The organism is Streptomyces sp. NPDC060028 (genome assembly GCF_042736725.1).
Classification (GTDB): Bacteria; Actinomycetota; Actinomycetes; order Streptomycetales; family Streptomycetaceae; genus Streptomyces.
In genome coordinates this window covers 1-54,920 of sequence record NZ_JBHWVJ010000040.1, presented here as the reverse complement: position 1 = coordinate 54,920, position 54,920 = coordinate 1, and the positions used below count along the sequence as shown (strand labels likewise).

The window sequence follows — 54,920 nt, the reverse complement described above, 5'->3', positions numbered from 1 at the left end:
GTACGTCTCGTTGATCAGCCGCTGCGACTCCGCGGCGATCGTGTTGAACACCAGCGAACTCTTGCCCGATCCGGAGACACCCGTGAACACCGTCAGCCGGCGCTTCGGGAGGTCGATGCTGACGTCCTTGAGGTTGTTCACGCGGGCGCCGTGCACGCGGATCAGGTCGTGGCTGTCGGCAGTGTGCGGCGCAGGCAACTGCGTGTTCGCCCTCTTGGCCGTGCTCATCGTGTCTCCATCTGTTCTGCTTCGGCTTCTTGTTCGGCTTCGTCGGTGAGGTCGCTGCGACGGTTGGGACCCGCGGTCACTTCCCGCGCGGCCGGCTGAAGCGCAACATGTTGCCCGCGGGATCGCGGAAGGCGCAGTCGCGGACGCCGTACGGCTGGTCGATCGGCTCCTGCAGCACCTCGCCGCCCGCGGCGCGGATGCGTTCGAAGGTGTCGTCGCAGTCGTCGGTCGTGAAGATGACACCGCGCAGCAGGCCCTTGGCCAGCAGTTCCGCCATGGCCTGCCGGTCGGCGGCCGAGGCGTTCGGGTCCGCGAGGGGCGGCTCGAGGACGATCTCCACGCCGGGCTGCGACGGCGCGCCCACGGTCACCCAGCGCATCCCCCCGAAGCCGACGTCGTTGCGTACCTCCAGGCCGAGAACGTCCCGGTAGAAGACGATCGCCTTGTCGTGGTCGTCGACGGCGATGAAGCACTGTGAAAGCTTGATGTCCATGCGTTTCACGCTACGGGCGGGGGTCAGGTTTGGCTTCTCCGTTCCTGACCGGTCTCGTGTGGATCTTGGCCACGCAGGCCGGGACGGCCGCGCCCTCGTCATGGCTGCGGGCCCGGTACGCGCTGGGGCTCTCGCCGACCAGCTCGGTGAACCGTGAGCTGAACGACCCCAAGGACGTACAGCCGACCGCGAAGCAGACGTCCGTGACATTCATGTCGCCCCGGCGCAGCAGCGCCTTGGCCCGCTCGATCCGGCGCGTCATGAGGTAGCTGTACGGGGTCTCCCCGAAGGCGGCGCGGAAGCTGCGGGAGAAATGGCCCGCCGACATGAGGGCGGTGCGCGCCAGCGCCGGGACGTCGAGCGGCTCCGCGTACTCGCGGTCCATCCGGTCACGGGCCCGGCGCAGCCGGACGAGGTCCTCCAAAGTCACAGGACCAGGATCCCACAGTGGCGCCGGGCGCTGTCGTTCAAGACCGGGGGCAAGGTCAGGCGATGCCGGCCGTGAAGGTGGCTCGGTACCCGGCCCCGTCCTTGACCGGGTTGAGCGTCATCTGCGGGCCGTTGGCCGCGAACCGGTCGTCGCGGGTGTTGGGGTGCGCGGGGGCCTTGCGGTGGGAGTACGGTTCGCGCGCGTAGATCGCCTGGAGCAGTTCTTCGGGCAGGAACAGCTGGGAGGAGACCTCCCTGTGCTCGTCGGGGCGCACCTTGAAGTGGACGTGCGGGGCGATGTGCGCGTACCAGCCGGGCACGATGGTGCGGAACGACACGCGGCCGTCCTGGTCAGTGGTCTGGGTGCCGCGCAGGTAGGTGGCACCGTTTTGTGAATACGTACCGGAGGCGTCGGCCTGCCAGATCTCCACGGTGACCTTCACCATCGGCCCACACCCGTGCGAGGGTCGTACGATCCGCAGGTCCAGCCGTAGCGGAACCCCTTCGCGGTCTTCGATGACTTCGGAGCGGATCTGGCTGTCAGGGGTGTAGTAGGGGCCTTCCGAGGACTTCGGCGTGAGGACGCATGCCAGGGGCGGGCCGGACGGTGTGCGCGTCACGGCCAGCCCGGTGGGAGCCCGCCCGACGGCTTCCGTGCCGGTCTGCCCGCCGGCACACGCCGATGCCAAGGCGGTGATCGCGGTGGTTCCGGCGGCCAGCAGCAGCGTGCGTCGGGGGGCGTCCAAGGGGCTGTCGGCGGTCATGGCGAGCCTCTCGCTCGGGATGGGTGCAGGCCCCACCGTGTCGCAGCCGGCCCACCCCGGTCCTCGACACGCCGCCGTACGGCCCTCGGTTACCTCCCCCCGGCCGACACGTCCACCCACACGAGCGCCGGGCCGGTCAGTGCGGAAGCTCGACCGACACGTGCGGGGCCAACGCCCGCAGGAAGTCCGCCGCCTCGAACATCGCGCCGGCCGAGGCCACGCCGCCCGTCGTCCGTGTGTGCCCGGCGAGGATCCGCTGGACGGCCTCCACCGCCAGCGGCGCCGTGACCGCGTAGATGTCCTGGCCACGGGCCGTGGCGCGTCGCTCGACGCCGCCCGCGCGGACCAGGACGTCGACGACGAACGTCTGGTCCGACCGGCCCAGCGCGTCGACCGGCTCCGGCGCGGGCGTGTCCGCCCCGGCGAGGTCCCCCGCGGCTTCGACGGTCATGTACGTGGTGACCGCGGGCACGGCCAGGTGGCTGGGAACGGTGACGACATCGGCCATGGTGAACTCCGCGAACACCGTACGGCGGCCCAGAGGTTCAGGGAACAGCCACTCCTGCCGGGCCGCCTTGTCGTCGTGGTACTGCAGCGCGCCGTCCGCGAACCGCAGCCGACGGCCACCGCGACGTTCCTGGGACACCTGGCCCGCCGCCCGTGTGCCCGCCGTGGGGTGCCAGCTGCTCAACCCGTACGCGACGTGCACCTCGTCCGCGGCGGTCCATTCACCCATCGCCGCGGTCACCAACAGGTCGCCCAGCCCGCCGTAGAACGCCATCGCCGGCACCACGGGTGTGCCCGCTTCCCGGGCCGCCTCCGCGTGGTCGGCGAACGTCGAAACGTTCGCCTCGATCTCCGCCGCCACGTCCACGTACGGGATCGCGGCGCGCAGGGCCGCCTCGACGACCGGGCCGCCCGTCACCGCGAACGGTCCGGCGCAGTTGATGACAGCCGCCGCGCCGGCGAGGGCCCGGTCCAGGGAGTCCGCGTCGTCCACGGTGGCCGGACGCACCACCACATCGCCCCACTCGGCGGCCAGCGCCTCCAACTGCGCCGCGTCACGGCCGGAGATGACGACCGCGAAACCACGCCTCCGCAGTTCGGCGACGATGAAACGACCGGTGTGCCCGGTCGCCCCGTAGACCACTACCGCAGCCGATGTACTCATGGTTCCCCCGCATCTCGATGTGCTGATGGATCCAGTCTCGCCGCAGTCGTCACCCGACGGTGATGGTCCGGAACGACAACACCCGTACACTTTCGGACATGCCAACTGTCGTGCTGCCGGCCGCCGGTCACGGTGGGGGGCCCGGGTCGCGTCGCTGTGCACCGGAGCATTCGTGCTCGGCGTCGGCCCGGCTGATCCGGGCGGCCGCCCTGCGACCCGGCCGCTGCCGTCGTGATGACCGGCAGGGCCGGGTGGCCGGCGACAAGGGCGGTGCGGCTAGACCTCCGCCGTCACCTTCTCCTCAGGGGCGTCGGATACCGGCTCGGCCGCGGAGGGCTTGGGCGCGGTGTACATCACCGAGCCCTGCTTGTGCTCCTTCTCGATGGAGCCCTTCTTGGCCAGGGCCTCGAGGGTGTTGCGGACGACCTGGGTGGATGCGGGCCGGCCGGGGTGTGCCGCGGCGAGTTCGGTGCCGACCTCGCTGACCATACGGGGTTCCGCGGCGGCGACCAGGAGGGCCAGGACGAGCTCGCGCAGCGGGGGCTCCGCAGTCTTGACCGCCTTCGGCGCGGTGGTCTTCTTCACCGCGGGAGTGGCGCTCTTGCGCGGGGCAGCCTTGGCTTTGGTGCCGGACGCGGCGGCGCCCGGGGCCTTCCTGGCCCGCCGGGGCCGGGGAACGGTCCCGGCGGATTCGGCAACCGCGGCGGTGTTCTCGTCGCCGGGGGAGTGGACGAGTTGCGGGCCGGCCTCGGCCTCGCTGTGGCCCTCGCCCTCGCCCTCGCCCTCGGGCAGTGTGGCTTGGATGCCGCTGAGCCAACCCTCGTCGGCCTTCAACTGCTTCAGTCGCTCGTCGAGTTCACGGATCTGCGCGGAGACGTCTTCCTGCTCCTTGCGATTGGTCTCGAGATCTGCGGCGAACCGCTGCGCGTACACGCTGTGGATGGGCTTGGTGTCCGGCTTGTCGGCCATCGCGGCTCACTCTCCTCATACCTCACGGTGTTTGCTGCCGGATGCTACCCACCATCCGGCACCCGCAGTTCCGTTCCGGCAAGATCCGCCGTATCGAGTGGGGTGGGTGTGAGCCTTACTGACGCCGCTGGCCAAGGACACAGAACGAGCGCCTCTCTCAGGCGGCGGTCGGAGCCGAGCGGCGGGCGAGGGCGTCGGAGGTCCTCACGGTGACGTACAGCGAGGCCACGAGGGTGAGCACGAGGAAGGCGCCCGCGGTGAAGATGCTGCCGCTCGACACGGCGGCCGGGTCGCCGGCCTCGGAACGGGCGGAGCCTGCGAGGAAGGGAACGACGGCCAGGACGGCGATTCCGAGCGCCACCTCGCCCCAGACCACCTTCGGGAAGTGCCGCAGCGTCAGGTGCAGGAGGGAGGCTGTGTCGTCGTTGCGGCGAGCCTTCACGACTCGGGGCATCAGCCAGAACTGGTTGACGGCGCCGGCCGTCACCATGCCGAGGACCAGGAGGACCTTGACCAGCAGGAAGAGCCCGTACGTCGTCGTCCACAGCTGGCTGACGGCGCCGACGTGCTTCCAGCTCATCCACAGCCCGGAGGTGATCACCGCGCCGACACAGATCAGGGCGACGAGGGCGAAACGACGCCACAGGTCCGCCCACAGCACGCCGGCGTTCTCGCCCAACCGGCCCCGGGACGCCGCCAGGACGGCGAGGAGGGCCAGACCGCCGACCCACACCACGCCGCTGATGATGTGGGCCTGGCCGAACAGGAGGTCGAGCACCTTGTCGGCGTCCTTCGGCGCGGTGGCCGGCACCGCGGCGATGAGCGTCACCGCGAGTGTCAGGGGCAGGGCGGTCAGCGCGAGGGCGTTCAGATGCCGGCGCGCCTGCGGAAGGAACAGCGCGATCAGGGTGGCGGCGGCGAGGATGAGCGCGAGGTTCTGGACCAGGTAGATCGTGCCCTGTGCCACCCACGCGCCCTTGGCTGCCGGTGCGACGAGGAAGTCCCACATCTTCCCGGGTGCGAGAGCGTCACCGAACGGCGTGCCCTTGCCGGCCCGGGCCACGCGGCCGGCGAGCTGGAAGTAGCCCGCGATGAGCAGTACGACCCCGGCCCGGGCCAGGTACCCTGCCGTTCTTCGTCTGATGACGTTCACGTCGTCGTGGCCGGGGCCCTCGGGCGTGCGGAGCGCGGGGCGCACTGACGCCACGTAGGTCACCGTGGCGCCGATGGCACCGGACAGGCCGAGGAAGTAGCCGGCCTTGGTGAGTACGCGCCAGAGGGGAGGCGTGGTGTAAGCGTTCGAGGCAGCCAGGTGTATGAGATCCATAAAGGGCAGGCTAACCTAAGTTCCGACGGACTCGAGTCCGGCTCAAGCGGTCATGATTCAACCGTTATCTCCGGCTTTGTCGGGGTCCAGGCTCCTGCGACGGCAGGCGGGATCAAGAGGAGCGGTCGCCGGTGAAGTTCCAGGCTTCGATGTCGCGGTAGTGGATCGGTCCCGGGCCGCGGCCGATGTTGCTGCCGACCAGGTGCAGGCGCTCGGCCTGCCACGGGCGGCCGGTGAAGGCGGCGATCCCGGCGGCGGCGCCTTCCACCGCGTGCGCGGGATCGTTGCGGCGGGATCGGGCCAGGGTCAGATGCGGGTTCAGCGGCCGGTCTTCGAAGGGGATCCCGCACTCCTTGACCACGGCGCGCACGTCGGTGGCGAGCAGGCGCAGTCCTTCCAGCTCCCCGCCGATCCCGGTCCACAGGACCCGCTCGTCGAAGTGCCCGCTGCCGCGCAGATGCAGGCGCAGGGGCCGGCGGGCCGCCGCGAGGTCAGCGAGCGGCGGCCGCAGCAGCGGAACGGTCGCGACCGGGACCTCGCCGAGGAAGGCCAGGGTGACGTGCCAGTCCTCGATGCGGTTCCACCGCATGCGCGGGTACGCCTGGTAGGCGGGGCGCAGTTCCCGCGCGAGCTCCTCCTTCGCGTCGTCGGGCGGCGCGAGGGCGATGAACACGCGAACGGTCGCGGGCTGAATCTGTTCGTTCACAGAAGACTTCGTACAGTACTTCGTATGGTCCAGTCATCTTCTGGCCGTACGCGCGAGGACCGCAGCGCCCGGGGTCAGCAGTTGTCCCCGACCGCGTCCATCTTGGAGCCGAAGCGCGACCCGTAGTTGCTGGCGTAGTCGCCCTTGCGGACCGAGTGGCATTCCTTGCCGTGCGCCCAGTCGATGAAGGCGCCGGTCCTGTTGGCCCTGAAGGAATACACGTGGTCGGTGTACTTGCCCGGCAGGTCCACGTAGCCGCCGCGCCACACGTAGAGGTCCCCGGTCCCGTCCTGGAACGTCCACAGACAGATCGCGTTGCTCGGACAGGCAGGCAGTGCCTGGGCCGGCGTCGAGGTACTGAGCGTGGTCAGTACCACCGCGCCGGAAACCAGCAAGATGCGTAGATGATGCGCCTTCATCCGTTTCTCCTCCTCGCCGCGTCGCTCCTCTCATCGTCCTCGCCGAGGCCGGGAAATGTGCGACAACCCAGACATTCGACGAGCGGGCGGCGAAGTCAGGCGGACGTGAAGAGGTCTCCGTCCGTGTCGTCGAGGATGAACCCGTTGTCGAAGCGGACGCGGACCGTCACACGGGGCCGCTCCTGCTGGAAAGCGATCCACTCGGGCTCCAGGCCCCCGACCTGCTCTTCGAGCTGCTTCCGGCTCTGCGTGGGCATGTCCTGGCCGAAGGTGTCGAGAAGAGACTTGAGCCGCGCGTACTCGCGGACCCCGTGGCTCTCGTGGCGGTGCGCGACCGCCCGCTCGACGGTGCCCTCCGTGCCCGCCGCCAGGAACAGGGACCCGGCCACCGGTCCCGTCGGCTTCCCCGTGGCGGAGTCCTCCGTCACGGCAACCACTTCGGTCAGCCTGGTGTCCGCTGCCAGCTTCACCCGCTGGCCTTCTTTCAGCGTCATCGAACCTTCGTCTCTCAGAGGGGGGTGGTGCCATTATCCGTAACGGTGGGGTGTCACGGTTCCGCGAGACGGTCACTCGTCGTCGGTCGAGGCCTCTTCCGGGCCGGGGAACCGGCCGAACGGAGTGGGAGGGGGGACCGGGGGCCCGAGCATGCCCTTCGGACCCAGCAGCCGCGGCCGCCGTTGGGTGTCGATGGTGCCGGCGGGCGGATACACCTGCGCGTGGCGCAGGAACTGTTCGGCGGCCGCCCCGACCACCTGGGGGAGGATCTGCCCGAGCGTCTCCATGTTGGCCACGCCGTTGGCGGCGGCCCGGCAGGCGGCCCGGCCCTGCCCCATCTTGACGGGCATGATCTCTTCGAGCCGATAGGCCAACTCGTTCTCCCGCGCGCGGCTCTGGTGGTCGTGGCGGTTGTGCGGCACGATCACGCTGGTCCACGGCCGGGTCGTCCGGTCGAAGGCGGCCAGCCGTCGGCGGCGGCTCTCGTCCTCCACCATCCAGCGGTCGACGATCAGGATCTCGGGCTGGGCCGGCGCTTGTCTGCCGTCGAAGTGCCCGGCCTCCTCGTCGTCGAAGGAGCTGACCGTCACCTGGTAGTCGAGGTTCCTCGCCATGTCCTCGGCCACGTAGGCGATGGGCCGTCGGGACACCGGGTGGTACGGGTTCCACTCCTGGGCGCTGTCCCCGTAGTACTCGTGGCTACGGCCCTCCGGCAGGTCGTGCCGGCTGGGTGCGGCGATGATGATGCGGAGGGAGCGGGCGGACCTGCCCGGGGCGCCGAAGGCACTCGGCATCGTCCGGTGGTCCACCGTCCGGCTCGGGTCGAGCCGGACGGTCTCGGCCACGCCGACGATGCGTCGCGCGAGTTCGTACACGGCGCGTTCGTACTGTTCCGCGTAGCCGCGCAGTTTGATCAGGCCGTACAGCCCGTCGGTGACGTAGCGCTCGCCGAAGGTGTTGTGGTTGAACTGCAACCGCTCGGCGGGGCCGGGAAGTTGGGACGGTGGTACCGGCACCCACAGGGCGGGCACGATGGCTTCGGCCGGCTGGTTGCTGACGGCGCCGTGCTGGATGGCGCGCTGCGCGAAGGCGTACCACTCCTTCCCGCACATCTCACTGGCGAAGTACCGCGGCGAGAACAGGGGGACGAAGACGCGGCAGGTGGCGAGCGCCGCCCCGAGCCGTTCCGACCGACCCTCGCCGCCGCGTGTCTCCCGGTCCATGAACCCGGCTTCCGATCCGGCGGGCAGATCCGTCAGCGCCATGACATGGCTGCAGAGGTCACGGAACAGGCGCTGCACCCACATGTCGGGATCGGACCGCCCGGCCCCGAACCTCGGGGTGTGCGCATAACTCAGGAAGAAATACGGCGGCCGGGTCTCCCGGGCGCTCGGGCGGTGGCCTGAGCTCGTTCGGGGCGTGGGCGGGCCCCCACCGCGGCGCCGTTCGACGAGACGCTCCGCGTAGTGGGGCAGGCGGTCGCGCAGCAGGCGCACGTCCCGCACCCCGAGCGACATCTGGATGCGTTCGCGGACACCGTCGCGGAACCGCAGCGTGGTCGGTTCACCGCCGGTCACGGAAAACAGCCCGCCCACGAGGATCTCGGCGATGTCGGCTGCCCCGGCCTCCGGTTCGAACTCCCTTGTCAGATCTTTGAGATGGACCAGGTCGAGATCCTTGTAGGCCGCGCACAAGACCGCGATCCTTGCGGCTCTGGGGGACGCCGACAGCAGGTAGGAGTCGGCCAGGGAAGCCGCTGTGTGGGGCGGTTGCCGTGGTGCGGCCGCAGTCCATGCCGAAGGGCCGGGCACCAGCAGGGCGTCGCAGCCACCGGCCGACTCGGCCGTCAGCGTCCGTGCCCACTGACCCAGGCCGTGGCTGGTCAGCGACATCACCGGCAGAGGGACCCACGAGGGTCCGCCGCGTCCGCCCTCCGGTAAGGCGTGCAGGAGAGCAGGCGGCGTGAAGGGCAGACCGGCGTTGCTCCTCGCCGTTGCCCGGGGCGGCTCGACGCGCACGGCGGGCAGATCGAGCCCTGTGTGGCGCCAGAGTCTCGGGGGCAGTGGATTGACCAGCGCGGTGGGGGACTGGTGCAGGAGTGCGTACAGCTCCTGCCACCAGGCGGGTTCGCGCCACAGGGAGGAGGCGCAGTCCGAGACCAGGATCAGCAGCCGGTCCGCAGCAGCGCCCGCTGCCGGCCAGGCCGCCGGGCCACCCGCCGAAGGCAGGTCACCGATCCGGACACTGCGAAACGCCCCGAGCCCGATCAGCGCCCGGCCGAACACATCGAGGTCATCGCGCCACACCGCCATGGTCGGCGACCGGTCGACCAGGACCTCGGCGTGGACCCCGGGCCGTTCCCCATCGCCTGCGGCCCCGTGCCGTTGGAAGGGCCGCAAGGCGTTGACCAGCCGCACGGTGGCGTCGGGGAGGGCAGGTTGGTCCGTCACGAGGCCTCCGTCCCCGGGCCCGACGCCCTGAACCGGTCGCAGAACGTCAGCCACTCCTGGTCGTCCCAGACCAGACGCAGTACGGAGATGTCCTTGGCCGGGGCGCCGCTCCACTCGCACCGGTAGGTGTCCAGGAGGCTGTCGGGCAGAGTGCGCCAGTGGTCGTCGAGCTGTTCGTGCAGCGAGGGCGCGAAGCCCTCCGCGCCGTGCGGCCACACCAGTACGGGGGTGTAGGCGAGCAGCAGGTCCAGCAGGCCTCCCGTGTCCGCGGTGGGGCGGTGGTCCAGCCCGATGGCGCCCGCGGCGTACTGCCCGCGGGCGAGGCGGGCGCCCAATGCCCCCGGATCGGCGGTCTCCTGTTCCGACAGCCAGTCCAGCGGCGCCGACGCGGCGCCATGGCTGTCGATCGCCGCCCAACGGGCGCTGACCGCGGCCTGGGTGAGCCTCAGCAAGCGGGACGGAGCCAGGCGCTCGCTCCAGTGCATGACGACGTCGTGGTGGACCCCGAGGAGCAGGGCCGAGCCGGATTCCTCGGGACGCCAGGTGACCAGTAGGGCGCTGGGCGCGGCCACATGGACGCGGATCAACGGAAGCTGCAGTGTCGCGGCTTCGCCGCGGGCCCACAGCACGGCATTGTCGAGCGCGTCCTCCACGCTCTCGCGGTCGACGGGCCGCTCCGACTCCGGAAGGCAGCTGAAGGTTCCGCGTGCGAAGATCTCGCCGTCCAGGAGCAGCCAGGTCTCCAGCGACTCCGGCCAGTCCCCGGCGACCGACGCGTGGAGACTCGTGACCAAAGACAGGCGTTGCCCGGCCTGTCGGCTCCGGGCGTACGCCACCGCGTCGTTGAGTTCCTGCCCCGCCTTGATCTCCCGCGCCCATCGGATCAGTTCGGGATCCTGGTCGTCGCGGCCGGCCGCGCGGGCCAGGAGCAGGACGAACCGGGTGACCCACGGGCGGCAGTCGCTGTAGGCGACGGGATGGTTGAAGGCGAGGAAGTCGAGGACCTCCACATCGGTGTCGCACGGTGTCGCGGGGCCGGCGGGCAACCGTCGCTCGCCCGCGAGCAGCGAGCCGAGTGCCCGGCGGATCCGCGGGGTGGTCAGGTCCGTGCCGATCCAGTCGCGCAGGAACTCCACGGTGCGGACCGCCACGTACAGATGGTCCGCGGCCTCCACCGCCCGCTCCCAGGCCGGGTCCGGCTCCATCGGCCGCGCTTCCTCCAGACGGTGCAGCAAAGCGCGTACGGCCGCCGTGCTCTCTGCCCTCGGAACGGGTGTGGGCGGCTGCAGCCCGCCCAGCGCGGCGGTGAGCTCCTCGGCCGCGAAGGGTCCGCTGAGGATGCCGGGAGAAGAGCCCCGGTGCCGGGTGTTGCGGGCGATCCAGAGCGGTTCGCCGGCGAACGGGTCACCGTCGTGGTGCGCGACGGTGACGTCCTGCCCCTTCACGTGCCGTCGCAGCTCCTGCGCGACGCGGGTCACCGACAGGGCCTTCTCGTCGACGGGGAGGCCGTGGCGCAGCAGGGTGGTGAGCTCCCGGGAGAGCGACAGGTCGTACGCGGGCTGACTGCTGGAGGACGCCATGAGGAGTGACAGACGGGTACGGCCGTTGCGGCTCCCGGCTGTCAGCTGGGGCGCCGCGGGTATCGCCCCGGCCGCATGGCAGGTGTCGATGATGCCGATCAGCCCGTCCACGCCGGGGTGATCGACCGCCATGGTGAGCAGGGCGCTCACGTCCAGGGCGCCCCGGCGCACCTCTTCGACCGAGTCGGAGGCCATCAGGTGGAGCGTGCCGCCGCCGCCGACCACGAAGCCGTGCCCGAGCATGGCCAGCACCAGGACCGCGCTGCGGTCGGCGGCGTGCTCGACGGCCTTCTCCACCAGGCCCTGGATGTACCCGCTGGTCAGGCCGTCCCCGACGAAGAGCGACCCGCCGTCGGGCAGGCCCGGGTCACAGCCGCCCAGCATGCCGTTCCTGAGCACCCCGTCGAGTTCGCGCGCGGCCGGGACGAGGGACCTCAGCCGTGGCATGGACTCGCAGTGGGGCGCGACGACCAGCACGTGCCTGCGGGGGGCTCGTTCGGCCGTCACCGGGCCTCCGGGGACGCGCTGTCGTGCCTCGACGCGTGGACGAACACCGCACGTGCAGCCATCGCGACCTCCCCGTGCCCCGACCCGCACCGCCGACGGAGCCATATCGCAGTCAATGCTCTTCTATCACAGTCGACTTGGTGTCGGTGTGCCGTGCGGCGCCGTCCCGTTCAGCGCTGCCGTGTCAGGGCCGCGGGTGCGCCGGCCGACTGTGCTCCCTCCGACTCGAGTGTCAGCCGGTCGGGCTCCGCCAGGATCACCACGTAGAGGTTGTTCCGGGGGCAGTCGAAGGTGGCCGCGACGTCGGTCGGGTGACTGGTGGCGGCCGCGAGGACCGCCGTGTTCCCGGTGATCTGGCGTAGCTCCAGGGCCTCCGTGCATCCCAGGTTCCGTCCGGTGGAGACCTCCTTGACCTCGCTGACCTGCCGGCCCACGACCTCGCCCACGGCCCCGGAGCGCAGAGTGACCGTCACGGTGAACGCACCCGTTCGCGCCCGGGAGATGCCGTCCGCGTCCGGAGTGCCGGGCCCGGCGCCGGACCACGTACCGGCCCACGACGACGGTAGCGACGGAGCGGACGACGACCTCTCGGACAACGACGGCGACGGCGACGGTGAGGCGCCGTGGTGCGCGGCCCCGCCGCTGCCGCCGTCCCCGAGAAGCCGGATCAGGAGCGTGACGGCCGTGGCCAGCACGGCGGCGCCGGCCACCGCGCCGATCGCTCTGGGCCGTCGGGCCGCCGTCGCCCACCCGCCTCCGCGACCCGAGGGGGCGGTGGCGGGGAGCGGAGTGCCGGGAGCCGTGGGCGGGTGCGCCGGCGCGCCGGGCACGGGCGCCGGCGCCGGGTGGGGCGACGGCAGGTGGGGCGGCGGCGAGGCGATCCCCGAGGGGGCGGACGCGGGCGGCTGCGATGCGGCCAGGAGACGCCGGAGTTCGGCCTCCCGCCGATTGACGTCCGCGACCAGGGCCGCAGGCACCGCGCCGCTCCAGCCCCCCTCCTCGGCGGCCCCGAGCCGCGCCTGTACGTCCTCGGCGGTCGGGCGGCGGTCCGGGTCCTTGGCCAGGCACTCCTTCACCAGGGGCACCAGTGGTTGCGGTACCCCGTCGAGCAGGGGCTCGTCGTGAACGATCCGGTACAGGAGACCCGGCAGCCCCAGCTCCTCGCCGCGTGCCAGGAAGGGTCCGTGGCCGGAGGCCGCGTACACGAGGACCGCGGCGAGGGAGAACACGTCCGCCGCCGCCTCGGCCACGGAGCCGGTCGCCTGCTCCGGCGCGAGGTAGCCGGGCGTGCCGATGACCGCGCCCGTCTGCGTGCGGCGCGCGTCGCGCACGGCGCGGGCGATGCCGAAGTCGATGAGGAAGGGCCGCTCCGGGCCCAGCAGCACGTTGGCCGGCTTGATGTCGCGGTGGACCACCCCCGTCGCGCGTACGGCGACCAGCGCCGCCGACAGCTCCCGCGCCAGGCACAGTACGGCCGGTCCCGCCAGGGGCCCGTTGCGGGACACCCAGTCGCCCAGCGACGGCGCGGCGATGTACTCCGTCGCCAGCCACTGCGGGGACGCGCCCGGCGGGCTGAAGTCCACCACCGAGACCGTCCAGGGGGAGCGCACGCGGTCGTTGGTGCGTATCTCCCGGGCGAACCGTTCGGCGAAGTCCGGCTCCAGGCTCAGGTCCCGGTGCACGGTCTTCAGGGCCAGCGGCCGGCCGGAAGCCGTCCGGGCCAGGAACACCTCGCCCATTCCGCCCGCGCCGAGCCGCGCCAACAGGCGGTACCCCCCGATCTCCGGCAGATCACCAGGCTGCAGAGACTCCACCAACTCCACCGGTCCTCACGGCCGTTGCCGACCCCCGCTGTACGGGGCCCACCCCGCGGCCACCTTAGAGGACGAGTCCGCCGACGCCGTGCGCGGACCCCGCCCCGGGGCTCGCGGAGGCGGGGCCGCCAGGGCCGAAGCCGGCGGCTACCGGGCGGGATCCGCCAGCGGCAGCCGGACGACCAGGCGGGCCCCGTGCGGAAAGTCCCCGGCGGTCAGGGTGCCGCCGTGGTGGGCGGTCAGGTCACGGGCGATGGCGAGCCCCAGCCCCGTGCCGCCGTGGTCACGGCTGCGGGCGTCGTCGAGACGGGCGAAGCGCTCGAAGACCCGCTCCCGGTCCTCCGGCGGGATGCCGGGCCCGTCGTCGGTCACCTCCAGTACGGCGCTGCGCGCGTGCGGGACGCCGCCGGTGCGCAAGGCCACGCGGATCTCCCGGTCCGCGTACCGCTGGGCGTTGTCGAGCAGGTTCGTGACGACCCGGCTGAGCCACAGCTCGCTGCCGGACACCTCGACGCCGGGCGCCAGGTCGGTGCGTACGGGTACGCGGTCGCCGAGCCGGGCGTCCACCGTGTCCTGGACGAGGGCGGTCAGGGACAGCCGGACGGCCGCCACGGGCTGGGCCGCGTCGATGCGGGCGAGCAGCAGCAGGTCGGAGGAGAGCTGCTGGAGCCGCTCGATGTCCTCCAGCGCACCGCTGATCAGCTCGGGCCACAGCTGCGGATCCCGGACGGCCAGGGCCACCTCCAACTGCGTGCGCAGGACGGTGATGGGGCTGCGCAGCTCGTGGGAGGCGTCCGCGATGAACTGCCGCTGGCGGACACCGGAGGCCTCCAGCCGGTCGAGCGTGGCGTTCATGGTCTCGGCCAGGCGGGCGACCTCGTCGCGGGTGGCCGGCACCGGCACCCGGCGGTGCAGGTCCCGGTCGGAGATCCCGGCGACTTCGGCACGGATCTCCTCGACCGGCTTCAACGCGCGGCCGGTGACCCGCCAGGTGACGAGGGCGACGGTGGCCAGCAGCAGGGGCACGCCGATCGCGAGGGCGGCGGTGGTGGTGTCGTCGGCGGCGTCCGCGTCGCGCAGGGAGGCTCCCGCGTAGACGGTGGCCAGGCCCTGCGGAGTGTCCGTGACGACCTGGACGACCCGCTGACGGTGCTCGCCCCCGGCCGGGCGGACCTTCCAGGTGTGGAAGCGGGTGCCCGGCACCCCGGGGCCGGCCGGGGGGAACGGGGGCACGCCCGCCAGGTTCGGGCTGGTGAACAGGATCTGCCCGTCGGGGCCCACCACCTGGACGAACTCGACGCCGCGGCCCACGGGGCGCACACGGTCGAGCCTCCCGGTCGCGGCGAGCCGGGCCACCGTCTCCGCCTGTCGGCGGGCGTCGTCCTCCGCGTTGCGCCGCAGATTGTTCTCGAGCAGGCCGAGCAGGGCGAACGAGGCGAGCGCCAGGGCCGCGGCCACGACCGCGCAGGCGCCCACCGTGGCCCGCGCCCGGACCGTGGTGGGCCACAGCCGCCGCAGCCACCGCAGCCGGCGCAGGGCGGGCCACCGGCGCAGGGCCGCGCGCGCGGCGGCGCCCGCGCGGCGCAGCAGGAGGGGGCGCAGGGCAAGGTGCCGCTCAGCCACCGTCGGCCGCCAGCCGGTACCCGGCGCCGCGTACGGTCTCCAGCGCGGCGCGCGCGAAGGGGGCGTCGATCTTGCGGCGCACGGCGCTGACGTGGACCTCCACCACGTTGGGGTCGCCGTCGAAGGCGCTGTCCCAGACCTGCTCCAGGATGTCCCGTTTGGGCACCACCTCCCCGGAGCGCCGGGCCAGGCACTCCAGGACCGCGAACTCCCGGGCGGTGAGCCGGATCTCCGTATCGCCACGGGAACAGGCCCGCCGCGCGGGGTCGATCAGCAGGTCGCCGAACTGCATCACCTGGGGGCGCCGGCGGCCCGTACGCCGTCCCAGGGCGCGGAGCCGGGCGACCAGGACGAGGTAGGAGAACGGCTTGGAGAGGAAGTCGTCGGCGCCGGTGTCCAGGGCCTCCGCCTCGTCGTACTCGCCGTCCTTGGCGGTGAGCATCAAGATCCCCGACTCGTTGCCGGCCGCGCGCAGCTTCGCGCACACCCGGTAGCCGTTCAGGCCGGGCAGCATGATGTCGAGCACGATCAGGTCGTAGTCGTGCTCCGTGGCCATCCACAGGCCCTGCGGGCCGTCGAGGGCCACGTCGACCGAAAACCCTTCCGACTGGAGCCCCCGCTGCAGGGCCACCGCCAGTCGCCGTTCGTCCTCCACCACCAGTACGCGCATGCCGACCAGGGTCTCAGGCGCGCGGGACGGTCGGCTGAAGAGGTCTTCAGGAAGCTTCAGGTGGGCTTCAGCATCGGCTCAGCATGCTCGGGAACCAGCCGGGTGCAGTGCCCGGTTGTCCTGAGGAGTACCGGTATGTCTGATACTTTCCCGCCGTCCGACCAATCCGCGCAGCCCCGGCAGCCCGAGAACGCCCCGAAGGGCGGGGGCCGTGGGCGTGCGGCCCTGGGCCGCCTGGTGCCCCGGAGCACGGGTGCCCGGTGGGCGGCCGTGGGCACGGCCGTGGTGATCGTGGGCGGCGGAGCGGCGGCCGTGGCCGTCGCGGAGCACCACCACGGACGGATCGAGCGGGGTCCCCACTTCGCCCGGTCCGAGGCCATGCCCGAGGGCGGCGGCAAGGGCGGCGGCAAGTGGGGCCCCGTCGGCGGCGAGCGTCGCGGCGGCCCCAAGGGCGACGGTCCCAAGGCCGACGGCCCCGGTCGGCCGGTCGGCCCGAAGGTGCGCGACGGCCTCGAAGGCCTCGACGGTGCCGACGGGCGCGGGGGATCCTCGAAGAGCGCCCCTGCGCCGCTCCCGTCGCTGGCGATCGGCGCCGCGGCCGACAAGGCCGCCGCGGCGGTGCCGGGCGGCAAGGTCGAGAGCCTGCGCGTGGTCGCCCAGAAGGGCGGCGGCAGCGCCTGGCGGGCCGTGGTCCTCGGCCCGGACGGCGTCCGGCACGCGGTCACCGTGTCCGGTACGGACGGCACGATCACCGACAACACGACCCCCGCGGGCCGTTAGCCCCCGGGACCGAAACTCCCGTCGGCCGCCGTGTGGGGCGGTGGCCGACGGGGCCGGGCCGGGCGGTGTGATTGGCTACGCCGTATGGGTTTCAGGCGACGGTTCCCCGGGTGCACGCCGAAGGCGGCGCCCCCCTTCGACCCCGAACTGGGCGCCGCGCTGGCGGCCTTGGGCAACGGGCCGAGGGAGCCGATCACCCCGGACAACCTTGCGGCCCGGCAGGAGCGGGATGCCACGACCCGGCCCAGGCCAACGGCCGAGGAACTGCGCGCCGACGGGCGTTTCGAGATGGCGGAGTTCTCTGTGCCGGGCCCGCCGGACGCACCGGACGTCACCCTCGTGAGCGCGCGGCCGGCGGGCCTCGGCGGGACGCTGCCCCTGCTGTATTACATGCACGGCGGCGCGATGGTGATGGGCAACGCGTGGTCCGTGCTGCCGCGGATCCTTCGCGAGTGGGCCGTCCCGCTGGAACTGGCCGTCATCTCGGTCGAGTACCGGCTGGCGCCGCACGCGCCGTACCCGGGACCGCTGGAGGACTGCTACGCCGGACTCGTCTGGGCGGCCGGGCACGCGGCCGAACTGGGCATCGACGCGGACCGGATCGTCATCGGAGGCAAGAGCGCCGGCGCGGGGCTCGCCGCGGCCCTCGCCCTGCTGGCCCGGGACCGCGGCGGTCCCGGGGCGCTGGGGCAACTGCTGCTGTCCCCCATGCTCGACGACCGCGGCAGCACCTTCTCCGGTCACCAGATGACGGGACTCGACGCGTGGGACCTCACCTCCAACGCGACCGCCTGGAAGGCACTGCTGGGCGACCGCCACGGCGCCGCCGACCTGTCGCCCTACGCGGCCCCCTCCCGCGCCACGGACCTTACGGGGCTGCCCCCCGCCTACATCGACGTCGGGTCGGCCGAGATGTTCCGCGACGAGGACGTGGCGTACGCGAACGCGATCTGGCAGGCCGGCGGCCAGGCCGAACTGCACGTATGGCCCGGCGCCTACCACGGCTTCGACGGCCTGGCACCGCGGGCGGCCCTCAGCAGGGACGCGCACCACGCCCGTACCCGCTGGCTCCAGCGCCTCCTGGGGCATCCGGGGCCAGGGGGCAGGCAGTAGCCGACCGGCAGCGACCTGGGCCGGGTCGGGCGACCGGCCCAGGTCGCACGCCGGCTCAGCAGATCCGCGGGAGCTGTTCCCCGACCGGCAGGTCGATCACGCGGGTCCCGCCGAGCCGGGTGCGTGCCACGACGAGGCCCGGGTGCGCTTCCACCGCCTCGCCGATCACGGTGGCCCCCCGGCCCAGCGGATGCGCCCGCATCGCCTCCAGTACGGGCTCGGCGTGCTCGCGCGGCACGAAGGCGACGAGCTTGCCCTCGTTGGCCACGTAGAGCGGGTCGAGACCGAGGATCGAGCAGGCGTTGGCGACGGAGTCGGGAACCGGCACCCGGGCCTCGTGGAGCAGGACGCCGGTGCCCGAAGCCGCCGCGATCTCGTTCAGCGAGGCGGCCAGGCCGCCGCGGGTGGGATCGCGCAGCACGTGGAGGTCGGGGGTGACCGCCAGCATGCTCTGCACCAGACCGGCCAGGGGCGCGCAGTCGCTCTCGATGTCCACACCGAACTCGAGGCCTTCGCGGACGCTCATGATGGCCACGCCGTGCAGCCCGATGTCACCGCTGACGATCACCACGTCCCCGGGCACCACCCGCTGGGGGCGAAGGTCCACTCCGGCCGGGATCACCCCGATCCCCGCGGTGTTGAGGTAGATGCCGTCCCCGTGCCCCGCCTCGACGACCTTGGTGTCCCCGGTGGCCACCTCCACGCCCGCCACCCGGGCGGCGGCCCCCATGGCCTGGGCCACCCGCGCCACCACGGACATCTCGACGCCCTCTTCGAGGATGAACCCGCAGGAGAGGTAGGCGGGCCGGGCCCCGCTCATGGCGAGGTCGTTCACGGTGCCGTTGACCGCGAGGTCCCCGATGCAGCCACCGGGGAAGAACAGCGGCCGGACGACGTAGGAATCGGTCGAGAAGGCCAGCCGGACCCCGTCCAGGCAGACCGCGGCGGAGTCCCCGAGCTGGGCCAGTACGGGGCCCCCGAAGGCCGGGGCGAAGAGGTGCTGGACCAGTTCGGCGGACAGGGCGCCACCGCCCCCGTGGCCCATCACCACCCGGGGGTGGTCGCGCAGCGGGGCTGGGCAGGTCCATCCGGTGACGTCGAGCACGGCCTCGGCCCGGGCGTTGGCCCCGGGCAGGGTCGTGTCCGGCCGGCCGACCGTGGACGAAGCGGTCTCAGGCAACGGGGCTCGCCTTCCGTGCGGTGCTCGGGGAAGCCGGCACGACCGGGAGGTCCAGGCGCCGGTAGAGGTAGTACGCCGCGCAGGCGCCCTCGCTGGACACCATGGTGGCGCCGAGCGGGGTGCGCGGGGTGCAGAGCGTTCCGAAGGCCTCGCACTCGTGTGGTTTGAGCAGGCCCTGGAGCACTTCGCCGCTGCGGCACTCGGCGGGCTCGCGGGTGGTGATGCCGGTGACGCGGAAGCGGTGTTCGGCGTCGAACTCCCGGTAGCGCGGCGACAGTCGCCAACCGCTGTCCGGGATGACTCCGATGCCGCGCCAGGCCCGGTCGGTGACCTCGAAGACGTCCTCGAGCATGGCGAGGGCGGCCGGGTTGCCCTCCGGGCGGACGGCGCGCGCGTAGGCGTTGTCCACGGTGTGCTCGCCGCGTTCGAGCTGGAGCACGGCGCGCCGTACGCCTTCGAGGATGTCGAGCGGCTCGAACCCCGTCACGACGATCGGCACCCGGTGGCGCCGCGCGAGCTCCGGGTACTCCCGGGTCCCCATGACGCTGCACACGTGCCCCGCGGCGAGGAAGCCCTGCACCCGGCAGCTGGGCGAGCTCATGATGGCCTCGATCGCCGGGGGGACCCGGACGTGGGAGACCAGCAGGCTGAAGTTGCGGATGCCGAGCCTCTTCGCCTGGTGCACCGTCATCGCGTTGGGCGGGGCGGTGGTCTCGAAACCGATCCCGAAGAACACCACTTCGCGCTGCGGGTTCTGCCGGGCGATCGTCAGAGCGTCGAGGGGCGAGTACACGACCCGTACGTCACCTCCCTCGCTGCGCACCCGGAACAGGTCGCGGCCGGTGCCCGGCACCCGGAGCATGTCGCCGAAGGAGCAGAAGATCACTTCGGGTCGGGAGGCGATCTCCAGCGCCTTGTCGATCACCTCCAGCGGCGTCACGCACACCGGGCAGCCCGGACCGTGGATCAACTCCACCTCATCCGGAAGAAGTTGGTCGATGCCGTGCCGGATGATCGTGTGTGTCTGACCGCCGCAGACCTCCATCAGCGCCCAAGGGCGCGTCACGGTGGCGTGGATGTCGTCGAGCAGCCGGCGCGCGAGCTCCGGGTCCTGGAATTCGTCGATGTACTTCACCGCTGCACCCCTTCCTGCGGCGCCGCGCCGCCGGCCGGATCTTCGTCGAAGGCGAACGGCGGGAAGCCGCCCCCGGCCTCCTCGGCGAGCGCCCAGGGATCGCCGAACTCCTCCTGGAGCATGCCGAGTTCCGCGAAGAGTTCGAGGGTCTTGCGGGCCGATTCCTCGTCCAGGCGCTGCAGGGCGAACCCCACGTGGACGATGGCGTACTCGCCGACCTGGAGATCGGGCAGGTACTCCAGGCACACCTCCTTGCGGACGCCGCCGAAGTCGACGGTAGCCATGCGGGTGCCGTCCCTCTCCCCGATGTCAAGCACTCTGCCGGGTACCGCCAGGCACATGAGCCTCTCCTTGCTGTGGGTGATCCGTGATGTCGCGGGCGGCCGCCACCATGAGCTGACCGAGCGCCAGCCCGCCGTCGTTCGGCGGTACGCGGTGCTGGCGCAGAACCCTGAAACCCCGCTCGCGCAGGGTGCGCGCGCAGGTCGAAGAGAGCAGGGTGTTGGTGAAGACCCCGCCGGTCAGCACCACCGTGTCCAGCCCCTCCCGGTCGCGGGCGAGAGCGCACAGCGCTCCGACGAGACCGACGACGCCGGCATGGAAGCGGGCGGCGATCACCGCCGGGTCCACCCCCGCCCGCAGGTCGGCCACCGCCGCGGCCAGGACTGGCGCCGGGTCCGCGGTGATCGGGCCGCCCCCGCTCGCCACCGGGGGGTCGAGGCGGAAGCCGTACCCGGCGACGGCCCCGTACCCGGCCCCGTGCTCCGCCCCACTCGCGCCTCCCTCGCGGTGCTCCCGCCCGGTCGCCCGCAGTGCGGCGTTCTCCAGCTCCACCGCCGCCTGCGCCTCGTACCCGCCGTGGTGGCAGACGCCCGTCAGGGAGGCCACGGCGTCGAAGAGCCGACCCATGCTGGAGGTAGGGGGGCAGTTCAGTCCGCTGTCCAACTGCTGAGCCAGAACACGCAGTTCATCCGGCGGGCAGGCGGCCGTGCACGGCAGGTCCGGCTCCCAGGCGATGCCGGCCGCCCGCAAGTGCGCCAGAGCCATCCGGTACGGACGCTGCACGGCCGCGTCACCGCCGGGCAGCGGCACGTACGCGAGGTGGGCGAACCGCGTGTACCCCGCGTAATCGGCGAGGAGCACCTCACCGCCCCACACCGCGCCGTCATCGCCGTGACCGGTGCCGTCGAAGGCGACGCCGATCACCCGCCGGCCCGCCTCCAGGCCGTGCTCGGCCATCGCGGACGCGATGTGCGCGTGATGGTGCTGCACCCGCACCACCGGCCGGTCCCCGGCGCTGCGCCGCGCCCATGCGCCGGACCGGTATCCGGGGTGCCGGTCGGCGACGAGCCGCGCGGGACGGACGCCGGTGATGGACTCCAGCTGCTGCTCGGCCCGTTCGAAGGCGTACTGGGTGGCGAGGTTGTCCATGTCGCCGATGTGCGCCGACAGCCACGCCCGGCGTCCCTCGCCCAGGCAGAAGGCGTTCTTGAGATCGCCGCCGACGGCCAGGGTCGGGGGCACCGACAGGGGCAGCTCGACGGGCAGCGGGGCGTAACCCCGGGCGCGCCGGATCGGCAGCATGCCGCCGTCGCAGACGCGTACGACCGAGTCGTCACAGGGCACGTGGATCGGGCGGTCGTGCGTGAGCCAGCCGTCGGCGATGCCCGCCAGCCGCTCCAGGGCCTCCTCCTCGTCGGTGACGATCGGCTCGTCCGCCAGATTTCCGCTGGTCATGACGAGCAGCCGGGGGCCCGGAGGGTCGGTGGGCAGACCGAGCAGCAGATGGTGCACGGGGGTGTAAGGGAGCATGACGCCGAGGTCGGGGCTGCGCGGGGCGACGTCCTCGGCCGGGCCCGCGACCCCGGCTCGGCGGCGCAACAGCACGATGGGCCGGACGGCCCCGGTGAGCAGGGCCCGCTCGTCCGCTCCGACGTGGGCGAACCGCTCGACCTCGCCGAGGTCGCGCGCCATCACGGCGAACGGCTTGTCCCCGCGGGCCTTGCGCCGGCGCAGCTCGGCCACGGCGCCGGCCTGGGAAGCGTCGCAGGCCAGGTGGTAGCCGCCGAGCCCCTTCACGGCCAGGATCGCCCCGTCGGCCAGCATCCGGCGGGCCTGCGCCACCGGGTCCGCGCCGGCGGCCTCGTACGGTGCCTCGTTGGGCCGGGCCCCGGCGATCAGCAGCCGAAGCCGGGGCCCGCAGGCGGGGCAGGCCACCGGCTGGGCGTGGAAGCGGCGGTCGGCGGGATCGGCGTACTCGCGCGCGCAGTCGGGGCACATCGGGAAGCCGGCCATGGTCGTGTGGGCGCGGTCGTAGGGCAGCCCGGTGACGATCGTGAAGCGGGGGCCGCAGTGCGTGCACGTGATGAACGGGTGCCGATGGCGCCGGTCGGCGGGATCGGCCAGCTCCGCGAGGCAGTCGGCGCAGGTGGCCGTGTCCGGGGCGACCAGGGTCCGGGTGCGCCCGCCGGTCCGCGAGGCGACGATGGTGAATCCGACGGCGCCCGACACCGGGACCTCGCAGTGGTCGACGGTGTGCACCACGGCCAGCGGGGGAGCCTCCGCCGCGAGCCGTTCGCAGAAGGCCGCCACGGCGGCCGGCGCGCCCTCGACCTCCGCGACCACCCCCTCGGGGGTGTTGGTGACGTGCCCGGCCAGCCCCAGTCCCGTGGCGCGGGCGTACACGTACGGCCGGAAGCCGACGCCCTGGACCACGCCCCGGACGATGACCCGGCGGCGCTGTGGGGCCTGCGTCATCGGGACTGCTCCACGACGGGGTACGGGGGAGCGGCGGACAGCTCGGCATCGTGCCCGTGGTCGTGCCCGTGGTCGTGCCCGTGGTCGTGCCCGTGCCCGTGCTCGTGCCCGTGCTCATGTACGTGCCCGTGCCCGTGTGGGTGCCCGGCCACGGTTGCGTGGTCGCCCCGAGCCCGCGCCATCACCGGTACGTGCACCCCGGCGCCGGATCCGGCGGCCAGGGCCCGCTCCAGCAGCAGCCCCGCCCCCTCACCCGTGCGCGCCGAGGTGAGCAGCACCTCCACGCCGGGGTTGACCCGCTGGACGTGCTCCCGGAAGGCGTCCTCGTCGAACTCGACGGCCCCGGCGATGTCGGTCTTGGTCACCACCACGAGCTGGGCCAGACCGAAGGCCGTGGGGTACTTCAGCGGCTTGTCCTCGCCTTCGGTCACCGAGGCCAGCACCACCCGCAGTGATTCCCCGAGGTCGTAGGAGGCGGGGCAGACCAGATTGCCGACGTTCTCCACGAAGAGGAGCCGGGTGTCCTCGGGCAGCCAGCCCTCCAGGTGCCGGCTCAGCATCCGCGCCTCCAGGTGGCAGAGCCCGTCGGTCAGCACCTGCTTGACGGGCGCGCCGGAACGGGCCAGGCGTACCGCGTCGTTCTCGGTGGCGAGATCGGCCGTCAGGGCCGCCACGGCCACCCCGCGCTGCCGGGCGAGGAGCAGCTCCGCCTCCAGCAGCGCGGTCTTTCCGCTGCCCGGACTGGAGAGCAGGTTGACGACCGTGACGCCCCGGGCCGAGAGCTCGGCGCGCAGGGCCTGCGCCTGCGTATCGTTCCTGGCGAGTACCGCCTGTTGCAGGTCGACCACTCGGCACATGGTTCAGCACTCCTCGGAGATCGGTTCGGCGGTGCGCACGGGGTCGGGACCGTCCTCCCATCGCACGCTGAGGATCTGCAGCTCGCGGCCCGACACCAGCTCCACCTCCGTCGCCCTCGCGCAGCGGGGACAACACAGTTCGGGGGGCATGCCGACCGGCCAGAGCGCCGCGCAGGAGCCGCAGCGCGCCCGGGCCGGCACGAACTCGGTGGCGAGCGCAGCCCCTTCGAGGACGGTGCCCGCGCAGGCCAGCCCGAAGCAGAAGTCCAGCGCGTCGGGAACCACTCCGGCCAGCTCGCCGACCTGCAGCCGCACCTCGGTGACGACGCTCGCCCCGCCGGCCCGGGCCGCTTCCTCCACCTGGCCGATCACGGCCATGGCGATCGACATCTCGTGCATCGGACTCCGTCCTGCCGGGCCTCATTACACCGGCAGGACCAGTCGGGCGGCGCCGGGCACGCCGATGCCCCGCGGGCCCCGTCCGCCATTCGGACGCGGACGGGGCCCGCGGGGCGGTCTCGGCGTCACATGCGGCGCATCCGGAGGTAGCGCCGGATGTCGGGGAGGACCTGCTTCAGTACGGCGACGAGCGCGGCGGCGGTGACCCCGCCGATGGCCCCGCTGATGACGGTCTTCTTCATGGGGTTCTCCTCAGGTCGCGGCGGGGCCCGCACGGCTCCCCGGACGCGCTGCCCGCACCGGAGCCGAGCAGTTCCAGGACGAGGCGGACGGCTTGCGGTACGGCGGCGGTCACCGGCCCGCTCAGGCCGATGCCCTCGTCGATGAGGGCGGGTTCGCATCCGACGACCAGGGTGCGCCGGGGCGGGGTGGAGCCGGTCCCGGCGCAGAGCGTGCCGAGCAGCGCCAGGACCGTGTCGGGCGACATGTGGTGCCCGTCGAGGACGGCCGGGCCGGCTCCGCCGGGGGCGTGGTCGTCGTCGGCCTCGATCAGGTACAGCGTGCCGGGGGCGCCGCCGCGCGCGGTGGCGTCGAGGAGCACGAGCGTGTCGTAGCCGTCGAGCAGTTGGTAGGCGAGGTGGACGCCGCGCACCCCGAAGTCCACCGCCTCCACGCCCCGCGGCAGCCGGTGGTCGGACAGGGCCCGCACGGCGGCGACGCCGAAACCGTCGTCGCCGAGGAAGACGTTGCCGATTCCGGCGATCAGGGTCCGGCCGATCACGGCGCCTCCAGCGGGGTGACCTCGTCCGGCTGGAAGTAGAGGAACCTGCCCTGCTCCCGCCGGATGTCCGCACCCGGGTCGCCCTCCACGGTGACCGCGAGGTGCACGCCCCCGTCGACGTCGTGCAGCACGGCTTCGACCAAGGCGCTGCGGCCCTGGAGGAACAGGTCCTGCGCATCGGTACGGCGCAGCCCCGGGCGCAACAGCACGCGGCTGCCCACGCCCACCGATGTGCCGTCGATCGGGATCCGGTCGCGGGCCGGGTCGGCGGTGTCGTCCCGGGCGGGGTCCCACCAGGGCGTGTCCGGTCTGAACACCGCTTCCGCGTCGGCACGTTCGTCGACGGCTTCGGGGACGTCCGAGGGCGTCGCGCCCGGGCCGGTGATCTCCCGCAGCGACCGGACCGCCCCGTGGAGCCGCTCCAGCACCTCGGGCGGCATCGATTCGGCCAGGTCGATCACCGCGGCCGCCCGTGCGTCCGTCCCGCGCGCCTCGCGCTTCTCCTGGTCGGTCAGGGCGGCCGTCCGCAGGGCGAGGATCTCGTCGATCTCGGTGGCGTCGTACATCGCCCCGGCGCTCTCGGGAGCGATGGCCGGATGGTCCTCCAGGATGATCGGGGAGGACAGGACCACGTCGGCGCGGCCCGGCTCGCCCGCCAGCACCGGCCACGTGTGCAGGTTGGCGCAGGAGCCGACCGCCGCCCTGGCCCACTCGGGCGGGTCGGTCATGGACAGGAAGGAGCCCGCGTCGAGACCGAGGAGCAGGTGGGCGGCGACCAGTGACCGGGGCAGGGCGGCGTCGCGGTCGGCGGCCCCGGGTTCCGGCGTCCACCGGCTGGTGTTCTCCACCACCGCGGTCAGTTTGAACACCCGGTAGGGCCCCGGTACTTCGGTGGCCCGCAGCCGTACCACCCCGTCGATCTCCGCGGTGTGCCGGACCAGTCGGCCCACCGTACGCCCGTCCGCGTCGAGGACGGGTTCCGTCTCCTCGCGGGCGGGCCGCCGGAAGGGGAAGTCCGAGCCCTCGCCGACGAGTCGGGACACGTTCACGGTGAGTTCGACGCGTTCCTCGGCCCCCTCGTCCCAGGGCACGAGCACCCGGTCGGCCAGCCGCAGCTCGGTGGCCTCCGTGAAGGAGCCGTCGTCCAGGGCCCGTTGGACGGTACGCCGCCGGGCGTGCAGGAAGCGCAGTTCCACGGCGAGCGCGGGGTCGCCCTTGGGTTCCATGAGGATCTCGGTCCGCTGGGCGGAGGGCTCGTCGTGCGCGGGACCCCATGACGGCGGCACCAGCACGCCGAACTGCCAGCGCAACCGGTTCTTGGCCGCCGAGGCCCGGTACGGGTAGAGCACGTAGCCCTCGAACAGGACGGCGTCGGCCACCTGCCGGGCGGTCGCGAAACGGGCCGCCGCCGTGGTCGTCGTGGTGGTCACGGCGCCGTCCTCTCGCCGGCCCGCCGCAGGAGGGCGCCCAGCCGGACGGGCTGCGGCGCCGTCGGATGCTCCGCGTCGGCCGCGTCCAGCAGGGCCCGTACGGTCGCCTCCCACGAGCCGAGCGCGCGGCGCGAACGGAAGGCCAGCAGCTCGTCCATGGTGTCGCGCGGCAGCCGCAGCCAGCCGCAGCCGGGGAAGTGCTGCTCGACCATCTCGCGCCATACGGCCACGGGCATCCGGTACGGGGCCTCGCGGTCCCAGGGCACGGGCTCGACCCGGAAGCCGCCCTCGCCGGTGAAGGCGGTGCCGGAGAACAGCATCAGCAGCGGTACCTCGCCCTCCTGCAAAGCACCGAGGTACCGGGTGGCCCCGATGTCCATGTCGTACGTGCAGGGCACCACGAGATCCGTCTCGGTCTCCCCGGTGAAACCGGGCACCATGACCGACACCTGCGCGAACTGCACGGGCTGAAGGGTCGACCCCCACCGGGACCGCTCGCCGAACAGGTCGGCCAGTCCCTCGCCCTCGGCGGCCCCGTAGGTCCGCCGGGCCGGTTCGATCCTGATCTGGCAGCGCAGGGCGAGCGCGTGCACCCGGGCGCCCCTGGCGGCCGTGACGCGCAGCCGGAAGACCAGGGTGGGCCCGGCGGCGTACGGGTCGGCGCGCACCCCGGTGCATTGGAAGGTGAGGTCCGTCATGACCGAAGCGCCTCCGTGGGGACGGCGCCCGCCCGGCGCTCCACCTGTTCGAAGAACTCCCGCAGCGCGGCCCGTGCTTCGGCGCCGCCGTCGAAGCCCTGCCACAGCAGCCGCATCCGCCCCACCAGTTCGTAGCAGATGTCGATCGGCACGAGATGGCAGTCGGTCCGGCCGTCCTCCTGCCGGCGCAGCAGCAGCGCCTCCACATCGGGCCGCAGCAGCGCCGAGAGCCGGCCCGGGCCCAGCACCCGCTGCCAGGTCTCCGGGTCCAGCTCGCTCTCGGTGGCCCCCGCGGGACTCGGGTAGAGCGCGACCAGCCGGTCCAGGGCGGCGTTGCGGAAGAAGAACGCGACCCCGACGGGAATCTGCAGGAGCTCCCACGCGCTCTCGTCGAGCGGCCGGTCGGGATCGGTGAGGTAGCGGTCCGGCACGGCGCGGAAGCGGCCCGTCGCCGCGCCCGGCCGGTCGAACAGCAGGGCGCAGGCGGTGCAGGCGCACACCAGGGCCCGCCTCTCGGTCTCCACCAGGTGGCGGTGCCCGTCCTCGCGCACGGGCGTCCCGCACAGCTCACAGGTCTCCTGCCGGGGCGGCCGGGGTCCGGTGAACCGGCGCAGTCCGCGCGGGCCCTGGCCGTGCGCCGTCAGTCGGGGCCCGGTCACGGAACCCGCACCGCGGTGTGCGGCCGGGGGCCGATCTGCAGGAGGGGCGGTGGCGGGGCCCCGGCGGGCTCCGTCTCCACCCGTGTGACCTCGGGTGCGAAGCAGGCCAGGGCGTCCTCCACCGAACGGCGGGCGGCGTCGGGACCGGCGCTGCCGCAGCCGCAGCCGGCGCCGGCTGCGGAGCGCAGCCGCAGCTCGCCGGTGGCCTCGTCGAAGCCGACCACCTCCGCCGGGTCGCCCGACGCCCGCAGGGCCCGCCCGATCCGGGTACGGGTGTCCTCCGGGTGCAGACCGTGCAGGGTGAGCAGGCTCGCCACCAGCTCGTCGTCCAGCGCCGGGGCGAGCGGGCCGCTGCCGAGGTGCTCGAGGAGCCGGGCGAGCCCGGCACCGTAGAAGTCCATGAGGGCGCGCACCAGTTCCTCGGCCGCCGCGCCGGCCGCCCGGTCTCCCGTGGCGGCCAGCCGGTCCAGCACCGCCTCGACGCGGAGCCCCGCCTCCGGGGCGCCGGTCGTCGTGCCCGCCGCGCTCATCCGCCCAGTCCGCTCAGGCCGGTGGGCACGTGCATGGTCTTGACCGTCTTGCCGCCGCCGACGTACATGTGCACACCGCAGGGCAGGCAGGGGTCGAAGCTGCGTACCGCCCGCATGATGTCGATGCCCTTGAAGTTCTCCGGGGTGTTCTCCTCGAAGATCGGGGTGTTCTGCACGGCGTCCTCGTACGGTCCCGGCGTGCCGAAGGTGTCGCGGGTGCTGGCGTTCCACGGGGTCGGCGGATACGGGTGGTAGTTGGCGATCTTCCCGTCGCGGATCACCATGTGGTGCGACAGGACACCCCGTACGGCCTCGGTGAAGCCGACACCGATCGACTCGTCCGGGACCTCGAACTTCTCCCAGGTCTGGGTGCGTCCGGCGCGGACCTCCGCCAGCCCCTTCTCGGCGCAGTGCAGGGCGATGGCGGCGGCGTACGCCTGGAAGTAGGTGCGCGCCCGGTTGCGCTCCAGCGCGTTGCTCCACTTCGGGATCTTCCACTCGAAGCGGGTCTCGGGCTTGGTCATCGTCTTCGGCAGGTTGATGACGACGCTGTGGCCGGTGGCCTTGACGTAGCCGACGTCCACCAACCCCGAAAGGGCCGTGGACCACAGGCGCGCGATGGGGCCGCCGCCGGTGTCGAGCGCGAGGTGGTCCTTGCCGTCGAACCAGCGGGGCGACATCACCCAGCTGTACTTGTCGTCGAAGTTCCGCTTCTGCGGGGCGGGGATCGTGTGCTGGTTCCACGGGTGGCGGGGGTCGACCGGGTTGCCGAGCGGGTCGTGGGTGACGAACTGCTCCCGGCCCGCCCAGTCGTCGTAGTACGAACTGCCCAGCAGGATGCGGATGCCCAGGTTGATCTCGGTGAGGTCGTTGGTGACCAGCTTGCCGTCGACGATCACACCCGGGGTGACGAACATCTTCCGTCCCCAGTCGGTCATGTTGGCGTACGTGAAGTCGCAGTACTCGGGGTCGTTGAGCGCGCCCCAGCAGCCGAGCAGCACGCGCCGGCGGCCGACCTCCTCGTAGCCGGGCAGGGCTTCGTAGAAGAAGTCGAACAGGTCGTCGTGGAGGGGGACCACCTTCTTCATGAACTCCACGTACCGCATCAGGCGGCTCATGTAGTCCGTGAAGAGCTGGACGGAGGCGATGGTGCCGACGCCGCCGGGGTAGAGCGTGGAGGGGTGCACGTGGCGCCCCTCCATCAGGCAGAACATCTCCCGGGTGTAGCGGCTGACTTGGAGGGCCTCGCGGTAGAAGTCGCCCTCGATCGGATTGAGCGAGCGCATGATGTCGGCGATGGTGCGGTAGCCGTGGTCGCCGGCGTGCGGTGCCTCGGTCCGTTCGGCCAGCTCCAGGACCCCGGGGTTGGTCTCGCGGACCATCTTCTCGCAGTAGTCGACCCCGACCAGGTTCTCCTGGAAGATGTTGTGGTCGAACATGTACTCCGCCGACTCACCGAGGTTGATGATCCATTCGGCGAGGTGGGGCGGCTTCACTCCGTAGGCCATGTTCTGCGCGTACACGGAGCAGGTGGCGTGGTTGTCACCGCAGATCCCGCAGATGCGGCTGGTGATGAAGTGCGCGTCCCGGGGGTCCTTGCCGCGCATGAAGACGCTGTAGCCGCGGAAGACGGACGACGTGCTGTAGCACTCCGCGACCCGCTTCTGCTTGAAGTCGATCTTTGTATGGATGCCGAGGCTGCCGACGATCCGTGTGATCGGATCCCACGCCATCTCCACCAGGCCGCTGCCGTCACCGGCCGCCTTCGTCTTCGGTGCCATCGTGTCTGCCGTGACCCTTCTTCGATACGGGAGGAGGTGCGTCGGACGGGCGGGTGACCGGGGGGTTGGTGGCGCCGGTCACCAGGTCACCAGGGAGGGCGGTAGCCGGTGGTCAGCGTCTCGCCGGTGTGGCGCCACTTCGGCTCCTCGTCCACGGTGCGCAGCGTCATCGTCCGGAGTCTGCGCACGAGCGCGCCGTACGCCCTGATGGCGTTGGTGGACACCCGGGCGCCCGGCGGTTCGTCCATGAACGGCATGAACTTGTCGGGGAAGCCGGGCATCGTGCAGGCGATGCAGATGCCGCCGACGTTCGGGCAGCCGCCGATGCCGTTCATCCACCCGCGCTTGGGGACGTTGCACTTGACCACCGGGCCCCAACACCCGATCTTCACCAGGCATTTGGGAGAGTCGTAGGTCTCGGCGAACTGGCCCTGCTCGTAGTAGCCGGCCCGGTCGCAGCCCTCGTGGACGGTGGCTCCGAACAGCCAGGTCGGCCGCAGTTTGTCGTCCAGGGGGATCATCGGCGCCGAGCCGGCCGCCTGGTAGAGCAGGTACGTCAGGGTCTCCGAGAAGTTGTCCGGCTGGATCGGGCAGCCGGGCACGCACACGATCGGAATCCCGGCGTGGGACTTCCAGTCCCACCCCAGGTAGTCGGGCACGCCCATGGCGCCGGTCGGGTTGCCCTCCATCGCGTGGATGCCGCCGTACGTGGCGCAGGTCCCGATGGCCACCACGGCGAGGGCCTTGGGCGCCAGCCGGTCGATCCACTCGCTGGTGGTGATGGGCTGGCCGGTGCGCGGGTCGTCCCCGAAACCGCACCAGTACCCCTCGGACTTGATCTTCTCGTTGGGTACGGAGCCCTCGACGACCAGGACGAACGGATCGATCTCGCCCCGCTCGCCCTTGAAGAACCACTCGATGAACGTGTCCGAGCCCCCGACGGGGCCGCATTCGAAGTCGATCAGCGGCCAGTGCACGGCGATCTTGGGGAGGCCGGGAAGGGTCCCCGTCACGATCTCCTCGATGCTCGGCTGCATCGCCGCCGTCAGGGACACGGAGTCGCCGTCGCAGCTCAGACCCGCATTGATCCAGAGGATGTGGATCGTGGGGTCCGCCACTGCCGGGTCCGGCGCTGCTGCATCCATGCGGACGCCTCCTTGGGAAAGGGATCGGGGGAGCGGACGGGGAGCGGCGGCCGGTCTCGGTGTACTTCCGGCCCGGCCCGCCTGCGCCCCACGCTCCTTGCTAACACCCGGCGGGGCCGGATGCCCCGTCATGAGCGGCCGGTCCAGTGACGCCGCCCGGACGCGCCGCCGTGTGGCGGCCCGCTGCCCGGCAGGTCAGATGGGGTGGGGTCGCGACGGCGGCCTCCTTGCGGACGAAGGCCCGGCGCAGCGCGTGGTACGGGGCGTCCGCGTCGAAGAAGGTCTGCCGCATCAGGTCCAGCTCGGCCGCGCGGTAGGCGGCCAGCGGACGCTCGGCCTCGTCGTGCTCCCGGCGGGCCTTCTTCACCGCGATCCGGGACGCGGTGGCGGGCGCGGTGGCCAGCCGCGCGGCGAGCGCCGCGGCCCGGCCGGCGAACGCCCCGGGCGGGCAGTCGAGCGTACGGTCCACCAGCCCGAGCCGCTGGGCGGCGTCGGCGCTCAGCGGCAGCGCCTCGGAGGTGAGGCGCTCGGCGGTGGCGGCGCCGACCCGGCGCGGCAGGGTGTACGTCCAGTACTCCGACCCGTACAGGCCCATCAGCCGGTAGTGGGGGTTGAGGACGGCGCCCGAGCGGCACCACACCTCGTCCGCGGCGAGTGCGAGCATGGCCCCGCCGGCGGCCGCGTTGCCGCCCAGGGCGGCGACGACGAGCCGGTCCGTCGTGGTGAGGACCGCCTCGACCAGGTCGTCCATGGCGTTGATGTTGGCCCAGGACTCCTCGGCGGGTTCGGCGCTGGCCTCGATGACGCCCAGGTGGATGCCGTTGGAGAAGAAGTCGCGGCCGCCGCCGAGGACCACCACCGAGGTGGGGCGGGCACAGGCCGCCCGGTAGGCGTCCAGCAGGCGCCGGCAGTGAGCGGTGCTCATCGCGCCGCCGGGGAAGGAGAAGGACAGGAAGCCGGCCTGGCCCTCCTCCCGGTAGCCGATGTCGCACCAGGTGCGCCGGCGTGGATCGCTGCCCGGCGGGGCGGGGCGCTCCGGCAGCGCGGGCAGCCTGTCCCCGAGCGCGAGGGTGGCGGGCAGCTTGGGCGCGGTCGGCTCCCCCGGGGCCCGGTGGGCCCGCAGCTCGGGGATCCACACGGCGCCGTCGGCCGTGGCCCGGCAGATCGCCCCCGCGCGGGTGGCCAGCAGCTCGCCCGGACGGCCGCGCAGCCGGTCCTCGGGGTGGCCTCCGTGCAGGAACCAGGTGCCGCCCAGGAGCTCGTCGCGTACGCCGGGCCGGGAATCGGCGGCCCGCAGCATCCGCAGGACGCGCTCGGTGCCGTCCGTCGCCCAGTCGATCCGGCGGTCCTGCTGACGCATGGCGGGACGGGCGCGGCCCGCGGTCTGCGGCGCGGGCACGTGGGAGCCGGAGGCGAACCGGTCCACGGCGAGGAGGACGGCCTCCAGGGCGGCGTCGGCGATCTCGCCCCGGTACAGGGCGCTCTTGCCCTCCTGCGGCAGGGCGCACTCGACCGAGGCCCAGACGTCGCCCGCGTCCATCTCCCCGTTGGCCTGAAGTACCGTCACGGCCCACCGCGTCGCCCGCTCCTGGACAGCCCAGTCGAGCGAGGAGGGACCGCGGTCGCCCACCGGGCCCGGGTGGACGATCAGACAGGTGTGGGCGGACCAGACCTCCTCGGGCACGGCCGACTTCAGCATCGGCGCGAGCACCAGGTCGGGCCGGTGGCGGCGGACCGCGTCGGCCAGGGACACGTGGGGGAGCGCCAGCTCGACCGCCACGCTGTGGCCGTGGTCGCGGAGCTCGGCGTGGACCCGCTGGGTGAGGCTGTTGAAGGCGCTGGCGACGAGCAGGACGTGCACGTGATCTCCCTGCGGCGACCCGGACCGGCGGCGCCGCCGTACCCGGCCCCCGGCGGCGGCCTGATCGACGGTTGGGTGACCGGAGCATGACCGGCCTCGGACGATGATCCGGGAAACCCGAGGGGGCGCGTTCCAGGCCCGGCGGCCGTGTCACCCGAAGGCGCCGCCGCATGGGCCGCTCGGCGGCACACCACGCCGTACGAAGGCGCCGTACGGGTGAGATCGCGGACCACGCGCCGCGCGACGGCGGCCCGACCCGGGATCGGGCCGCCCATGCCGTGCCGTAGGTGGCTGCCCACGCCATGCCATAGGGTCGGTCGGCACAGGACTAGGCCCGGGGCGCCTGGGCAGACGCGCAGCAGAAACCCGTATGGAAGGGGTGGTTCCGGATGGCTGTGGCACCGCGTGACGACCGGTTCACCGTCGAGGCGAGCCATGCCGCCGACACGCTCGTACTCGTGTTGGCCGGGGAGCTGGACCACGATACGGCGGAGCCTTTGCGGCAGGCGCTGGAGGCGGCTCTCGCCGACGGGGCCGCGCGGGTGCTGGTGGACTTCTCCGATGTGGAGTTCTGCGATTCCACGGGACTGAACGTGCTGCTGCAGGGGCGCCTGGAGGCCCAGAAGTCCGGGAGCCGTATCGAGATCGCGGGCCTGCGCCCCTCGATCGCACGCATGTTTCGGATCACGGGTGCCGACGGAGTTTTCACCGTGCACCCTGACATGGCGGGGGCTCTGGCCGACCGACCGCAGACTGCCTAGCGGAGGAGCGAGATGAACACGGGTCGGCAGCCGGAGCAGGATCGGCAACCGGAGCAGAGCCGGCGACTGATGCTGGCCGGCGTGGACGGCGACGTGGTCACGCGGTCCCGGGACTTCACCAGGACGGCCCTGGCCGACTGGGGCTGGTTGGCAGCAGGGGGCGCCCCCGACGGGCGGGTGGACGGCGAGGCCGCGATGGTGGCCGAGGACGTCCTGCTCCTGGTGTCCGAAGTGGTGGCCAATGCCTGCCTGCATGCCGGCGGGCCCGGCTCGCTGCTCCTGCTCAGCACCGGGAGCGGGCTGCGCATCGAGGTCACCGACGGGAGTCCCTCCCTGCCCGAGCTCCGGCGGCGCGCCGACCCGACGCGGCCCGGGGGCCACGGCCTGCTCATCGTGGACCGCCTGACGCGGAACTGGGGCGCGGACCCGGTGCTCGGCGGCGGCAAGTGCGTCTGGCTGGACGTCGACGCACCGGCGGAGGTCAGCCGGCCGGAAGCTGGTCGTCCAGCATCCCGGCCCTGAGTTTCAGGAGGATGCGGCTCAGCAGCCGGGACACGTGCATCTGGGAGACACCCAGTTGCTCCCCAATCTCGGCCTGCGTGCGTTCCTCGCAGAACCGCAGGGACAGGATCATCCGCTCTCGTTCACTGAGCGTGGCGATCAGCGGCTTCAGCGCCGCCCGGCATTCGACCCGGTCGTACGATTCCTCCTCGAAGGCCAGAGCCCGGTCGGTCGACCCGCTCTCGCCCTCGTCCCGCAGGGGTGTGTCGAGAGGGCCCGCGACATAGCCGTTCGCGGCCCGGCGTCCCTCGGTCAGCTCCTCCCGGGTGATGCCGAGGCGTTCCGCCAGCTCCTCGTCGGTCGGCCGGCGGCCGAGCGACTGCTCCATGGCGTCGTGGGTCTTCGCGATGGCCAGGCGCAGCTCCTGAAGGCGCCGCGGCACCCGCACGGACCAGCTGGTGTCCCGGAAGAACCGTTTGATCTCGCCGGTGATGGTGGGCAGGGCGAAGGTGGCGAACTCGACCCCGCGCTCGGCGTCGTACCGGTTGATGGCCTTGATCAGGCCGACGGTGCCGACCTGGACGATGTCCGCGATCGGCTCGCTGCGGTTGCGGAACCGCCGGGAGGCGTACTTGACCAGACTGAGGTTGAGCTCGACGAGGGTGTTGCGCACGTACGAGTACTCGGCGGTGCCCTCCGTGAGCCCGTTCAACCGTTCGAACAGGGAGACCGACAGGGTGCGGGCATCGGCGGTGCTGACGCCGAGCAGGTCCTGCGGAAGGTCCGGGGTTTCGGCCGAGCCGGGGGCTGCGCGCCTCCCGGAGGCCGACGTATGGACAGGCTCCGTAGTACGGCTGGAACGGGATGACATGGAATCCTCCGACGGATGGGCCCGGGGGTGCACCTGCGGCGCGGCGGGTCCGTCGTGGTCTCTAGGTTTCTATACCCGGTGGAGGGCGGCCTGACCCGTTTCACCTGTGTGGCGGCCCCATGTGTCACTCAGAGTTGACATCATCTCACGTTACGAGGTCAGGGGGTGAGGGGGCTGTCTGCCGCCGCACCCCGCAGGGACCCGAGGTGACCAGGAGGAGCGCGCCATGCCCGCAGCGAACATCGAGGTGGAGGTGTTGATCGTCGGCGGTGGGCCGGTCGGGCTCACCGCCCGGGCGCTGCTGGAACGCTGGGGCGTTCGGACCCTGCTCGTCGAGAAACACCGTGAGCTGTCGCCCTTCCCCCGGTCCCGGCTGGTCAACGCGCGCTCGATGGAGATCTTCCGCCAGCTGGGCCTCGCCGAGAAGGTCACGGCCAACGCTTTCGCCCCGAAGTTCGGCCGCATCCGCTTCCGCGACACCCTCCACGACCGCGACTTCGCCACCGCGGCGATGGTGGGGGTCGCCGCGCCGATCCCCGAGAGCCCCGTGATCGGCGTGGCCACCTCGCAGGACCGGCTGGAACCCGTCCTGCTCGCCGCGGCAGACGCGCAGGTGCGCTTCGGAGTCGAACTCGTCGACCTAGGCGAGGACGCCGACGGCGTCGTGGCCTCGCTCGTCGACCGCCGAAGTGGTGAAGAGACCCGCGTCCGTGCCCGGTACGTACTCGCCGCCGACGGCGCGAACTCCACCGCCCGGCAGCGGCTGGGCATCGACACCACCGGCCCCGGAGCGATCGGGGCCGTCACCACCGTCGTGTTCGACGCCGACCTCAACAGCTGGTGCGCCGACCAGCCCGCCGGGGTCTACTTCACCGCGCACGGATCGTTCCTCCCGCTCTACCCCGAAGGAGGCTGGGCCTGGCTCGCTCCCACCCCCGAGGACGCCGAGCACGCCGACTGGCCCGGCCTGGTCTCGCGCGCCCTCGGCCCCGGCGCCGGCGTACGGGCCGAGGTGTTGCGCGTTCAGCACTGGGTGATGAACGCCTTCGTCGCCGAACGCTTCCGTGCGGGCCGGATCCTGCTGGCCGGCGACGCCGCGCACGCGATCCCCATCACCGGCGGCCTGGGCATGAACACCGGCATCGCCGATGTGCACAACCTGTGCTGGAAACTGGCGGGCGTGGTCCACGGGTGGGCCGGACCGGGCCTGCTGGACACGTACGAGACCGAACGCCACCCCGTCGCCCACCGGACGCTCCGCCAGGCGGTGGCCAACACCCAACTCATGTTCCAGGCGCAGAACCTGCGCCGCCAACAGCTCGAGACCGGCGGCGCGGCGCCGGACGGGATCGAACTGCCCTGGTCGGACCGGTACTTCGCCCAGCTCGGTCTTGTGCTCGGCGTCACCTACCACTCCGCTGCCGTCCTCACCGACAACAGCCCCTCGGCCGAGCCGTCCGAACAACCCGAACCGTCCGACACGGACACGGATTACGTCCCCACCGCGGCGCCCGGCCACCGCATGCCACACCTCTGGCTCACACCCGACCGCTCCACGCTCGACGCCTTCGGCGAATGGTTCACCCTGCTCACCCCGGACCCCGCTTCCTGGGAGCAACACGACGCCGTGCCATGGCCGCTGCGCATCGAGACGCTTGGTCGCGAGCACGCCGGCCTCTGCGACCTGCCGCCCCGCGGAGCGCTGCTCATCCGACCCGACGGCCACGTCAGCGCCCGCTGGCACGAAGCCCCGCCGGGCGACTCCGCCCTCCGACACGCCTTGACCGCGATCACCGGGCGGAAGTAGGCCGGTGGGCCAGGGGTGGACTCGGTGGACTCCTCAGGCGACGCCCAAGCGGGCCGCGTACGCGCCGAGTCCCTCAGCCGTCCCGCCCGCCCAGCCCACGTATCCGTCGGGCCGTACGAGGAAGACTCCCGTGCCGTACGCCTCGTACGGCGGGATCCGGACCGTCCGGGCGCCGGCGAGCGTCGGCAGGGCGGTGTCCGTGCCGACCGCGAGCAGGGTCCAGTGCGGTCCCCGGAACGCGTCGAAGAGGCGTACGCCGCCCCGCGCGCCGTCCGGTGCGCGGTCGCCCGCCTGCAGCGCCTGCTGCGGCAGGCCCGCGCGCGTCTCCACCGCGAGCGAGGAGCCGCGGTAGCCGAGGCCGAGCTGCCGAGTGGCCGCGCCGCGCCGGACCTGGCCGCGGTGCACCCGGGTGCTCAGTCCGAGCATGTCCGCGGCGTTGGGCAGCCGCTCTTCCTCGTACGAGTCGAGGAGCGACGGGGCCGCCCCGCCGCGCAGCACCGCGTCCAGCTTCCAGCCCAGGTTGTACGCGTCCTGGACGCTGGTGTTGAGGCCCTGCCCGCCCGCGGGGGAGTGGATGTGAGCGGCGTCGCCCGCGAGGAAGACACGGCCCTCGCGGAAGCGCTCGGCCATCGCGGCCCGCGGCCGGAAGTCGGAGGCCCAGCGCACCTCGGTCACGTCCTCGGGGGAGAGGTGCGAGCGGGCGCCGACGGTCTTGCGGATGCCGTCGAGGGAGAGGTCGACGTCCGTACCCTCGGGGAACTGGGCCACCACCTGGAAGTCCTCGGTCCCCGCCAGCGGGAAGATCGCCATGACGCCGGCGACGCCACCCTCGCCCTCGCCGTCGGCGGGCGGAAAGAAGTGGATGTTGCCGCGGTCGAGTCCCGTGATGCGGACGTCGGCCACCAGCGTCGGGTTCGGGTCCATGGTCATGCCAGGCTCGCCGGTCATGCCGATGCCGAGCGCCCGCCGCACGGTGGAGCGGCCGCCGTCGGCGGCCACGGCGTAGCGCGCGCGGACCGGCGTGCCCGACGTGAAGGACGCGGTCACCCCGTCCGCGTCCTGCGTGATCCCCACCAGCTCCCGCCCGAAGGCCACCTCGGCACCGAGTTCCGTCAGCCGCGCGCCGAGGATCTCCTGCGTGCGCCACTGGGGCAGCATCCACGGCTCGTGGTACGGCTCGGCCTCCGACGCCTGGGTCTCCTCGGCCATCCGGTGCTCGCCCTTGCACTCCCCGTCCTGCCAGATCACCCCGACGGGGTAGGGGCCGGCGGCCGCGCGGACCGCGTCGAGTACGCCGAGGTCGTCGAAGACCTCCAGGGTGCGGGGCTGCAGGCCCTTGCCGCGCGAGCCGGGGAAGAGCCCGTCGGCGCGCTCCACGACGAGGGCGGGCACCCCGCGCCGGGCGAGGTCGACGGCGAGCGCGAGTCCGGTGGGGCCGGCGCCGATGACGAGCACATCCGTGTCGACGGTGTTCGCGGGATTCACGAGAAGCTCCTTAACGTTGTTAAGTTCCATGTTCCGGAGCATGCCCTTAACGCCGTTAAACTGTCAAGTGTGGCTACTCAGAGACCCCCCAAGCTGGACAAGAAGCAGGTCGTCGACACCGCCCTAGGGCTCCTCAACGAGGTCGGCCTCGACGGGCTCACGCTCCGCGCGATCGCCAAGGAGCTGAACGTCCAGGCCCCGGCCCTGTACTGGCACTTCAAGAACAAGCAGGCGCTGCTGGACGAGATGGCGACGGAGATGTACCGCCGGATGGTCGCGGGCGCGCAACTCCCCCCGGGCGCCACCTGGCAGGAGCGGCTCCTGTCGGCGCAACGCGGGCTGCGCGAGGCCCTGCTCGGCTACCGCGACGGCGCCAAGGTCTTCAGCGGCTCCCGCTTCACCGGCACCGAGCACGCGGTCGCGATGGAGGCGACCCTCCGCGCCTGCGTCGAGGCCGGCTTCGAGCTCCCCCAGGCCGTCCGCGCCCTCTCCACGGCCTTCTTCTTCACGCTCGGCCAGGTCACCGAGGAACAGGGCGTCCAGCCGCTGCCGGGCGAGCGCCGAGACGGCTACGACGTGGAGGAGCGCGCCGCCCGCATGGCCGACTTCCCCCTCTCGGCGGCCGCGGGCGCCGAACTCTTCCAGGGCTTCGAGGAAGCCTTCGAGGAGGGGCTGCGCCTGGTGATCGCGGGGATCGAGGCCCGGTACGGGGTCGCGTGAGCGACCATGACGCGCCCGCCGTCCGGTTCGGTCCGGAGCAGCCCCCACCGGGCATGGGCGTACTCCGGCTTCCACGTGATCTCCGTGAAGCGCGGGTCGAGCCGGCTCAGGTCCGCGTCGCCGGGCGGCGAGGGTGGCCGGGACGGGTCCGCGTGCGGCGCCTTCAGTCGTGCCCGGGACCCGGTGCGCGTTCCGCCGCCTCGGCGATGCGTTTGATGTGGGCCAAGCGCCGGTCCCAGTCGGCCGCGAGCGCGGACATCCACCGAGCGGTCACGTCCAGAGCTGCGGGCCGCACCGTGTACCGCACCTCGCGACCGGCGCGGCTGCCCTGAACCAGGCCGGCCGCGTCAAGGACGCCGAGGTGCCTGACCACTGCCTGCCGCGAGATGGGCAGCGGTTCGGCGAGCGTCGTGGCGGTGGCCTCGCCCCGCGCGGCGAGCAGTTCGAGCAACTGTCGCCGCGTGGGGTCGGCCAGTGCGGCGAGGACGCTGTCGACCGCCTGGCCGGCGGCGAGGTGTTCGTCCGTCACGCGGAGGGCTGCTCGGCGCGCGCCTTGAACGCGTCGAGCACCTGCGGCCAGCCCCCGGTGTTGTCCTCCACCGCCTTGCTCCGCAGTTCCTCGGACCCCGCCAGCGCCGCGAACCCGCTCTCCACGACGCGCAGCCGCGTCTTGTCGCCTTCCGGCGTCAGGGTGAATTCCACGAGGGTGCTGTTGTCCTCGCGCAGCTCGTCCCCGGGGAACGCGCTGGCCCAGCGGTACGCCAGGTACCTCGGCTGCTCGACCTTCTCCACGCGCACCGGGAAGTCGCCGTACTCGGGGTTCTTCGCCACCATCGACTCGCCTTCCACGGCCACGGTGCCGGGCAGGCTCGCCTCGTCGGCCACCCAGAACCCGGGCTGGGCCACCAGGGACCAGACCCGCTCCAGGGGCGCCGCGATCAGGGTTTCGCGCTCGATGCGGTCATCGCTCATGAGGGGCTCCTTCGTCGCTGCCATCAGGTGCAACTCCAGAGTTGCACGTCGCTCGCCCACGTGCAACCCGAAGGTTGCACGTCGGTGTGGCGGCGCGCGTACTCACGGGCCGAGGCACCGCGCTCACGCGACCGGCTCGCCGATGCCCAGCAGGTTCCCTTCGCTGTCACGGAACCAGGCGCCGCGTTCGCCCCGTGCCCCCTTGCTCGGGTAGTTCCCCTCGATCTCGGCGATCCCGTCCTTCGTACGCAGTCCGGGCACCTCGACGTCTTCGAACACCACACCGCGCCGTTTGAGTTCCGACACGACCGCCTCGATGTCGTCGACCTGCCACCCCATCTGAGTGAAGGTGCCGGGCGAGGCGCCCGTCGACTTGAACACCGCGAACTCCGTGCCGCCACACCGGTACAGCAGCCCGCCGGGCCGTTCGTCGACGGGCTCCAGGCCGAGCTTCTCGGCGTAGAAACGCCGCGCCCGCTCCAGGTCCTGGGCGGGAAGCCTGCTCGCCGCACGCCCTGCGGCCAGAGTGTTCCTGTCGTCTGCGTTCATGCCCCCACTGTGCCGCGAGCCGTCGACGAACGGGCAGGCGACAGGCCCGGACCGCGCGTTCGGCCGGCGGCAGCGCCGAACCACTTCGGCAGTCGGCCGAGCAGTTCCTGCTGGTCCTCACCGACCCACGCCACGTGGCCGTCGGGCCGCAGCAGTACCGCGGGCGCGTCCAGTTCCTCGCCGGCGTCGATGACGTCGATGACGTGGTCGACCCGGTCCTCCCAGCCCTCCACCGAGAGCCGGCCGGTCTGGTCCAGCAGCAGGCCGCGGCCGCCGCGCATCAGCTCGTAGAGGCGGCCTTGCTTCAGCTGTACGTCCCGCAGCCGCCGGCCGAGCAGTTCGTGGCCCTCGCCGAAGTCGTAGCGGATCCCGACCGCGGTGATCATCTCGGTCACGTACCGGTTCACCTCCTCGAAGTCCATCAGCTTCGAGAACAGCCCCCGCAGCGCGGTCGCACCTGGATCGGTCCCCAGCAGCGTGATCTGCGCGCGGGTGTTGTCCAGCACGGCGGCGCCCACCGGATGCCGTTCGGCGTGGTAGCTGTCCAGCAGTCCCTCCGGCGCCCAGCCGTCGACCTCGGCGGCCAGCTTCCAGCCGAGGTTGAACGCGTCCTGCACCCCGAGGTTCAGGCCCTGCCCGCCGGTCGGCGGGTGGATGTGCGCCGCGTCTCCCGCCAGGAGCACCCGGCCGACCCGGTAGCGCTCGGCCTGCCGGGTGGCGTCGCCGAACCGCGACAGCCAGCGCGGCGAGTGCACGCCGAAGTCGGTGCCCGCGACCGCCCGCAGCCGCTGCTGGAACTCCTCGAAGGTCGGCTCGGCCGCACGGTCCTCGGCCACGCCGTCGGCAGGCACGACGACGCGGTACGTCCCGTCCCCGTTGGGAATGGTGCCGAACCGCAGTTGGGTCTTGCGGACCTCCTCGACGACGGCGGCAACCGTCGCGGGATCCCCGGTCATCTCCATGTCGCCCAGCAGCGTCTCCACCTTCGCGGGCTCGCCGGGGAAACCGACGCCGAGCAGCTTGCGCACCGCACTGCGGCCGCCGTCGCACCCGACGAGGTAGCGCGAGCGCAGGTGCGTGCCGTCCGCCAGCTCGACGGACACCCCGTCCTCGTCCTGGCCCAGCCCGACCACTTCGCAGCCGCGCCGGATCTCGGCGCCGAGTTCGACGGCACGCTCCTCGAGCAGCCGCTCGGTGACCGGCTGCAGGGTGGAGAGGCCGTACGCGTGCGCCGTGTCCGAACGCTCCGGCCACGGCTTGACGATGCCGCCGAAGAGACCACCGGCCTGGAACTTCTCGCTGACCGCGAGGAACCGGTCCAGCAGACCGCGCTGGTCCATCACCTCGACGCTGCGCGCGTGCAGGCCGCGCCCGCGGGACTGCTTGGTCGGCTCGGCCAGCTTGTCCAGCACGACCACGTGCACCCCGTGCAGCCGCAGTTCGGCGGCCAGCATCAAACCGGTCGGTCCACCACCGGCAACGATTACATCGATCATCGCAAATCCCCGTTTCCGCAGGTCCTGGCTTCGATCGGTGATTCTGCAGCACGCCCCGGGTCTTGCCGCAAGCCCCCCGGTGCGCTATATCTTGAGAGTGGCAAGGAGTGGGTAACCTCCTTGCCTTTGTCTTTTTGCCGTCCTGTTCAGACGGGCAGGTCGGACGCGACCAGCGCTGCGGCGGCCGCGGGGTCGCCGTGCGCCCGCTTGAGCAGCGCCTCGACGTCGTAAGCCGGTGAGTCGAGGACGGCGCCGAGGCCGAGGGACATGCCGGATGCGAAACGGTCCATGTACACAGAGGCGTCCAGATCGGGGCGGAGCCGGCCGAGCACGCACAGCAGCTCCCAGGCGGCGGCGTCGAGTCCGGCCCGCCGCACCGGGTCGCAGGCGCGGACGGCGGCGGTGACCCCGACGCCTTCGGGCTCGTACTCCAGCAGGGCCGGCAGCAGTTCGGGGACGCCCATGATCTGCGCCGCGCCGAAGGTGAGGACGTGCGCGCCCCCGGGACTGCTCAGCAGTTGCGACAACAGCGGGACCGCGCGAGGGTCGTGCCGCCGGGCGAGTCCGCGGATGCCTTCCTCGCGGACCTCCGCATTCTCGTCGGTGGTGCGTTCCCAGAGCGCGTCCCGGATCGCGGGGCTGTCGGCTTCGGCCTGGAAGCCCAGCGTGAAGGTCGCCCAGTCGCGAACCTCCGGGTCCTGGTCGCGGGTCAGCGTGACGAGCGCGCGGATGTCCGGCCCGTCCGGCAAGCCGGTGGTGACCCCCGCGAAGGAGCCGGCCACCTGCCGGCGGATCGCGGCGTCGTGGTGTCCGGCCAGGGCGACGAGGACGGGGACGCCGCGCTGGTCGTACGTCATTTCCATCGCGCGCGCCAGGGACCACAGAACGCGGCCCTCGGTCTCCCGCTCCGCGAGCGCGACCAGCGCGGTCGCCGCCTCGGCCCGGACTGCCTCGGTCTGGCTGCTCGCGTGGCCCAGTAGGTCACAGCCCGTCTCGCGCGCGACCGGATCAGCCGAACCGATCAGCTCCAGCCCGAGTGGCAGCGCCCCGGCCCCGTCGGCCGCCGCCCGCCCCAGCAGGCGTTCGTACGCGTCCCAGTCATCCGTCTCCCCGGCAACACGCGCCGCTGCCAAGGCCTGTCCGACCAGATCCGCCGCGTACCCCGATTCCATGCACGAAGTCTGGCGCACGAGCCCGCACGCCGCGGCATGCGTGCAGCCGAGCATCGCAGGCAGATCTGACAACGCCCCCGAATGCGGCCCCGGACACTGCTAGTTTGCGGCTGTGGATCTCTTCTCGCGCTCCTGGGCGGCCTTGCGCGCAGTGGTCGCCGCGCTCCCGGACGAGGACTTCGCGCGGCCCTCCGGCTGCGCCGGCTGGCTCGTGCGGGACCTGGTGTGCCACCTGGTCATCGACGCCCAGGACGTCCTGATCACCCTGGTCACCCCCGCCGAAACGGCGCCCACCCGGGACGCGGTGACGTACTGGGACCTCGTCGACCCCCCGACCGGCGACGACCCGCTCGACGCGCTGACCGTCCGCCTCGCAGCCGCGTACGAAGAGCCGTGGCTGCTCAGGTTCCACCTCGACGACGTCGGTTCCGCGGCCGGCCGCGCCGCCGAACTCGCGGACCGCGCGGGCCGGGTCGGCACTCGCGACGAGGTGCTCACGGCGGGCGACTACCTCTGCGCGTACGTCCTGGAATGGACGCTGCACCACCTCGACCTGATCGCGTACCTCCCGAATGCGGCACGACCGCCCGCCGAGGGTCTCGCACGCTCGCGCGAACTGCTGGAGAAGATCGCCGGCGCCGCGTTCCCCCCGTCGTTCTGCGACGAGGACGCGCTGCTGATCGGCACCGGACGGCGCGCCCCGACCGAGGTGGAGAGCACCGCACTGGGGGAGTTGGCCGCGAGACTCCCGCTCGTCCTCGGCTGATCGCCGCGCGGCGCCGTCTCAGGTCAGGTTGAGCCCGCCGTCGAACACGATGACCTCGCCGGTGAGATAGGTGCTGGCGACCACCGACGCCACCAGGTCGGCCACGTCGGCGGGCCGGGCCGGCCGGCGCATGGGCGCGCGGTCCCGCCACAGCTCGTGCGCCTGCACCCAGTCCTTCGTCATCGGCGTGTCCACCAGCCCCGGCGCCACCGCGTTGACGCGCACCTCGGGCCCGAGCGCGGCCGCGAGCAGCCGGGTCACGTGGTTCAGGGCGGCCTTGCTCGCCGCGTACGGCACCGACGAGCCCTTGGGGCGCACCCCGGCGTGGCTGGTGACGTTGACGATGCTGCCGCCCGCGGGGGACCGGCGCAGCGCCGGAAGGGCCGCCGTGCACAGCACCCACGGCGCGATCAGGTTGACCTCCAGCAGCTGTCGCCAGGCTGCCGGCGTCGCCGCGGCCAGGTCGTCGTGCGGGATCGGCCAGCTGATGCCCGCGTTGTTCACCAGTACGTCCAGCCGCCCGCACCGGTCGAGCGCCGCCTCGACCAGCTCCCGGGCCTCCTGCTCCACCGCCAGGTCCGCCCGTACGTACGCCCCGCCGAGCTCCGCCGCCAGCGCCTCTCCGGCCTGCGTACTGCGCCGCGAGTGCACGACGACCCGCATCCCGTCCGCCGCCAGCCTCCGCGCGACGGCCTCCCCGATCCCCGAAGTGGACCCGGTGACCAGGGCAACGGGCCGATCCGCGTGTTCGATCCTCATGCCCGCGGATCTTGCCACAGGCCCTCTCGCGACAGGTCGGCCGGTCCCGGGCCTCCCGCGGCCGCCGCGCCGCGCCGCCCGAGCCCTCATGCGAAGGCGCCCGCACGGGCCGCGGTGGCGGCGGCGGTCGCGGCGCGTTCCGCCGTCGCCGTGTCGAGCGGGGCGCCGGTGGTCAGGAGCCGGTAGTACAGCGGAGCCGAGACGGCGCGGATCACCTCGTCGGCGTCGGTGCCCTGCGGAAGTTCGCCGCGCGCGACGGCCTGGTGGACGCACGGCGCCCATTCGGCGACGCGCACCTCGTAGAACCGGTGCAGGGCCTCGGCGGTCTTCCCGTCCGTCGTGGCCGCGGCGATCACCGCCTTGAAGAGTGCGCCCTGGCGCGGGTCCGCCAGCGTGCGCCGGACCAGCTCGGCATTGGCTCGCAGGTCGTCGAGGAGCGCGCCCGTCTCGGTACGCGGCAGGGACTGCTCCGCCATGTCGGTCAGCAGGTCGGCGACCAGGCCGGCGGCGGTTCCCCAACGCCGGTACACCGTGGTCTTGCCGACTCCGGAGCGTCGGGCGACCTCGGCCAGGTCGAGCTGGTGGAAGCCGTGGTCGGCCAGCACGTCCCCGGCCGCTTCCAGGACGGCCGCGCGTACGCGGGCGGTGCGGCCGCCGGGCCGGACGGTGCCCGGCTCCGAAGTGTCCTCGTACCCCTCAACAGTCATAACGGGACTCCCGTTCCATTAATGGTTCGACCTTGTTACGGTGGACTCATCTTAACGGTTCCACGGTCCCATTAGTGCTCGGAAGGGTTTCGTCATGGAATACAGGCAGCTCGGCGCGTCCGGTCTCCAGGTCCCCGCACTCAGCTTCGGTGCCGGCACCTTCGGCGGCCAGGGCCCGCTGTTCGGCGCCTGGGGCACCACGGACGCCCGGGAGGCCCGCCGTCTCGTGGACATCTGCCTGGAGGCGGGCATCACGATGTTCGACACCGCCGACGTCTACTCGGCCGGGGCCTCGGAGGAGGTCCTCGGCGCGGCGATCAAGGGCCGCCGGGACCAGGTGCTGCTGTCGACCAAGACCGGGCTGCCGATGGGCGACGGCCCGGGCGACGCGGGCTCCTCCCGCACCCGTCTGATCAGGGCGACCGAGGACGCCCTGCGCCGGCTGGGCACCGACCGCATCGATCTCTTCCAACTGCACGCCTTCGACGCCGCCACCCCGGTCGAGGAGGTGCTCTGCGCGCTCGACCAGTTGGTACGGGCCGGCAAGATCCGCTACGTCGGCGTCTCGAACTTCGCGGGCTGGCAGCTGATGAAGTCCCTGGCCGCCTCCGAGCGTCACGGCTTCCCCCGCTATGCAGCCCACCAGGTCTACTACTCCCTCGTCGGCCGCGACTACGAATGGGAGCTCATGCCGCTCGGCCGTGACCAGGGAGTCGGCGCCATGGTCTGGAGCCCCCTCGGCTGGGGCCGGCTCACCGGCAAGCTGCGCCGTGGCCGCCCCCTGCCTGCGCAGAGCCGACTGCACCAGACCGCCGACTACGGCCCGCCGGTCGAGGACGCCCACCTCTTCGACGTCGTGGACGCCCTGGACGAGATCGCGCGGGAGACCGGCAAGACGATCCCGCAGGTGGCCATCAACTGGCTGCTGGGGCGGCCCACCGTGTCCTCCGTCATCATCGGCGCGCGCAACGAGGCACAGCTGCGGCAGAACATCGGAGCGATCGGTTGGACCCTGGCCCCCGAACAGGTGGCCCGTCTCGACGCCGCGAGCCACCGGCCGGCGCCGTACCCGTACTTCCCGTACGAGCGTCAGGAGGGCTTCGCCCGGCTCAACCCGCCGATGATCCCCTCGCCCTGAGCCGGCTTCCCGCCCCCGGCGGTCTTGCCCCGTCGGGGCGCGGAGCCGGCGGATCTCCTCGGTCGCGGCCCGGAAGGCGGGCGCCGCGCGGGTGAAGTAGTCGAAGAGCAGGGCCTGCTGCTCCGGGGTGTAGCTGCCGATCAGGTCGGCGATGTGGCACTGGAGGACAGGCTGCCCTCCAGGGTGATGAGGCTGAGGGCGTACCACTGCGATGTGTGCAGGCCTGCGGCTTCCGCGCCGGCCAGGTCCTGGAGCCCCACGGCGTCCAGGTAGTGACGGAAGGTCGTGTGCCTGTTCTCGTCGCCGGCTGTTGCCATCTCCGCACTCTCCCTTTACTTTTATATCTGCACGCATGCAGATACTGATCTCATTCAGTATCTGCACCAGTCTAACCAATAGGGGAGTGGTCCGTCATGCAGCCCATCGCCGACGAAGACGTCACCGCGGTTCAAGCCCTCCTGGCCCGGCTCCTCGACGCCTGGGAACGGCACGACGCGGAGGCCTACGGTGCGGTCTTCACCGAGGACGCCAGTTACACCACCTATGTCGGCACCCTCTACCAGGGCCGCCGCGACATCGTGGAGAGCCACCGCACCCTCTTCGCGGGCTTCCTCAAGGGCACCCGGCTGGCCGACGAGATCCTCGAAATCCGCTTCTACGGAACCGGTTCGGCCGTGGTCAACAGCCGTGGTGACACCTACAAGGGTGCGCGCCCGGCGAAGCTCGGCAAGGTGCAGACGTACACGCTCGTCCGCGAGGGTGACGGGCAGTGGCGGATCGCGGCCTTCCACAACACCAAGCGCAAGCCCCTGATGGAGGCGGTGTCGTACCGCTTCGCCCCGGGCATCGTCCCGGCCGCCGAGCGCTGAGCGGCCCGTGTGCTCACTTGCGCCAGATCTTTTGGTACGCCTCGCGGTAACCGGACGGATTCCAGGACGAGGCGTCGTGGCTGTTTTCCGCCGTGGCGATGTGGACGGGGGCGACGTAGCCGCTGGCGGGACGGTCGGCGAAGGCGCGGTTGAACTCGTCGATGATCTGCCAGCCCTGCTGGGACAGCGGCTCGGGGACGGTGGCGGCCTGGAACTGCTTGCTGCGCAGCCTTCCTCCTGGCGGTTGCCCGCCACGAAGCCGGCGCCGGAGGCGAGCGCGGCGCAGACCGTACGCGGGTGGTACGGCCGGCCGTCGAGCAGCGCCCGCCCGCCGAGGATCGGCCGGGCGCCGGCGAGGGCGCGGCCAAGGTCCATGTGGCCGGCGCCGGTCAGGCCCACCATGCCGAGGATTTCGCCGGCCCGCAGGTCCAGGCTGACCCGGGCGGCGTATTCGGTCGTCACGCTCTCGAGGCTCAGGACGGGCTGGCCGGCGGCGGGGAGGGTGACGGGCCGGGCATCACAAGATCGCGACCGGGTTGACGGGTGAGCCCGTCCCGCCGGGGACGTTCAGCGGCGCCACGACGAGCACGAACGCATAACGGCCCGCCTCGGCGCAGGCAGCGGAGAGGGCTTCGAGATCGAGGTTGTCCAGCAGCGGTACCCCCATCGCCGCGACGGCGAGGGCGTGCACGGGGGAGTGCAGGCCCTCGACCGGCGACGGCCGTACATCGCTGTCCCCGTCGCCGCCGAGCAGCGCGATGGCGCGCTCGGCCAGCAACGGCACGGCGTCCACGTGCCAGCCCGCGCTCGCCGCGTCGGAGTTCCAGGGGCCCGTCTCCCGGCGGCGGCGCAGGTGGCCGGAGCGCAGCAGCACCGCATCGCCGTCCCCGATCGTCACATCGAGCGCCTCCTCCGCCGCGACGACGTCCGGCGCGTGCACGGCACGGCCGGGCTCCAGCCACTTGATCCCGAGGACGGCGGGCAGGTCCAGGAGGACGCCCCTGGTGACCAAGGGGCCGAGCGCCGACACCGCGCCGAAGCGGGCGCCCCCCACATCGACGACCTCGCGCGCCGCGCGGCCGTCGTAGAGTCGCCCGCGGTACGCGATGTGCGACAACGCGTCCAGGTGGCTCACGCCCTTGCCGTGATAGTCCACGGCAAGGAAGTCCTTGTAGGTGGAGGGCTCCGGGGCCTCCACGTCACCGAGGTCGGACATGTAGTGCAGCGCGGGCTTTTCGTTGTCCGCTTCCGGGCGGGTGTTCCAGGGCCGCCCCAACGGCACGATCGTCCCGGACCGGATCAGCGCGGCGGCCCGCCGCACATGGTCCGGGGTCACCCTGTTCCACGCGCCGCGGTCGGCCGCGGCCCAGCGGCCCCACGTACGGACCGCCTCGAAGAGCGCGTCGAATTCCCCGCGGGAGACGGCGGGCCCGTTTCCGGGACCGGCCGGCGGGGGAGCGGGGGCTCCAGTGGTGTTGCCGCTCATGTGTGCTCAGCGCTCCCGTCGCACTCACGCCGTGCCGGATGCCACCCCGCCAGGATTCCCGATGACGCCGCCGCGTGCACTGCCTGAGCGCCGGGACGGATACGCCGGGTGACCGCCGGACGGAGCAGATTCCGAGAAGCGCGGGTCACGGAGCCGCCCCTAGCATGACCGCCATGGACATCAGCATTCACACGACGTTCCTCCCGCACGACGACCCGGACGCCTCCCTGGCCTTCTACCGCGACACCCTCGGCTTCGAGGTCCGCAGCGACGTCGGACACGGCAAGATGCGCTGGATCACCGTCGGCCCCGTCGGCCAGCCCGGCACCTCCATCCTCCTGGCGCCGCCGGCCGCCGACCCCGGCGTCACCGAGGACGAGCGCCGCACCATCGTCGAGATGATGGCCAAGGGCACCTACGGCTGGATCCTGCTGGCCACCCACGACCTCGACGGCACCTTCGCGAAGGTGCAGGCCGGCGACGCCGAGGTCGTCCAGGAGCCGACCGAGCAGCCGTACGGCATCCGCGACTGCGCCTTCCGCGATCCCGCGGGCAACCTGATCCGCATCCAGGAGCTTCGCTGAACCGTCATCGGTGAGCATCGTGAACACCTCGATGAAAGGAGTTCCCCCGTGTGCAAACCGGCATGGGCGCGCGCACGCACCGAGGCGCACCGCCTGAGCGATCTTGCACGACTGCGCCGCGTCCGCGACCGGATCGACCGGGAGTACGCGCAGCCGCTGAACGTCGAGGCGCTCGCCCGCGGCGCGAACATGTCGGCCGGGCACCTCAGCCGCCAGTTCCGCCTCGCCTACGGCGAAGCACCGTACGCGTACCTGATGACACGGCGCATCGAGCGTGCGACGGCGCTGCTGCGCCGCGGCGACCTCAGCGTCACCGAGGTGTGCTTCGCGGTCGGCTGCTCGTCACCGGGTACCTTCAGCACCCGCTTCACCGAGCTGCTCGGCATACCGCCCAGCGCCTACCAGCGGCTGGCGGCGGGCGCTGCGGCGGGGATGCCGTCGTGCGTCGAGAAGCAGGTCACCAGACCGGTCAGGAATCGAGAAGCGCCGGTGACCGAGCCGCAACTAGCGTGACGGTCATGACTTCCATCGGATCCATCACCCTCGAGGTGGCCGACCTCACGGCCGCCGACCGCTTCTACACCGCCTTCGGTCTGGGCGACCGGGTGGGCCTGCGGGCCTCGGAGGCACCGACGACCGGCTTCCGCGGATTCACCCTGTCGCTCACGGTGTCCCAGCCGGCCACCGTCAAGAGCCTCATCGGCGCGGCCCTCGACGCCGGTGCCACGCCGCTGAAGCCCGTCGCGAAGTCGTTCTGGGGCCACGGCGGGGTCGTACGAGCCCCGGACGGGGCGATCTGGAAGGTCGCGACCTCGGCGAAGAAGGACACCGGACCGGACACCGGGCAGATCGACGACATGGTTCTCCTGCTGGGAGTCGCCGACATGGCGGAGACCAAGCGGTTCTACGTGGAACGCGGGTTCACCGTCGCGAAGGGCTTCGGCAGCAAGTACGTCGAGTTCGCCGCCCCGGGGAGTCCCGTCAAGCTGGCGCTGTACAAGCGCGGGGCCCTCGCGAAAGACGCCGGCGTCCCCGTCGACGGCACCGGATCGCACCGGCTCGTCATCGGCGCCGACATCGGTCCGTTCAGCGACCCGGACGGGTTCGCATGGGAGCCGGCCGCCTGAGGCGGTACCCGACAAGCGATTCGCTCTCCTCGGGAGCGAGGCCGGGCGGTGGCGACCGCGGGGGTGGCGCCAGCGCCCGGCCCGCGCCCGCGGCCGAGCGGCCCCGCCGCGGAGGGCTCCAGCAGCGTCATGCCGGCGGCGACGGCGATGCCGAAGGTCGGGCCGACGTTGGGCAGATCTTCGCGCGCGCCCGGCAGCGCATCGCCGCCGCCGGGCAAGGTCAGGGCAGCGCCCCGTCCCCGGCGCGGCGGCTGGAAGGCGAGGAGTTCGCCCGCGGGTTCTTCGAGGCCGCCGAGGGCGGCGACATGGAGGCGCTGCTCGGCATGCTCGCGCCCGACGTGGTGTTCCACGGGGACGGCGGCGGCACGGCGCGGGCGATCGGCAAGCCCGTGGCCGAGGCGCGCGCGTCGTACACCTGCTCGTCGGCGTGCTCCGCCGGGTCCGGAAGCTCGGCGCCTCCCTCCGGCCGGACCGGGTCAAGGGCCGGCCGGGCGTCGTGATGTACGACGCCGAAGGGCGCGTGGTCAGCGTCGTCGAGCCCGACAAGCTCGGCCACATCGGAGCGGTATCCGATCAGGCGCGACTGCCGGAGAAACAGCCCCCGCGCTCCCCCGCCGGGGTGGTTCCCGCAGGCCCAGTGGGCGCAGTACGGCACGGCCTGCGGGGCCGCGGGCGGGCTGCGGTACGAGGCTGTGCGCTGCTCCCTGCACGCCGCGACGACGGAGGTCCGTACGCCCATGACCCACGCACACCTGAGATCGGCGGGACGGCGGCGCGCCGCGGGCGGGAGGGCGGCGGTACTGGCCGCCCTCGGCCTGGTGCTCGTACTCGTGCTGCCCGGTACCGCGCTGGCCGCCCCCGGTGACCTCGACCCTTCCTTCGGGCCCGACGGCCGGGTGACCACGGCCTTCCCCGGCTACGCGGAGGGCCACGACATCGCCCGGCAGGCAGACGGCAAGCTGGTCGTGGTGGGCCTGAGCGAGGCCGGCTTCGCGCTCGCCCGCTACAACGCCAACGGAAGCCTAGACACCACCTTCAGCGGCGACGGCACGACGACCAGCGATTTCGGCGGCGGCAGCCACACGGCCAACGCGGTGGCGATCCAGCCCTCGGACGGGAAGATCGTCGTGGCGGGCACCACCGAGGTGATCGCGGAGGAGGGCGGCGGCTGCTGCTTCTTCTCCGTGGCCCGCTACAACACCGACGGCAGTCTGGACACGGGCTTCGGCAACGGCGGCCTGGTGCGGGTCGAGGAGTTCGGCGGATCCGCGGACGGCGCGGACGTGGCGGTGCAGTCCGACGGCAAGATCATCGCCGCGGGCAAGGGCGGCGGTGGCGGCTTCGCGCTGGTGCGCCTCAACACCAACGGAAGCCTGGACCCGAGCCTCGGCGGCGACGGCGCCGTGGTCGCGGGCTTCACGCCCGCCTCGCCCCAGGACGCCGGCGGCGTCGCCCGGGGCATGGCACTCCAGCCGGACGGCAAGATCGTCGCGGTCGGTTACGTGGGCAACACCGCCTTCGACATCGGCGTGGCCCGCTACAACGCCAACGGAAGCCTCGACACCACCTTCAGCGGCGACGGCATGGTGACCGCGGACTTCGGTGGCACCGAGTTCGGCAACGCGGTGGCGGTGCAGCCGGACGGCAAGATCGTCGCCGCGGGTTCCGGCGGCGCCGGCTTCGCCCTCCTGCGCTACAACGCGGACGGCAGCCCCGACAGCGGCTTCGGCGCCGGCGGGCGCACCTCGGTCAACTTCCCCGGTGACGGCGGAATCGCGTACGGGATGGCACTCCAGCAGAACGGCAAGATCGTCCTCGCCGGCCGGGCCGACGACCCGAACAGCTCCGAGGCCAACGACTTCGGCCTGGCCCGCTTCAACCCCAACGGCACGGTGGGCACCGGCTTCGGCGGCGACGGCTTCGTGGTCACCGGCTTCGGGGACTTCGACGAGGCCCGCGGGGTCCTCGTACAGCCGGACGGCAAGATCGTCGCGGCCGGGTACGGGGCCGGCTTCGCCTTCGCCGTCGCCCGCTACGAGGGCGGTGACGGGACGCCGCCCCCGCCGCCCGTGCGCGCGGACCTGTCGGTGACGAAGACCGGCACGGCCACCGTGAGCATCGGCGACCGGGCCTCGTACACGGTGACCGTCTCCAACTCCCCGGCCTCCACCGCCACCGCGACCGGAGTCACGCTCTCGGACACGCTCTCCGGAGCGGGCGTGACCCTCACCTCGGCCGCTCCCTCCCAAGGCACCTGTACGACCACCGCCACGGCGGCCAACTGCGCCCTTGGCGCCCTGGCCCCGGGCGCGAGCGCGACGGTCACGGTGACGGCCGAGCCGCGCGCCACCGGCACCCTCAGGAACACGGCCAACGTCAGCGCCGCCCAGCAGGACCCGGTGACCTCAAACAACACGGCCACCGCGACCACCTCGGTGAACAACGCCCGCGGCTGCACGATCATCGGCACCAGCGGCCCGGACACCCTCAACGGCGGCTACTTCAACGATGTGATCTGCGCCCTCGGCGGCAACGACACGGTGCTCGCGGGCTACGGCAACGACACCGTCCACGGCGGCTTCGGCAATGACAACCTCGACGGCGGCTTCGGCGACGACAACCTCGACGGCGGCCCGGGCAACGACACCCTGACCGGCTACTACGGCAACGACCGCCTCACCACCACCGACGGCGTCCCGGCCAACGACACCGCCAACGGCGGCCTCGGCACCGACACCTGCACCACCGACCCGGGCGACAGCCGCATCAGCTGCCCCTGACCATTCGTATCACCAGTCGTTTCACCGGCGCGTCTCAGGAGGCCGGGTAGGGGCTTGACTTCAGACACCGGGCGAGGTGTGCGGTGTTCGCGGCGAGGGTCGCCGTCGTGCCGGCGGTGACCTCCGGGGTCTTTTCGAGGTCCTGGTAGTCGGTCTTGTGCATGGCTTCCCCGACCCAGTAGGTGACCGCGTTCGGGGCGAGGGAGAAGCCCACGTCGCCCAAGCCCTGGAACAGGTCGGCGCTCACCTTGTGGGCGCCGTCCTCGTTGCCCACCACACAGACCGCGGCGACCTTGCCGTAGGTGAGCAGGCGTCCTTCGTCGTCGGTCTCGGAAAGCTCGGCGTTGAGCCGCTCCATCACCCGCTGGGCGGTACTGGAAGGGTGGCCGAGCCAGATGGGGGTCGACAGGACGAGGATGTCGCAGCCCATGATCGTGTCGCGGATCTCGGGCCAGGCGTCCCCGTCGCCCATGTCGGTGGCCACGCCGGCCTTCACGTCGTGATCGGCGATCCGGATCACCTTGCCGGTGACGCCGTGCGCCCCGAGGGCGGCCATGGTCTGTTCGGCGAGGAGCTGGGAGCTGGAGGGGGCGGGGGAGGGGGACAGCGTGCACACGAGCGCGACGGCGCGGAGCGGGGTGTTTTCCATGGTTTCCATGTACCTCCGGCTACCCGGGAGCCCCCCTCGTATTCAGCGTCTGCGGCCCCGCCGTCGGGCCGCCCAACCGCTCCCGCTCCCACTGCCGACGCCGAATCCGGCGACGTGCAGCGCGAGTGCGACGAGACCGATCAGCATGAAGTTGGTGGAACTCAGCACGTCGTTGGTGGCGATGTGAGCCGCGTTGATCAGGAACGCGATGAAGAACAGCACGGCGGCGACGATGCCCAGCATGGTCGGGCTCCTTCCGGTGGGTGAGCGGCTTTTTCCCCGTGCGGGCCGGTTCATGAGCCCCCGCTCCGGCGTATTTCGCACCTCGTTTCGCAGGTCTTTCGCACCTCTTTCGCACCGCGCCGCCGACCGGCCGGCGGCCCGGCCTCGTAGCCTGGAGCAATGCGTCACCACGATCTTGTCGTCATCGGTGCGGGATCCGGCAACGCCGTCATCGACGATTCGTTCGCCGACCTCGACGTGGCCATAGTCGAGGAGAAGTGGTTCGGCGGAACCTGTCTGAACGCCGGCTGCATCCCGAGCAAGATGTTCGTCCACACCGCGGACGTGGCCGGGACCGTCCGCGAAGCCGCCACGTACGACGTGGACGCGGAGCTGCTCGACGTGCGCTGGCGGGCGATGCGCGACCGGGTGTTCGCGCGTCTGGACGCCGAGCGCGAAGAGGGCCGCCGTGGTCGCACGGAAGCGGACTTCGTCACCGTGTACGAGGGAAGAGCGCGCTTCACGGGCCCCCGGGAGCTGCGGATCGACCTCGCGGACGGCGCCGTTGACATCGGCGCCCGGCAGATCGTCATCGCCGCCGGCGGCCGCCCCGTGGTGCCCCCGCCCGTCCTCGACTCCGCGCTGCCGTACGAGACGTCCGACACGATCATGCGGATCGACGCGCCGCCGCGGCGCCTAGTGCTGTGGCCGGAAAGGTTTGCCGGGTCGCGGTGTCCGGTGCGGTGCA

The 54,920-nt window shown here is 72.4% G+C and carries 58 protein-coding genes and 1 pseudogene (1 of these 59 running past the window's edge); 14 read left to right on the top strand and 45 right to left on the bottom strand.

The window, feature by feature from the left end; translation table 11 throughout:
* From ACFWBF_RS21015 to ACFWBF_RS20945, 15 genes are all read right to left on the bottom strand, one after another.
* Positions 1–228, bottom strand: the start of a protein-coding gene (locus ACFWBF_RS21015; RefSeq protein ID WP_385603860.1) for an ATP-binding cassette domain-containing protein. Its footprint begins 2,172 nt before the window's first position; 228 of the gene's 2,400 nt are visible here — the first part of the coding sequence; it begins with the start codon at positions 226–228; its stop codon lies beyond the left edge, outside the window.
* Between the two features lie 76 nt (positions 229–304).
* A complete protein-coding gene (locus ACFWBF_RS21010; RefSeq protein ID WP_385603857.1) occupies positions 305–721 on the bottom strand; it encodes a VOC family protein in 417 nt (138 codons plus the stop codon).
* A 10-nt stretch (positions 722–731) separates the two neighbouring features.
* Positions 732–1,151 (bottom strand): helix-turn-helix transcriptional regulator, encoded by a 420-nt coding sequence (locus ACFWBF_RS21005; protein ID WP_385603853.1) that lies wholly within the window; start codon positions 1,149–1,151, stop codon positions 732–734.
* 55 nt (positions 1,152–1,206) lie between these two features.
* On the bottom strand, positions 1,207–1,914 hold the full coding sequence (locus tag ACFWBF_RS21000; protein WP_385603851.1) for an intradiol ring-cleavage dioxygenase: 708 nt from the start codon (positions 1,912–1,914) through the stop codon (positions 1,207–1,209).
* Positions 1,915–2,050: 136 nt separating this feature from the next.
* Entirely contained in the window at positions 2,051–3,085 is a 1,035-nt protein-coding gene (locus ACFWBF_RS20995; RefSeq protein ID WP_385603849.1) for a saccharopine dehydrogenase NADP-binding domain-containing protein, read from the bottom strand.
* 276 nt (positions 3,086–3,361) lie between these two features.
* Positions 3,362–4,054 carry a hypothetical protein gene (locus tag ACFWBF_RS20990; protein WP_385603846.1) on the bottom strand — a complete coding sequence of 231 codons (693 nt, stop codon included), beginning with the start codon at positions 4,052–4,054 and terminating at the stop codon, positions 3,362–3,364.
* Between the two features lie 157 nt (positions 4,055–4,211).
* Positions 4,212–5,381, bottom strand: coding sequence for a CopD family protein (locus ACFWBF_RS20985; RefSeq protein ID WP_385603842.1), 1,170 nt, complete (start codon positions 5,379–5,381; stop codon positions 4,212–4,214).
* A gap of 112 nt (positions 5,382–5,493) precedes the next feature.
* On the bottom strand, positions 5,494–6,087 hold the full coding sequence (thpR, locus tag ACFWBF_RS20980) for an RNA 2',3'-cyclic phosphodiesterase (RefSeq protein WP_385603839.1): 594 nt from the start codon (positions 6,085–6,087) through the stop codon (positions 5,494–5,496).
* Positions 6,088–6,161: 74 nt separating this feature from the next.
* Entirely contained in the window at positions 6,162–6,506 is a 345-nt protein-coding gene (locus ACFWBF_RS20975; protein WP_385603836.1) for a peptidase inhibitor family I36 protein, read from the bottom strand.
* 95 nt (positions 6,507–6,601) lie between these two features.
* The gene (locus ACFWBF_RS20970) at positions 6,602–6,976 is read right to left on the bottom strand and encodes a hypothetical protein (RefSeq protein WP_385603833.1); all 375 of its coding nucleotides are present in this window, start codon (positions 6,974–6,976) and stop codon (positions 6,602–6,604) included.
* Between the two features lie 96 nt (positions 6,977–7,072).
* Positions 7,073–9,451, bottom strand: coding sequence for a TIR-like protein FxsC (locus ACFWBF_RS20965; RefSeq protein WP_385603831.1), 2,379 nt, complete (start codon positions 9,449–9,451; stop codon positions 7,073–7,075).
* Positions 9,448–11,538: a hypothetical protein gene (locus tag ACFWBF_RS20960; protein ID WP_385603828.1), complete on the bottom strand. Its 2,091-nt coding sequence runs from the start codon at positions 11,536–11,538 to the stop codon at positions 9,448–9,450. Before ACFWBF_RS20960 ends, ACFWBF_RS20965 begins: the two co-directional genes overlap by 4 nt.
* 170 nt (positions 11,539–11,708) lie before the next feature.
* Positions 11,709–13,352 (bottom strand): serine/threonine-protein kinase, encoded by a 1,644-nt coding sequence (locus tag ACFWBF_RS20955; RefSeq protein WP_385603825.1) that lies wholly within the window; start codon positions 13,350–13,352, stop codon positions 11,709–11,711.
* A 147-nt stretch (positions 13,353–13,499) separates the two neighbouring features.
* Positions 13,500–14,861, bottom strand: a complete 1,362-nt coding sequence (locus ACFWBF_RS20950; RefSeq protein WP_385603898.1) for a sensor histidine kinase — start codon at positions 14,859–14,861, stop codon at positions 13,500–13,502.
* 106 nt (positions 14,862–14,967) lie between these two features.
* Entirely contained in the window at positions 14,968–15,645 is a 678-nt protein-coding gene (locus ACFWBF_RS20945) for a response regulator transcription factor (protein WP_385603822.1), read from the bottom strand.
* Positions 15,646–15,780: 135 nt separating this feature from the next.
* On the opposite strand from ACFWBF_RS20945, the gene ACFWBF_RS20940 reads away from it, so the two are divergent.
* Both ACFWBF_RS20940 and ACFWBF_RS20935 read left to right on the top strand, forming a co-directional pair.
* A complete protein-coding gene (locus tag ACFWBF_RS20940; protein ID WP_385603820.1) occupies positions 15,781–16,425 on the top strand; it encodes a hypothetical protein in 645 nt (214 codons plus the stop codon).
* 84 nt (positions 16,426–16,509) lie between these two features.
* Complete coding sequence (locus ACFWBF_RS20935) at positions 16,510–17,538, top strand: alpha/beta hydrolase (protein WP_385603817.1); 1,029 nt, start codon at positions 16,510–16,512, stop codon at positions 17,536–17,538.
* Positions 17,539–17,593: 55 nt separating this feature from the next.
* Here ACFWBF_RS20935 and hypE read toward each other — a convergent pair whose 3' ends face one another.
* The 15 genes from hypE to ACFWBF_RS20860 all read right to left on the bottom strand — a co-directional run bounded on the left by hypE (position 17,594) and on the right by ACFWBF_RS20860 (position 32,751).
* Complete coding sequence (hypE, locus tag ACFWBF_RS20930; RefSeq protein ID WP_385603895.1) at positions 17,594–18,673, bottom strand: hydrogenase expression/formation protein HypE; 1,080 nt, start codon at positions 18,671–18,673, stop codon at positions 17,594–17,596.
* A 37-nt stretch (positions 18,674–18,710) separates the two neighbouring features.
* Entirely contained in the window at positions 18,711–19,853 is a 1,143-nt protein-coding gene (hypD, locus tag ACFWBF_RS20925; RefSeq protein ID WP_385603814.1) for a hydrogenase formation protein HypD, read from the bottom strand.
* Entirely contained in the window at positions 19,850–20,194 is a 345-nt protein-coding gene (locus ACFWBF_RS20920) for a HypC/HybG/HupF family hydrogenase formation chaperone (protein ID WP_385603812.1), read from the bottom strand. The genes hypD and ACFWBF_RS20920 overlap by 4 nt, the downstream gene beginning before the upstream one ends.
* The gene (gene hypF, locus ACFWBF_RS20915; RefSeq protein WP_385603810.1) at positions 20,163–22,610 is read right to left on the bottom strand and encodes a carbamoyltransferase HypF; all 2,448 of its coding nucleotides are present in this window, start codon (positions 22,608–22,610) and stop codon (positions 20,163–20,165) included. The genes ACFWBF_RS20920 and hypF overlap by 32 nt, the downstream gene beginning before the upstream one ends.
* Positions 22,607–23,467, bottom strand: a complete 861-nt coding sequence (hypB, locus tag ACFWBF_RS20910; protein WP_385603807.1) for a hydrogenase nickel incorporation protein HypB — start codon at positions 23,465–23,467, stop codon at positions 22,607–22,609. Before hypB ends, hypF begins: the two co-directional genes overlap by 4 nt.
* Positions 23,468–23,470: 3 nt before the next feature.
* Positions 23,471–23,866 carry a hydrogenase maturation nickel metallochaperone HypA gene (locus tag ACFWBF_RS20905; RefSeq protein WP_385603805.1) on the bottom strand — a complete coding sequence of 132 codons (396 nt, stop codon included), beginning with the start codon at positions 23,864–23,866 and terminating at the stop codon, positions 23,471–23,473.
* A 125-nt stretch (positions 23,867–23,991) separates the two neighbouring features.
* Positions 23,992–24,108, bottom strand: a complete 117-nt coding sequence (locus ACFWBF_RS20900; protein WP_385603803.1) for a DUF6893 family small protein — start codon at positions 24,106–24,108, stop codon at positions 23,992–23,994.
* Entirely contained in the window at positions 24,105–24,647 is a 543-nt protein-coding gene (locus ACFWBF_RS20895) for a hydrogenase maturation protease (RefSeq protein ID WP_385603801.1), read from the bottom strand. The genes ACFWBF_RS20900 and ACFWBF_RS20895 overlap by 4 nt, the downstream gene beginning before the upstream one ends.
* Entirely contained in the window at positions 24,644–26,077 is a 1,434-nt protein-coding gene (locus ACFWBF_RS20890; RefSeq protein ID WP_385603799.1) for a hypothetical protein, read from the bottom strand. Before ACFWBF_RS20890 ends, ACFWBF_RS20895 begins: the two co-directional genes overlap by 4 nt.
* Positions 26,074–26,775 (bottom strand): DUF6084 family protein, encoded by a 702-nt coding sequence (locus ACFWBF_RS20885; protein WP_385603797.1) that lies wholly within the window; start codon positions 26,773–26,775, stop codon positions 26,074–26,076. Before ACFWBF_RS20885 ends, ACFWBF_RS20890 begins: the two co-directional genes overlap by 4 nt.
* The gene (locus ACFWBF_RS20880) at positions 26,772–27,434 is read right to left on the bottom strand and encodes a DUF5947 family protein (RefSeq protein ID WP_385603794.1); all 663 of its coding nucleotides are present in this window, start codon (positions 27,432–27,434) and stop codon (positions 26,772–26,774) included. Before ACFWBF_RS20880 ends, ACFWBF_RS20885 begins: the two co-directional genes overlap by 4 nt.
* Complete coding sequence (locus tag ACFWBF_RS20875) at positions 27,431–27,964, bottom strand: hypothetical protein (protein ID WP_385603791.1); 534 nt, start codon at positions 27,962–27,964, stop codon at positions 27,431–27,433. Before ACFWBF_RS20875 ends, ACFWBF_RS20880 begins: the two co-directional genes overlap by 4 nt.
* The gene (locus ACFWBF_RS20870; protein ID WP_385603789.1) at positions 27,961–29,745 is read right to left on the bottom strand and encodes a nickel-dependent hydrogenase large subunit; all 1,785 of its coding nucleotides are present in this window, start codon (positions 29,743–29,745) and stop codon (positions 27,961–27,963) included. The genes ACFWBF_RS20875 and ACFWBF_RS20870 overlap by 4 nt, the downstream gene beginning before the upstream one ends.
* An 86-nt stretch (positions 29,746–29,831) precedes the next feature.
* Positions 29,832–30,890, bottom strand: coding sequence for a hydrogenase expression protein HypE (locus ACFWBF_RS20865; RefSeq protein WP_385603786.1), 1,059 nt, complete (start codon positions 30,888–30,890; stop codon positions 29,832–29,834).
* Positions 30,891–30,990: 100 nt separating this feature from the next.
* Complete coding sequence (locus ACFWBF_RS20860) at positions 30,991–32,751, bottom strand: hydrogenase maturation protein (protein WP_385603783.1); 1,761 nt, start codon at positions 32,749–32,751, stop codon at positions 30,991–30,993.
* Between the two features lie 389 nt (positions 32,752–33,140).
* Between ACFWBF_RS20860 and ACFWBF_RS20855 the strand changes: the two genes are divergently transcribed.
* The gene (locus tag ACFWBF_RS20855) at positions 33,141–33,512 is read left to right on the top strand and encodes an STAS domain-containing protein (protein ID WP_385603779.1); all 372 of its coding nucleotides are present in this window, start codon (positions 33,141–33,143) and stop codon (positions 33,510–33,512) included.
* Between the two features lie 12 nt (positions 33,513–33,524).
* The gene (locus ACFWBF_RS20850) at positions 33,525–34,034 is read left to right on the top strand and encodes an ATP-binding protein (protein WP_385603776.1); all 510 of its coding nucleotides are present in this window, start codon (positions 33,525–33,527) and stop codon (positions 34,032–34,034) included.
* Here the strand turns inward: ACFWBF_RS20850 and ACFWBF_RS20845 are convergent.
* Positions 33,994–34,884, bottom strand: coding sequence for a SigB/SigF/SigG family RNA polymerase sigma factor (locus ACFWBF_RS20845; protein WP_385603773.1), 891 nt, complete (start codon positions 34,882–34,884; stop codon positions 33,994–33,996). The two genes, ACFWBF_RS20850 and ACFWBF_RS20845, sit on opposite strands and share 41 nt — an antisense overlap.
* A gap of 226 nt (positions 34,885–35,110) precedes the next feature.
* Here ACFWBF_RS20845 and ACFWBF_RS20840 point away from each other — a divergent pair, with 226 nt between their 5' ends.
* The gene (locus ACFWBF_RS20840) at positions 35,111–36,691 is read left to right on the top strand and encodes an FAD-dependent monooxygenase (protein WP_385603770.1); all 1,581 of its coding nucleotides are present in this window, start codon (positions 35,111–35,113) and stop codon (positions 36,689–36,691) included.
* Positions 36,692–36,724: 33 nt separating this feature from the next.
* On the opposite strand, the gene ACFWBF_RS20835 is transcribed toward ACFWBF_RS20840, so the two are convergent.
* Positions 36,725–38,206, bottom strand: a complete 1,482-nt coding sequence (locus tag ACFWBF_RS20835) for an FAD-dependent oxidoreductase (protein WP_385603767.1) — start codon at positions 38,204–38,206, stop codon at positions 36,725–36,727.
* Positions 38,207–38,245: 39 nt separating this feature from the next.
* Between ACFWBF_RS20835 and ACFWBF_RS20830 the strand changes: the two genes are divergently transcribed.
* The gene (locus ACFWBF_RS20830) at positions 38,246–38,896 is read left to right on the top strand and encodes a TetR/AcrR family transcriptional regulator C-terminal domain-containing protein (RefSeq protein WP_385603763.1); all 651 of its coding nucleotides are present in this window, start codon (positions 38,246–38,248) and stop codon (positions 38,894–38,896) included.
* 163 nt (positions 38,897–39,059) lie between these two features.
* Here the strand turns inward: ACFWBF_RS20830 and ACFWBF_RS20825 are convergent, their stop codons facing one another.
* The 5 genes from ACFWBF_RS20825 to ACFWBF_RS20805 all read right to left on the bottom strand — a co-directional run bounded on the left by ACFWBF_RS20825 (position 39,060) and on the right by ACFWBF_RS20805 (position 43,085).
* On the bottom strand, positions 39,060–39,425 hold the full coding sequence (locus ACFWBF_RS20825; protein WP_385603760.1) for an ArsR/SmtB family transcription factor: 366 nt from the start codon (positions 39,423–39,425) through the stop codon (positions 39,060–39,062).
* On the bottom strand, positions 39,422–39,868 hold the full coding sequence (locus tag ACFWBF_RS20820) for an SRPBCC domain-containing protein (protein ID WP_385603757.1): 447 nt from the start codon (positions 39,866–39,868) through the stop codon (positions 39,422–39,424). Before ACFWBF_RS20820 ends, ACFWBF_RS20825 begins: the two co-directional genes overlap by 4 nt.
* A 123-nt stretch (positions 39,869–39,991) precedes the next feature.
* Complete coding sequence (locus ACFWBF_RS20815) at positions 39,992–40,417, bottom strand: VOC family protein (RefSeq protein ID WP_385603753.1); 426 nt, start codon at positions 40,415–40,417, stop codon at positions 39,992–39,994.
* Positions 40,414–41,913 carry a rifampin monooxygenase gene (gene rox, locus ACFWBF_RS20810; RefSeq protein WP_385603750.1) on the bottom strand — a complete coding sequence of 500 codons (1,500 nt, stop codon included), beginning with the start codon at positions 41,911–41,913 and terminating at the stop codon, positions 40,414–40,416. Before rox ends, ACFWBF_RS20815 begins: the two co-directional genes overlap by 4 nt.
* A gap of 146 nt (positions 41,914–42,059) precedes the next feature.
* Positions 42,060–43,085 (bottom strand): HEAT repeat domain-containing protein, encoded by a 1,026-nt coding sequence (locus ACFWBF_RS20805; RefSeq protein ID WP_385603747.1) that lies wholly within the window; start codon positions 43,083–43,085, stop codon positions 42,060–42,062.
* Between the two features lie 112 nt (positions 43,086–43,197).
* Between ACFWBF_RS20805 and ACFWBF_RS20800 the strand changes: the two genes are divergently transcribed.
* Complete coding sequence (locus ACFWBF_RS20800) at positions 43,198–43,851, top strand: maleylpyruvate isomerase N-terminal domain-containing protein (protein ID WP_385603744.1); 654 nt, start codon at positions 43,198–43,200, stop codon at positions 43,849–43,851.
* Between the two features lie 18 nt (positions 43,852–43,869).
* Here ACFWBF_RS20800 and ACFWBF_RS20795 read toward each other — a convergent pair whose 3' ends face one another.
* Together ACFWBF_RS20795 and ACFWBF_RS20790 are read right to left on the bottom strand one after the other, a co-directional pair.
* A complete protein-coding gene (locus ACFWBF_RS20795; RefSeq protein WP_385603741.1) occupies positions 43,870–44,610 on the bottom strand; it encodes an SDR family NAD(P)-dependent oxidoreductase in 741 nt (246 codons plus the stop codon).
* Between the two features lie 86 nt (positions 44,611–44,696).
* Entirely contained in the window at positions 44,697–45,317 is a 621-nt protein-coding gene (locus ACFWBF_RS20790) for a TetR/AcrR family transcriptional regulator (RefSeq protein WP_385603738.1), read from the bottom strand.
* A gap of 94 nt (positions 45,318–45,411) precedes the next feature.
* Between ACFWBF_RS20790 and ACFWBF_RS20785 the strand changes: the two genes are divergently transcribed.
* Complete coding sequence (locus ACFWBF_RS20785) at positions 45,412–46,455, top strand: aldo/keto reductase (protein ID WP_385603735.1); 1,044 nt, start codon at positions 45,412–45,414, stop codon at positions 46,453–46,455.
* Between the two features lie 140 nt (positions 46,456–46,595).
* On the opposite strand, the gene ACFWBF_RS20780 is transcribed toward ACFWBF_RS20785, so the two are convergent.
* A complete protein-coding gene (locus ACFWBF_RS20780) occupies positions 46,596–46,772 on the bottom strand; it encodes a hypothetical protein (RefSeq protein WP_385603732.1) in 177 nt (58 codons plus the stop codon).
* Between the two features lie 96 nt (positions 46,773–46,868).
* Here ACFWBF_RS20780 and ACFWBF_RS20775 point away from each other — a divergent pair, with 96 nt between their 5' ends.
* Entirely contained in the window at positions 46,869–47,324 is a 456-nt protein-coding gene (locus ACFWBF_RS20775; protein WP_385603729.1) for an SgcJ/EcaC family oxidoreductase, read from the top strand.
* 13 nt (positions 47,325–47,337) lie between these two features.
* Here ACFWBF_RS20775 and ACFWBF_RS20770 read toward each other — a convergent pair.
* Together ACFWBF_RS20770 and ACFWBF_RS20765 are read right to left on the bottom strand one after the other, a co-directional pair.
* A pseudogene (locus ACFWBF_RS20770) lies at positions 47,338–47,556 on the bottom strand (sugar ABC transporter substrate-binding protein); the annotation flags it as partial.
* A gap of 285 nt (positions 47,557–47,841) precedes the next feature.
* A complete protein-coding gene (locus ACFWBF_RS20765) occupies positions 47,842–48,810 on the bottom strand; it encodes a cyclase family protein (protein ID WP_385603726.1) in 969 nt (322 codons plus the stop codon).
* Positions 48,811–48,983: 173 nt separating this feature from the next.
* Here ACFWBF_RS20765 and ACFWBF_RS20760 point away from each other — a divergent pair, with 173 nt between their 5' ends.
* The 3 genes from ACFWBF_RS20760 to ACFWBF_RS20750 are packed head-to-tail and all read left to right on the top strand — an operon-like array spanning position 48,984 to position 50,521.
* A complete protein-coding gene (locus tag ACFWBF_RS20760; protein WP_385603723.1) occupies positions 48,984–49,394 on the top strand; it encodes a VOC family protein in 411 nt (136 codons plus the stop codon).
* A 48-nt stretch (positions 49,395–49,442) separates the two neighbouring features.
* Positions 49,443–49,907: a helix-turn-helix transcriptional regulator gene (locus ACFWBF_RS20755; protein WP_385603720.1), complete on the top strand. Its 465-nt coding sequence runs from the start codon at positions 49,443–49,445 to the stop codon at positions 49,905–49,907.
* A gap of 5 nt (positions 49,908–49,912) precedes the next feature.
* Positions 49,913–50,521, top strand: coding sequence for a glyoxalase (locus tag ACFWBF_RS20750; protein ID WP_385603717.1), 609 nt, complete (start codon positions 49,913–49,915; stop codon positions 50,519–50,521).
* Positions 50,522–50,741: 220 nt separating this feature from the next.
* On the opposite strand, the gene ACFWBF_RS20745 is transcribed toward ACFWBF_RS20750, so the two are convergent.
* Positions 50,742–51,260, bottom strand: a complete 519-nt coding sequence (locus ACFWBF_RS20745; RefSeq protein WP_385603714.1) for a hypothetical protein — start codon at positions 51,258–51,260, stop codon at positions 50,742–50,744.
* Between ACFWBF_RS20745 and ACFWBF_RS20740 the strand changes: the two genes are divergently transcribed.
* A complete protein-coding gene (locus ACFWBF_RS20740; protein ID WP_385603712.1) occupies positions 51,259–53,301 on the top strand; it encodes a calcium-binding protein in 2,043 nt (680 codons plus the stop codon). The genes ACFWBF_RS20745 and ACFWBF_RS20740 overlap by 2 nt on opposite strands.
* Positions 53,302–53,335: 34 nt before the next feature.
* On the opposite strand, the gene ACFWBF_RS20735 is transcribed toward ACFWBF_RS20740, so the two are convergent.
* Both ACFWBF_RS20735 and ACFWBF_RS20730 read right to left on the bottom strand, forming a co-directional pair.
* Positions 53,336–53,959, bottom strand: a complete 624-nt coding sequence (locus ACFWBF_RS20735) for a flavodoxin family protein (protein WP_385603709.1) — start codon at positions 53,957–53,959, stop codon at positions 53,336–53,338.
* Between the two features lie 33 nt (positions 53,960–53,992).
* On the bottom strand, positions 53,993–54,193 hold the full coding sequence (locus tag ACFWBF_RS20730) for a hypothetical protein (protein ID WP_385603706.1): 201 nt from the start codon (positions 54,191–54,193) through the stop codon (positions 53,993–53,995).
* A 159-nt stretch (positions 54,194–54,352) separates the two neighbouring features.
* On the opposite strand from ACFWBF_RS20730, the gene ACFWBF_RS20725 reads away from it, so the two are divergent.
* A partial coding sequence (locus tag ACFWBF_RS20725; RefSeq protein WP_385603704.1) for an FAD-dependent oxidoreductase occupies positions 54,353–54,920 on the top strand: 568 nt, incomplete at its 3' end.

Excerpts from the sequence above, each read along its gene's own strand:
- ACFWBF_RS20840 (WP_385603770.1), top strand. The coding sequence starts at position 35,111 with ATGCCCGCAGCGAACATCGAGGTGGAGGTGTTGATCGTCGGCGGTGGG.
- ACFWBF_RS21000 (WP_385603851.1), bottom strand. The coding sequence starts at position 1,914 with ATGACCGCCGACAGCCCCTTGGACGCCCCCCGACGCACGCTGCTGCTG.
- ACFWBF_RS20740 (WP_385603712.1), top strand. The coding sequence starts at position 51,259 with ATGACCCACGCACACCTGAGATCGGCGGGACGGCGGCGCGCCGCGGGC.
- ACFWBF_RS20870 (WP_385603789.1), bottom strand. The coding sequence starts at position 29,745 with ATGGCACCGAAGACGAAGGCGGCCGGTGACGGCAGCGGCCTGGTGGAG.
- ACFWBF_RS20735 (WP_385603709.1), bottom strand. The coding sequence starts at position 53,959 with ATGGAAACCATGGAAAACACCCCGCTCCGCGCCGTCGCGCTCGTGTGC.
- ACFWBF_RS20845 (WP_385603773.1), bottom strand. The coding sequence starts at position 34,884 with ATGTCATCCCGTTCCAGCCGTACTACGGAGCCTGTCCATACGTCGGCC.
- ACFWBF_RS20900 (WP_385603803.1), bottom strand. The coding sequence starts at position 24,108 with ATGAAGAAGACCGTCATCAGCGGGGCCATCGGCGGGGTCACCGCCGCC.
- rox (WP_385603750.1), bottom strand. The coding sequence starts at position 41,913 with ATGATCGATGTAATCGTTGCCGGTGGTGGACCGACCGGTTTGATGCTG.
- ACFWBF_RS20920 (WP_385603812.1), bottom strand. The coding sequence starts at position 20,194 with ATGTGCCTGGCGGTACCCGGCAGAGTGCTTGACATCGGGGAGAGGGAC.
- ACFWBF_RS20815 (WP_385603753.1), bottom strand. The coding sequence starts at position 40,417 with ATGAACGCAGACGACAGGAACACTCTGGCCGCAGGGCGTGCGGCGAGC.
- ACFWBF_RS20995 (WP_385603849.1), bottom strand. The coding sequence starts at position 3,085 with ATGAGTACATCGGCTGCGGTAGTGGTCTACGGGGCGACCGGGCACACC.
- hypF (WP_385603810.1), bottom strand. The coding sequence starts at position 22,610 with ATGACGCAGGCCCCACAGCGCCGCCGGGTCATCGTCCGGGGCGTGGTC.
- ACFWBF_RS20730 (WP_385603706.1), bottom strand. The coding sequence starts at position 54,193 with ATGCTGGGCATCGTCGCCGCCGTGCTGTTCTTCATCGCGTTCCTGATC.
- ACFWBF_RS21010 (WP_385603857.1), bottom strand. The coding sequence starts at position 721 with ATGGACATCAAGCTTTCACAGTGCTTCATCGCCGTCGACGACCACGAC.
- ACFWBF_RS20940 (WP_385603820.1), top strand. The coding sequence starts at position 15,781 with ATGTCTGATACTTTCCCGCCGTCCGACCAATCCGCGCAGCCCCGGCAG.
- ACFWBF_RS20805 (WP_385603747.1), bottom strand. The coding sequence starts at position 43,085 with ATGGAATCGGGGTACGCGGCGGATCTGGTCGGACAGGCCTTGGCAGCG.
- ACFWBF_RS20850 (WP_385603776.1), top strand. The coding sequence starts at position 33,525 with ATGAACACGGGTCGGCAGCCGGAGCAGGATCGGCAACCGGAGCAGAGC.
- ACFWBF_RS20775 (WP_385603729.1), top strand. The coding sequence starts at position 46,869 with ATGCAGCCCATCGCCGACGAAGACGTCACCGCGGTTCAAGCCCTCCTG.
- ACFWBF_RS20835 (WP_385603767.1), bottom strand. The coding sequence starts at position 38,206 with ATGGAACTTAACAACGTTAAGGAGCTTCTCGTGAATCCCGCGAACACC.
- ACFWBF_RS20855 (WP_385603779.1), top strand. The coding sequence starts at position 33,141 with ATGGCTGTGGCACCGCGTGACGACCGGTTCACCGTCGAGGCGAGCCAT.
- ACFWBF_RS20760 (WP_385603723.1), top strand. The coding sequence starts at position 48,984 with ATGGACATCAGCATTCACACGACGTTCCTCCCGCACGACGACCCGGAC.
- ACFWBF_RS20885 (WP_385603797.1), bottom strand. The coding sequence starts at position 26,775 with ATGACGGACCTCACCTTCCAATGCACCGGGGTGCGCGCCGACCCGTAC.
- ACFWBF_RS20985 (WP_385603842.1), bottom strand. The coding sequence starts at position 5,381 with ATGGATCTCATACACCTGGCTGCCTCGAACGCTTACACCACGCCTCCC.
- ACFWBF_RS20745 (WP_385603714.1), bottom strand. The coding sequence starts at position 51,260 with ATGGGCGTACGGACCTCCGTCGTCGCGGCGTGCAGGGAGCAGCGCACA.
- ACFWBF_RS20905 (WP_385603805.1), bottom strand. The coding sequence starts at position 23,866 with ATGCACGAGATGTCGATCGCCATGGCCGTGATCGGCCAGGTGGAGGAA.
- ACFWBF_RS20790 (WP_385603738.1), bottom strand. The coding sequence starts at position 45,317 with ATGACTGTTGAGGGGTACGAGGACACTTCGGAGCCGGGCACCGTCCGG.
- ACFWBF_RS20865 (WP_385603786.1), bottom strand. The coding sequence starts at position 30,890 with ATGGATGCAGCAGCGCCGGACCCGGCAGTGGCGGACCCCACGATCCAC.
- ACFWBF_RS20820 (WP_385603757.1), bottom strand. The coding sequence starts at position 39,868 with ATGAGCGATGACCGCATCGAGCGCGAAACCCTGATCGCGGCGCCCCTG.
- ACFWBF_RS20785 (WP_385603735.1), top strand. The coding sequence starts at position 45,412 with ATGGAATACAGGCAGCTCGGCGCGTCCGGTCTCCAGGTCCCCGCACTC.
- ACFWBF_RS20935 (WP_385603817.1), top strand. The coding sequence starts at position 16,510 with ATGGGTTTCAGGCGACGGTTCCCCGGGTGCACGCCGAAGGCGGCGCCC.
- ACFWBF_RS20750 (WP_385603717.1), top strand. The coding sequence starts at position 49,913 with ATGACTTCCATCGGATCCATCACCCTCGAGGTGGCCGACCTCACGGCC.
- ACFWBF_RS20795 (WP_385603741.1), bottom strand. The coding sequence starts at position 44,610 with ATGAGGATCGAACACGCGGATCGGCCCGTTGCCCTGGTCACCGGGTCC.
- ACFWBF_RS20780 (WP_385603732.1), bottom strand. The coding sequence starts at position 46,772 with ATGGCAACAGCCGGCGACGAGAACAGGCACACGACCTTCCGTCACTAC.
- ACFWBF_RS20875 (WP_385603791.1), bottom strand. The coding sequence starts at position 27,964 with ATGAGCGCGGCGGGCACGACGACCGGCGCCCCGGAGGCGGGGCTCCGC.
- ACFWBF_RS20945 (WP_385603822.1), bottom strand. The coding sequence starts at position 15,645 with ATGCGCGTACTGGTGGTGGAGGACGAACGGCGACTGGCGGTGGCCCTG.
- hypB (WP_385603807.1), bottom strand. The coding sequence starts at position 23,467 with ATGTGCCGAGTGGTCGACCTGCAACAGGCGGTACTCGCCAGGAACGAT.
- ACFWBF_RS20975 (WP_385603836.1), bottom strand. The coding sequence starts at position 6,506 with ATGAAGGCGCATCATCTACGCATCTTGCTGGTTTCCGGCGCGGTGGTA.
- ACFWBF_RS20990 (WP_385603846.1), bottom strand. The coding sequence starts at position 4,054 with ATGGCCGACAAGCCGGACACCAAGCCCATCCACAGCGTGTACGCGCAG.
- ACFWBF_RS20765 (WP_385603726.1), bottom strand. The coding sequence starts at position 48,810 with ATGAGCGGCAACACCACTGGAGCCCCCGCTCCCCCGCCGGCCGGTCCC.